Genomic DNA, 56,756 nt, shown 5'->3' on the forward strand with positions numbered 1-56,756 from the left:
CCGGGCGGGGGTCTCAACCGGCATCATCAGTCACTACTTCAAAGATAAAAATGGTCTGCTGGAAGCGACGATGCGTGATGTGACCCGCCAGCTGCGTGAGGCGGTGCTGGCGCGGTTAGCGCCGCTGGCCAGTGCCTCCGCAGAGGCGCGGCTGTGTGCCATCGTCGACGGCAATTTTGATGAAACCCAGGTACACAGCGCGGCGATGAAAGCCTGGCTCGATTTCTGGTCCAGCAGTATGCATCAGCCGCAGCTGAACCGCCTGGAGCGGGTGAGCAGCCGTCGTCTCTACTCGACGCTGGTGGTTGAGTTCCGGCGAGAACTGCCGCTGGAGACCGCCCGCCTGGCCGCCTATGGCCTGGCTGCCCTGATCGATGGTCTGTGGTTGCGAGCCGCGCTGAGCGGTAAGCCCTTTAATCCGGCGGTCGCGCGCACCCTGACCACCCAATTCATCCGTCAGCAACTGGCTGGCGAGCACGAATAACGGAAGGAGAAAACATGTCCCGATTCACCGAGCAGAAACTCTACATCAATGGCGCCTATGTTGCCGCAGCGTCTGGCGAAACGTTCCAGACGATCAACCCGGTCAACGGCGAAGTGCTGGCAGAGGTTCACGCCGCGGGCCAGGAAGATGTCGATCGCGCCGTTGCTGCCGCCAGAAAAGGCCAGAAAGTCTGGGCGGCGATGACCGCGATGGAACGTTCACGCATTCTGCGTCGCGCCGTTGAGATCCTGCGCGAGCGCAATGATGAACTGGCGGAGCTGGAGATGCTCGACACCGGTAAACCCTACAGCGAGACCGCCGCCGTCGACATCGTTACCGGCGCAGACGTACTGGAGTATTACGCCGGGCTGGTGCCGGCGCTGGAGGGACAGCAGATCCCGCTGCGTGAAACCTCGTTTGTCTATACCCGCCGCGAGCCGCTGGGCGTGGTGGCCGGTATCGGTGCCTGGAACTACCCGATTCAGATCGCGCTGTGGAAATCGGCGCCCGCCCTGGCGGCTGGCAACGCGATGATCTTCAAACCCAGCGAAGTGACGCCCCTCACCGCCCTGAAGCTGGCGGAAATTTACAGCGAAGCGGGCCTGCCGGATGGTGTATTCAACGTACTGCCAGGCATCGGTTCCGTTACCGGCCAGCTGCTGACCGAACATCCGGGCATCGACAAAGTCTCCTTTACCGGTGGTGTGGTCAGCGGCAAGAAGGTGATGGCGAACGCCGCGGGCTCAACGCTGAAAGAGGTCACAATGGAGCTGGGCGGTAAGTCACCGCTGATCATCTTTGATGATGCCGATCTCGATCTGGCCGCCGACATCGCCATGATGGCGAACTTCTACAGCTCGGGCCAGGTCTGCACCAACGGCACCCGCGTCTTTATCCCGGCCTCTCTTCAGGCTGCCTTTGAGGCGAAGATCAGCGAGCGCGTTGCCCGTATCAAGGCTGGCGACCTGCGCGATCCGGCCACCAATTTTGGCCCGCTGGTCAGCTTCAGCCATCGCGACAACGTGATGCGCTATATCGAATCTGGCATTGCCGAAGGTGCGCGCGTGCTGTGCGGCGCTAAGCGCCTGACCGGCGGCGATTTCGACCAGGGAGCCTGGGTCGCCCCTACCGTGTTCACCGACTGCCGTGATGAGATGAAGATTGTGCGCGAAGAGATCTTCGGGCCGGTGATGTCGATCCTGAGCTATGAAAGTGAAGAAGAGGTGATCCGCCGCGCCAACGACACCGAGTTTGGTCTGGCTGCCGGGCTGGTGACTCAGGATCTCAACCGGGCGCACCGCGTGATTCACCAGATTGAAGCGGGTATCTGCTGGATCAACACCTGGGGCGAATCAGCCGCAGAGATGCCGGTCGGTGGCTACAAGCACTCCGGTATTGGCCGGGAAAATGGCCTGATGACGCTGCAAAGCTACACCCAGGTGAAGTCAGTTCAGGTTGAGCTGACCCGTTTTCAGTCCGTATTTTAATTATTTAACCTGAGGAACGATGAATGGAATTTGATTACATTATCATTGGAGCCGGCTCCGCAGGGAACGTGTTAGCGACCCGTCTGACCGAAGATAGCGACGTCAGCGTCCTGCTGCTGGAAGCGGGCGGTCCCGATTACCGTTTTGATTTTCGCACCCAGATGCCAGCGGCGCTGGCTTACCCACTCCAGGGAAAACGCTATAACTGGGCCTATGAAACGGAACCCGAGCCTTACATGAACAATCGCCGCATGGAGTGTGGACGCGGCAAAGGTCTGGGCGGTTCATCATTAATCAACGGCATGTGCTACATCCGCGGTAACGCGATGGATCTCGACAACTGGGCCACTGCGCCAGGGCTGGAGAACTGGAGCTATCTCGACTGCCTGCCCTACTATCGCAAAGCGGAAACCCGCGACATTGGCCCGAACGATTTCCACGGCGGCGACGGTCCGGTCTGCGTGGCCACCCCGAAAGCGGGCAATAACGTGCTGTTTGAAGCGATGATTGAGGCGGGCGTGCAGGCGGGCTATCCGCGCACCGATGACCTCAACGGCTATCAGCAGGAAGGTTTCGGTCCGATGGATCGCACCGTGACGCCACAGGGTCGCCGCTCCAGTACCGCGCGCGGCTATCTGGATCAGGCCAAAGGCCGTTCAAACCTGAAGATCATTACCCATGCCACCACTGACCGTATCGTTTTTGAGGGCAAGCGCGCGGTAGGCGTGGAGTATTTGCAGGGTGACAGCAATACCCTTCATAAAGCCACCGCACGCCGTGAAGTGCTGCTCTCGGCCGGTGCTATCGCCTCGCCGCAGATCCTGCAACGCTCCGGGGTCGGTTCGGCTGAACTGTTAAAGCAGTTTGATATTCCGCTGGTGCATGAGCTGCCGGGCGTGGGTGAGAATCTTCAGGATCACCTTGAGATGTATCTGCAATATGAGTGTAAAGAGCCGGTCTCGCTCTATCCGGCGCTGAAGTGGTGGAATCAGCCGAAAATCGGTGCGGAATGGATGTTTAACGGCACCGGTATCGGCGCCAGCAACCAGTTTGAGGCAGGTGGCTTTATCCGCAGCCGTGAAGAGTTCAGCTGGCCGAACATTCAGTATCACTTCCTGCCGGTGGCGATTAACTACAACGGCTCTAACGCCGTGGACGCGCACGGCTTCCAGTGTCACGTCGGCTCAATGCGCTCGCCCAGCCGTGGCCATGTCCGGCTGAAATCCCGCGATCCGCGTCGTCATCCGGCCATCCTGTTTAACTACATGTCAGATGAGCAGGACTGGCACGAGTTCCGCGATGCGATCCGCATTACCCGCGAGATCATCAATCAGCCCGCGCTGGACAAATATCGTGGCCGTGAAATCAGTCCGGGCCTCGATTGCCAGACCGATGAACAGCTGGATGAGTTTGTGCGTAACCACGGTGAGACCGCCTATCACCCGTGCGGCACCTGTAAGATGGGCAACGACCCGATGGCCGTGGTAGATGGCGAAGGCCGGGTGCATGGCCTTGAAGGATTACGTGTGGTGGATGCGTCGATCATGCCGCTGATTATCACCGGCAATCTCAACGCCACCACCATTATGATTGGCGAAAAAATTGCCGATAAGATCCGTGGCCGCGCCCCGCTGCCGCGCAGCACTGCCAGTTACTACGTGGCGGGCGATGCGCCGGTTCGTACCGCGCCGCAGCGCGCCGGATAACGGACATCCGTAGTTGATCAGAGCCGGGCAGCGCACTGCCCGGCTTTTTTTCGTCTTAATTAACATATCCTCTGGTATATTGTTAACAAGGCGTACAGAACTACCTCAACCAACCCTGAACGAAGAGGATTGTGCTGTTGATTCGGCAGCAGGCGGAATGGTATAAATCATCTGTCTATATTACCGGAGGCACTATCGGTCCACTGATGAGAAGCAACAATGTGGATGCGTCGTCAATTTTATGAGCAGAATGTTCATGGTTTTCTCAACCCCCTCTTTCCTCTCTGTCTGGAATCTCACCGATCAGCACTGGCGTAACGCCCTGTAGAGCCCTTTCCGCTTCGACCCTGTTCTGAGTCTGCCCGCCTGTGGCAGTCGGCTTTTAATCGTTGCTGGAGAGTCCTTATGCACGCCTGGATATTACTGTCGCTCGCTATTGTTACTGAAATTATCGGTACCCTTTTTATGAAATGGTCAAGCCTGAACGGCAGCCATTCCGGGTATCTGATGATGCTGGGCATGATTGCCTGTTCTTATATTCTGCTGAGTTTCGCCATTAAACGCATCGCCTTAGGGGTGGCTTACGCCCTGTGGGAAGGCATCGGCATTATGCTGATCACGCTGTTCAGCGTGCAGCTGTTTGGTGAAGCGCTGTCACCGCTGAAAATCGCCGGTCTGATCACCCTGATTGTCGGCATTGTGCTGATCAAAACCGGCACTCAATCATCAGCGGAGGTGAATCATGCACCTCACTGATTTTGTTCATGCGGCCTGGCTGGCGCTGGCGATCGTGCTGGAGATCGCCGCCAACATATTCCTTAAATATTCTGATGGGTTTAAGAAGCCACTTCATGGCGTGCTCTCACTGAGCTGTGTGCTGCTGGCGTTCAGCGCACTGGCTCAGGCGGTTAAGGGAATCGATCTGTCGATTGCCTATGCGGTATGGGGTGGCTTTGGCATTATCGCCACCGTCGCCGCTGGCTGGGTGCTGTTCGGGCAGCGTCTCAACCGCAAAGGCTGGGCCGGCTTGTCCCTGCTGCTGGCGGGTATGATCCTGTTAAAACTCGCCTGATCCCCTCCTGAATCAGTCAGAACAATGAAGGGTGTGCCGCTGCACGCCCTTCACTTTCTGTGCGTTTCCGCTCTTCCCCGCTTGATTTTCCCGGTTTATTCCTGCTCGGAATCCTCTTACTTTTGTAAAGGCCCGTTTACATATCTCGTGCCTTAGGGCTTAGTGAGCGCCAAAAGTTGGATAACACGAGGAGTTGTTATGTCTGCAACACGAGGATGGTCTACCGAGCTGGAGGGGTTACGCGGCATCGCCTCTCTCTGGGTACTGGTCGGCCACATCAGTCTGCTGATTCACTGCCACATCACCCTGATTTCATCGCCCGGTATCGGCGTCGACCTGTTTATTCTGCTCTCGGGCTATCTGATGGCGAAAAACTATGTCGAGCGGCAGCAGAAAGAGCCGTGGCAAAGCGCTGAGACTATCAAAAAGTTCTGGATCCGCCGCTTCTTCCGTATCGCACCGCTCTACTACCTGCTGCTCATCATCGCCCTCTGTTATGGCCCGTGGTTTGGCGAGATGCGTGACACCATCGCCCATTTCTATTCCGGCACCGCCACGGAGTCGTCGCGCTACACTGACCAGTCGCTGACAAACATTCTGACCCATTTCAGCTTCCTGTTCGGCCTGCTGCCCGAATATGGTTTTAATACCGTGCTGCCGGACTGGAGCATCGGCCTGGAGATGCAGTTCTATCTGCTGTTCCCGTTCATCATGCTGGTGACGTTGCGCTTTGGCTACGCCGCCTCCCTGATTGGCATCATGGCGCTCTGCTGCGCCGGACGTTATCTGCTGGCCGATTATTATGAGGCGTTTGAAATGCCTTCAATGATCCTGATAAAGCTGAATATGTTTCTGTCGGGTATGCTGCTGGCCGAAGCGATTCGGCGTAAGTCGCTGCTCTACGTCGCTTATGCGCTGCTGGGTCCGGTCGCCAGCGTAATGATGGGCCTGGGGGTGATTAAGCTCCAGGTGATCATGGAAGCCCTGATGATCATCGGGATGACGGCGATTCTGTGGCAATACGCCGAGGGCAGCCGGATGGCTCAGCTGATCGCCCTGCCGCGTAAGCTGCTGAATAACCGCCTCAGCACCTGGCTCGGTGATGTCTCGTTCTCGGTCTACCTGCTGCATCTGCTGATTGTGCTGCCGCTGATCGCCCTGCTGCTCAATCACACCGACATCGAATTTAAAAGCGATATGACGCGCTTCCTGATCGTCTCGGTTTCCGCTCTGCCAATCACCTATGCGCTCGCCTCGCTGCTCTATAAATATGTGGAGAAGCCCGGCATTCAGATCGGTAAGCGGGTGCTGAAACCGAAGCTCGTCAATCAGACCCGCTGAGTTTTCCGCTGTGTTTAACGGCTACTGAGAAAGCCCCTGCGGGGGCTTTTTTGTCTCTCCGCACCGGTATTCCTTGCCCTGACCAGACAGCGTAACGCGCTTTACGGCTTTGCCAGCGCCTCCGCTGAGGTGCGCTACACTTTCCCGGTGAGTCATCTGACCCGGAGGAGAAAATATGAGCATTCAGCACCTGCTGCTTTCCAGCGATGGCGGCGCTGTGATTATTGAAGCAGAACAACTTGAGAGTGAACTGGTGATCCCGCCGCATCTGCAAACGGTAACCGGCGGGGAGGCGGACAGCGCGACCGGTCATCGGGTGGCGGTGACGAAGCACTATTGCCAGGGACGCTACTACGCGGTAGCGCTGGATCGTCATGCGGCCAGCAACGAAATTGATGATGTCATCGATCTGCTGCATCCTGCCCCGCTTGATTAGCGCCTGCTGGCCCGCATGACGGCGACCCGCCAATTTCAGCGGCGGTTAAACCCACACCTTGACTATTCACTGAACCTGACACACCCGAACCGAGGATAAGCATCATGCAAAAAAAGAAATGGTTTGTTTCCTACGTGCTGAAGCCAAAAGGCGAAGACCATGTCACCACCCACGCTTTCATTGAGGGTGATGATGTCGAGGAGGCGCTGGAGGCGTTTATGTTCGAAACCAAAAAAAGCCTGGCGCTGGAGAGTGAAGAGCTGACGCTGCTCTCGGTGAGTCTGGTTTAAATCCGAATCAGCCTCGCGGTGGCGAGGTTGTTCATCTCCGTGCATGCGATCTGCCGGGCACGCTGCGGCTGTAATGTGGCATCAGCGATGTCGCCGCGGGGATCTCTGATCTGATAAATGAGTGGTCATGCTGGTTGTGTACTGCCATTTCCGCCGGTCGCGGAAAAAATCGAAGCGGTTATCTATTTATAATTTTGATAAAAAATTGGCTTTCCCTGGTGCGGCTTTCAGTTACTTGGCTGGATAAGGCCAGGCATGATCCATGCCCATCGATGAGAGAAGCCCGGTGATGCCGAGATAGGCCAGCACCAGTACGAACAGCACAATAGCTGTAATTTCAATGGATTTGAGCAGATGATGTTTTGCCATAAATAGCCCTCCTTCAGGTGTGTGTAATCAAACATCACCTCATAAACTAGAATGTTACCGGTAAAGTGCAAGCCTGAAACACATCATGAAACATAAAGCCGTGCTTATTAATCTTTTGGCTGGCTGGCAGGGAAAGGCGTGGACGTTACGGCAATAAAAAAGCCCGCACGTGGCGGGCCTGGCACCTGTGCGGGCATTTATTTGCCGGGCTGAGCGGTAAAGTCGATAACCATCCTGCCGCGGATTTTTCCCTGAATCATCTCATCGAAGATGGCATTCACTTCACCAATCTTTCTTTTGGTGACTTTCGGCACCACTTTTCCTTCCGCCGCAAACTGGAAAGCTTCCGCCAGATCGCTGCGCGTCCCGACCAGTGAGCCCACGACCTGAATACCGTCCAGCACCAGACGCGGAATATTCAGATTCATATCTTCCGACGGCAATCCGACCGCCACCACCCGGCCACCGGCTCTGACCGCATAGACGGCAGAGTTAAAAGCGGCTCTGGCCACCGCGGTCACTACCGCCGCGTGCGCGCCACCGGTTTTCTGCTGAATAATAGCTGCGGCATCTTCACTGGCAGAGTTCACCACCAGATCCGCCCCCATCTCTTTCGCCAGTTGCAGCTGACCATCACTGACATCCACGGCGATGACTTTGGCGTTGAAGACATTTTTTGCATATTGCAGTGCGAGATTACCCAGGCCGCCAAGGCCATAAATCGCAATCCACTGGCCCGGCCGGATCCCGGAGACTTTAACCGCTTTATAGGTAGTGACACCGGCGCAGGTGACGCTGCTGGCGGCGAAGGGATCGAGCCCATCCGGCACTTTCACCGAATAGTCCGCAACCACAATACACTCTTCCGCCATACCGCCATCGACGGTATAACCGGCATTGACCACCTCTCTGCACAACGTTTCGTTGCCGGAGTTACAATATTCACAGTGTCCGCAGCCTTTGAAGAACCAGGCGACACTGGCCCGATCGCCCGGCTTAAGCGAGGTGACATCCGGGGCGACCTCCTCAACGATGCCGATCCCTTCGTGCCCCAGCGTCACGCCGGTCTTATCGCCAAAGTCACCGTTCTTCACATGCAGATCCGTATGGCAGACGCCACAGCATTCCATCCTGAGCCGTGCTTCGCCGGTTCTGAGCGGGCGTAACTTTTTCTCAACAACCTCAACCTGGTGTTCACTATTAGCAATGGCAGCTTTCATAAACGTTCCTCCTTTTGATTGAGCATCCAGAATAAGCCAAACGCGAATGAGAACAAGCGGATAAATGGCGTTATGCGCTGTGGTTGTCTGGCAGACGCTGTTTTTGTGATTAAGGCGGGATATATGTCTGTTGAGCAGGTTAACAGCCTGCGGCGGATTGCGGACGGAAAAGCTAAAGAGAGGTTACGCCGATGGATAACGAAAAGGCCCGCCGAAGCGAGCCCTGATATTACCAGCGATGGATTCCGCTATCGGCAGCCGGTCCCATGTGCTGTGCGGCACTGCCCGGCGCGGGCGGTGGACCCAGATGCTGCGCGGCATTGTTCGTTGACGCAGCCGGTCCGGCATGATGGTTCCAGTCCGCTGAGGGACCCGTATGGTGCCGACTCGCGGATGCGTCATGATGGCGATGCCAGTCTGATGAAGGCCCAAAATTGTGATGACCGCCATCGGCCATTACACAGCCGGACATGGCCGCACTGCCTAACGCAATCATCAGGCAGGGAATCACTTTCTTTAAAAACATAATTGATCCTGGTTGAATATCACCGGGTCAGGTTACGTCTGGTTGTTTATACCGTGGCTAAACGCTCCCGAGGGCTAAACCAGCCAATCAGGTTCTGTTGATTAAGATCAATTTCGCGCAGCTACAACCCCTGCTGGCGAGCTTCGGGCTGCGCATCAGCTACATACCGGGCCGCTTTTACCAAATATTTTTTGTGATCTAAGTCACATAACAGCAACGCAATCCCTTAAGAACTTTAGTATTTAGTTTAATTTACTTTAACTTTCACATCTGCGATGTAACGACTTCCCGAGGCACCCCCTGATGGCCAGTTAGTCAGCAATCTGCCGTTTTATGTCTGTTTACGGCGAAATTTGCAACGCCCTGCTTGTTTCTGTCAGATTTAGAACACCGCCGTTATTAATAACGGTTGTTAATAAATTGATAGCTGAATTTTTACGGGTCACTTTTATTCAGGTTACGGAATACCTTGATGTCACGATTTCACTTCAAAAAACCGGTTATGCAGCGCATAACCTTTATCCTGTTATTTTCGCTCTATATCTCAGTTTTCCTGAATATCGCTTATTACCAACAGGTTCTGGCGCTGATCCCGTTAAGTGGTCTGCGTAATATTCTCTTTTTCCTCTCAATGCCTGTAGTGGCCTTCTGCATCATTAATATTGTCGTCACGCTGGCTTCGCTTCTCTGGCTTGAGAGAATAGTAATTGCGCTATTTATTCTTCTCTCCGCCACCGCGCAATATTTTATTCAGCACTATGGCATTGTGCTTGATCGCTCGATGATCACCAATATTATCGATACCACCCCGGCAGAAAGCATGGCGCTGCTGACCCCCGGCATGCTGTTTACCCTGTTTCTCTCCGGCGTGGTGATGGCTGCGCTGGCTTTCTGGCCGCGCTTTAAACATGTGCTCCCGGTGTGGAAGAGTCTGGTTTACCGTGGCGTCAATATGGTGATTTCGCTGGTGCTGATCGCGCTGGTCGCCCTGCTGTTCTACAAAGATTACGCTTCGCTGTATCGCAACAATCATGAACTGATTAAAGCCCTGAGCCCGGCTAATTTTATCGCCGCCTCGCTCTCTTACTACGGTCATCGCGAACAGGCGGCCCTGCCGCTGGTAAGAATCGGTGAAGATGCCCATCAGCGTCCACAAATGCTGAACGGTCCGAAGAAAAACCTGACGATTCTGGTGGTGGGTGAAACCTCACGCGCCGCTAATTTTTCACTGGGCGGTTATGCGCGACCCACCAATCCCTTGCTGGCTGAGGATGACGTGGTCTATTTTCCTGATACCTCCTCCTGTGGCACCTCAACCGCAGTCTCGGTTCCCTGCATGTTTTCCAACATGCCGCGCGCCCACTACGATGACGCGCTGGCCAGCCATCAGGAAGGTCTGCTGGACATTATTCAGCGGGCGGGCCTGAATGTGCTGTGGCATGAGAACGACTCAGGCTGTAAGGGAGCCTGCGAGCGCGTTCCGAATCAGGATATGACCGCGCTGAATCTTCCCGGCATGTGCATTAAAGGGGAATGTTACGACGAGGTGCTTTTTCATGGGCTGGAAGAGTATATCGACCGGCTGCAAGGCAATGGCGTGATTGTCCTGCACACCATCGGAAGCCACGGACCGACCTACAACCATCGCTATCCGCCTGCGTTCCGCAAATTTACCCCCACCTGCGAAACCAAACAGATTCAGGAGTGTTCGCGGGAGCAACTGGTTAATACCTACGATAATACGATCTTATATGCTGACTATATTGTGGACAAAGCGATTGAGTTGCTGAAACAACATCAGGACAGATTTACCACCAGCCTGGTCTATTTATCTGACCACGGTGAGTCGCTGGGTGAAAAAGGAGTCTATCTGCATGGTCTGCCCTATGCCATCGCCCCTGAAGCACAGACCCATATTCCGATGCTAATCTGGCTCTCTTCTGACTATCAGCAGCGTTACGCCGTGGATCAGCACTGCCTGCGCCAGCGTGCAGCGAACAATCAATATTCACAGGATAATCTTTTTTCCACTCTGCTCGGTATGACCGGGGTGCAGACCCGGGAATATGTCGCCGCAGACGATATTCTGGCTGAGTGCAGAAAGGATGAGGGTCAGGGTGAGTGAGTGGCTCTCGGATGATCATTGCGATTCGCCATAAACGGCGGGATACGGCACATTAACGCAATGGTCAGCCCTTATCTCCGACGCCGCTTCCGGACTGGTTTACAAATCCCGGGATAACGCCCGGTTCCGTCAACCCGGCGATCCGATTCCACGGACATTTGAGCAGGAGGAACACCCATAATGTGTCTGGCAGGAAATAAAAACCGTTCGGCGCTTTTTATTTCCTGATTGGACAGGGAGTCCGGGGATTGGCTGGTGAGCTATGCAGAATTGAGGATTAAACGGCTGGATCATCAATCTCACTCACCAGGTCCTCCCCCTGATTATGGATATTACCCACCTTACTGCTTACAGGATGCCAGGTGAAATCCTTCTCGGGCACCGCGGCATCGTTGGCGATTTCCACTGCACGCTCCGGTGTAGTCTCTTCGCTCAGCCATTCACGCACCGCGTCTGCGGTAAGCACTAATGGGCGACGATCATGAATATCGACCATTCCTTTATTACTTGATGATGTGACAATAACAAAGCCCTCTTTATCGTGAGCTTTGTCATAGGGTGCCTTACCGATGGCGGCAAAAAACAGCGGATGCTTTTTCTGGTGGCAGATGAAGTAAGGCTGTTTCTTATCGTGGCCCTTCTTCCATTCATACCAGCCGTCTGCCGGCACGATCGCGCGACCGTGATTCCACAGTGGCTTAAACATGCGTCCTGTGGCAGCGGTTTCTCCGCGAGCATTGATTAAGGGCGGCTTATCCCACCACTCAGGGCCATAGCCCCAGTAGACCGGGTCGAGATGCATCTCTTCTTCACGCTCGTTGAGCAGAAGCACTCTGGTCCCTGGCGCAACGTTAAAGCGCCCTATCGGTTCCGGGTCATACTGAATTTCATCAGCCTTCAGGCCGAGTGATTTAAAATATTTGTCTCTGCTGCTGTACTGCGCAAATCGTCCACACATAGGCACCTCCTGGGTTAAGGATAGCGCGATACTATTTGTTCGGGAGGAAATTGCTCTGTTACAGGGCTGAGCGGAATGTCACAGAGAAGAATGTGAAAGGATTAAAGTGGATTTCGTAGTGTCGGGATGGGCATCAAAAAGACGTTTTAACCAGCAGGGATTGCCGGGAGGCGTTCGGGTAGATCGGATGCGACGAGAGTATTGCCAGGCGGAATGAATCCGATCGCCGGAGCGTGTTAAGAAGTGTAGTGAACAAGTTCAGGCTCGGCCTTATCCAGGTCAGATAGCTTCGTTTACTCGCACATGGTTGCGACGGCGCTTTCCGCCCTTAAGGAGAATGTTGATGATCTGCTGGTCTGAAGAACGTTTCTTTATAGGATGGCCTCGCGTTACTGATGAAGTCATTGCTCAAAATCAGGGTGAATCAATTAAAGGGAAGCGGGTTACACATTCTCTATGAGATTAGATAAGCTAAAAACGGGTGCTAATCGCATATCGATAATTAGCACCACTTTAATCATTTAAAGGTGCAATTTCGACCTGATGGTGCCCCAATGATACGGGACATCCTTTCGCAAACAATGACTACCTTCATACCTTTTTTCAAGGAAATTGCAGTAGCTTTCTGAGAGTCTTTCATATCTAATCGCGCGGGCATAAATTCATTATCAGTCTTCAGGCTAATGATAATTGAATCTGTAAAATCCTTGTCAATAGACTGAACAATACCGCTTACCGCTACAATTTTACCCTTAAGCTGCTCATCAACCGCAACTTCATTTTCGTCGTAATCATTGAATAATTTACGAGCTGTTGTCTGATAGACGGGCTTTGGCGGTGGATTTGATTTAACAGGCGCGGCTTCTGCTACTGACGTTGACTGGCGGGTTTGCACAGAATCTGATTGACTGGCTTGCTCAGAACTTGATGGCTTACTGCCATCTTCATTATTTCCCACCAGGTACCCAATTACAAACAAACCTATAACAACATAAAAAAACCGCTTCAAAACTTGTTTCATCACTACATCCTTATATATCAATATTATTTTTCAAACAGTTGTACTACTCTTCTGAGAGGAGTCACTTCATCAACATTGCATTCAATACCTGATAATCTCACCGCAATGTCAATCACACCCCTGAAAAGCTGGCAACATCACAGGCACCAAAGATCCTTCAATATCAATAAGTTAACTTAAATTTCTATTTTATTAATTAAATCAACTCATCAGGTGTTCGATACCGACTCAATAAACGCCGGGTTGAAATCACTAACAAAAAAATAATCATCGAAATAATAACGTGGATTTACTGTTAGTTTGCCGGAAATCTATCTGTATTTAACATTTTTTCTAAACCGGGGAACTCTGGCGGGTAGTCAGTATCCAGTCAGGCGGTCTTATTTACCCGCGCCCCGCCACACAAGATAAAACCGGCATCAGGCGAGCAGCTCACTATAACTTTATTTAACGTACTAAGGTGCTGACAGTACCAGCCCAAATTCTCAACAGTTTGCCGGGTGACTTTTACATAGTAACGCCGTCTGTATCAAGAATAGGCAGCAGCACTGGCTTACCGCTATTTTCCATAACCTCTGCATAAAGCGCAACTACATACACTATCTTTCTTCATCCAGCCGCCGATGTCGCTGGGCTGGATATACCGCACAGCAGTAAGTCTTTTCAGGTATTGACGCTATATGAAGAGATCAGACTCGCGAGAATCTCAGACCAGCTGACATCTCATTAATCATCAACAGGGGAGGAATAACTATTTTCCCAATCGCTTTTACGATGTTAAAGCATACTCACACTACCTGTAACACCACAGAACAAAACGATTACGAGGAGATACTGCTTTATGCATGCTGGAAATGCAAACAGTCAGAACATATTTGACTTAGTGCAATCAGAGGATTTTGCTGCGAGCCATTCCTTAAGCGGTTTTCGGCGATTTTAATAAAGACCGCTTTCCTGCACATTCATCTTGAAAAGGTCATTCGCTATCGCTGAGGGCGAGTGAAAATAACGTTGCAGGCTAATCAGAGGAAAGGAGAGCTGAAAGAAACGGCGTTGCTTTTAACACACTGATTTTAAAATAATTAATCACCAAAAGCACCAACCAAAAAAAGACCGAATACGATTCCTATATTCGGTCCAGGGAAATGGCTCTCAAGGAGCCGTGCGCTAAAAGTTGGCATTTATGAAGGCGGTTTCGCCTTGCCATTTAAGATTAGAACAGTGCCGGGGATTTGCCAGTTAGCGCGAGGCGCAGGGCCGGAAACGGGATCAGTTTGTGATCGCCACTACAAAAAAAGATCCAGCGGGTGCATACCGGTGCTGCACCCGCCGGGTTTATTTACCGCACAGCACCTGGGTGCGCTCAACAATTGGTTGCAGACTCATCATCTGGCCCGGATGGGCTTTATCTTCGCTCTGAATCACGCTGATCGGCTGCGCTTTCACCTGCTTCGCTTTGAACAGCGCATCCGCTTTGTCGTTGAGCGGGTACTGCATCAGCGTGCTTGGGTTAATGGCAAACATCGCACCGTCTTTCTCGCAGGTCAGCATCACCTCTTCACGGTTAAACGGCCACTTATCTTTACCGATCTCAAAGCGGCTGACGGTAATGATTTGTGCTGCCAGCGCCTGGCCGCATACGGATAACAACAGAATGGCGGGAATGACTCTCTTCAGCAACATAACGACCCTTTTTCTCTTTTAAAACTCTTCAGGCTGGTGACAGCGTGGCAAAAACGCTGACCAGCCCAACCACGCCACATGCCAGCAGCAGTTCAAGCTGTGTCATGCGGATAAATATTCGCTGCGCCCCGCTGCCCGCCAGGCGGAATCGTGGCACCAGCCAGTAGCGATTGATCAGCGCCACCAGCACCATTAACGCTACCAGCAGCACTTTCCACAGCAACAGCACAATATAGTCTGATTCATGCCAGTCCAGCGGCCAGCCCGCGATCAGCAGGCTGTTTACTATCCCACTCAGCAGCGTTAAGGCCACCGCCAGATGACCATAGCGGGAAAAGCGCATCATGGTGCGGATAGCATCCGTCCGGCGGTCGATCTGGCGTGCCTCGCGCATCAACAGCAGCAGCGGCAGTAATCCCCCGGCCCAGAAAGTGGCAGCGATAAGATGCAGCGTCTGGTTAACCTGCTGCAACAGGCCCAGTAAGCCATCACGCATCGCGGCATGTCCGATTAACGCCATACAGGCCAGCTGCACCACGCCTGCCAGCAGCAAGGTCTGCTGACGCCGTCGCCCCTTCAGCCACAGTGCGGCAACGCCGACCGCTGCGGACAGCAGTTCCCACTGCCACACCGCGCCAAAATGCGTTCCCAGTACGGCCTGCCAGATGGCGGCATCGGTCAGGTTGGCGCTGTCGCCACTCATCAGCACATTCTGGCAGGCCAGCATCGCCAGCGCGCTCAGCAGCGCCAGCCAGGCACTCCATGCAGCCAGCGGCGATAAGCGTTGTGACAGCAGCGGACGATAACGCTTCGGTGCCAGCAGCGCGCCATAATATGCACTGCCGGTCAGCAGCATCACCGCCGCAAAATGCAGCGCCCGCAGGCTTATCCAGACGGTGGTTGCCACGGTTACTTCACGCTAAAGCGATAGCTTCCTGAGGTTTTGTGGCCATCCACCGACAATACATGCCAGTTGACCTGATAGCTGCCCGCTTTCAGTGGCTGCGACAGGCCAACGATCAGCCGGTTTTTCTGGCTGGCTTCCACCCTGGCTTTGGCGGTGGCGATGGGCTTTTTCGCCGCATCCAGCAGAGTGACGCCGCTGAAGGCCGCCTCAATATCTTCACTGAAGTTGAGCGTCAGCGCATCGGTGGCGGCGGCCACCTGCGCCTGGGCTGCCGGGCTGGATGACTGAAGATGAGCATGCGCCGCCGCAAACTGACTGACGACCATTAACCCCGCCGCAGCCAGCGTAATAACCCTGCGGAAAGCCTGTTTTTTCTGCATTAAATCATCCTATTAACCGCCGTTCAGGCGTCAGACCAGCCCAAAGGATACGCTGCTCTTTTTACCCTGTCGAGGTGAGCGGTGCGATCCTTTATCCTTGATTCAGGCCGATGAAAACATTATTTTTGCCGGCTATCCTCAGGAGAATATTATGAGTCATAACCTTGCCCTGCTGTCCCAGGAAGAAAAAGACAAAGTGAATGTCGATATGGCGGCAGCAGGTGTGGCGTTTAAAGAGCGTTATAACATGCCGGTTGTCGCTGAAATGGTGGCACAGGAGCAGCCCGAAGCGTTGCGCGACTGGTTCCGTCAGCGTCTGATGCACTATCGCCAGGCGTCTCTGAGCCTGTCGCGCCTTCCTTATGAACCGAAGATGAAATCATGATGCTGCGTGTCATTGATACCGAAACCTGCGGCTTGCAGGGCGGCGTGGTCGAAGTGGCGTCTGTGGATGTGGTCAACGGTCAGATTGTCAATCCGATGAGCGATCTCATTCTGCCCGACCGCCCCATCAGTCGTCAGGCGATGGCGGTGCATCGCATCACCGAAGCGATGGTGGCGGGCAAACCCACCATTGAAGAGGCGATCCCGCGCTATCATGGCAGTGCGTTTTACGTGGCGCACAACGCCAGCTTTGACCGCCGGATGCTGCCGGAGATGTATGGCGAATGGATCTGTACCATGCAGCTGGCACGTCAGCTCTGGCCAGGCATTAAATATGGCAACCAGGCGTTGCGTCATTCGCTGAAGCTGGATGTGACGCCCCCCGCTGACCTGCATGCGCACCGCGCGCTCTACGACTGCTACGTCACCGCGGCACTGCTGATCCGCATTATGGAGACCTCCGGCTGGAGCACTTCCGAGATGATTGTGCGTTCTCAGCCCGCCGCCCAGCGCGACGATGTTCTGCCGTTCGGCAAATATCGTGGTCAGGCGATTGCGGTGGTTGCGCGGAAAGATCCGGGCTACCTGAAGTGGATGCTGGATAATGTCGCCGATCTGCGCCCGCCGTTGCGGCAGGCGCTGCGAAAATACCTGACTGAGCCTCAGTAATCCTGGTCTGGCGGCAACGTCCCCTGCGCCAGCCCAATCAGAAAGGTATACTCCATCGCAATCCCCTCATAGGCTTTATAGCGCCCTGACTTCCCGCCGTGACCGGCATCCATATCGGTGCAGAGCAGCAGCAGATTGTGATCGGTTTTCATCGATCTCAGTTTCGCCACCCATTTGGCCGGCTCCCAGTATTGCACCTGAGAGTCATGCAGGCCGGTGGTGACCAGCAGATGGGGATACGCCTTAGCCTCAATGTTGTCATAAGGGCTGTACTGGCGGATGTAACGGTAATACTCAGCATCGCCGGGATTCCCCCACTCGTCATATTCCCCGGTGGTCAGCGGGATCGACTCATCCAGCATGGTGGTGACCACATCGACAAAGGGCACCTGAGCCACCACGCCGTGAAACCGCTGCGGTGCCATGTTAATTACCGCGCCCATCAGTAATCCGCCCGCGCTGCCGCCCATCGCATAGAGCCGTTCCGGGTGGCCGATGCCGCGCGCCACCAGCCCCTCAGTGACATCGATAAAGTCGGTAAAGCTGTTCATTTTATTCAGCAGGCGTCCGCCGTCATACCACTGCTGCCCCAGCTCACCGCCGCCGCGCACCTGGATCAGTGCATAGACAAAGCCACGATCCAGCAGGCTCAGGCGGCTGACGCTGAAATCAGCATCCATGCTGCTGCCGTAAGCGCCGTAGCCATAGACCAGCATCGGGTTCTGACCGGGCTGATAATGCTGGCGATGATAGACCAGCGACACCGGCACTTCCGTGCCATCGCTGACCTTAATCCAGTGATGCTCGCTTTTGTAATCTTCGGCGTTGAAGCCTTTCACCGCGCTCTGTTTCAGGATACGGCGCTCGCCGGTATCCATATCCAGCTCAAACAGCGTGGTCGGCGTGGTCATGGAGGAGTAGCCGTAGCGCAGCTTGCTGGTGCGCGGCGTCGGATTGTAGGCCAGCCAGGTGACGTAGGTCGGATCGTCAAAGGCGATACCGCTGGTTTCGCCCGTGGCCCAGTTGACCTGCCGCAGACTGGTTAAGCCGCGCTGACGCTCCTCGACCACCAGCCAGTCGCGGAACAGCTGGAAGTCCTCCATCACTACCTGCTCCCGCGCCGGGATCAGCGTTTCCCAGCGCGACTCATCCAGATAGCGACTGCGGTACAGCCCGAAGTTCTCGCCTTCGCGGTTAGAACGGATAAAAAACTGATGGTCGTAGTGATCGATGCTGTACTCATGATCGCGGCGGCGCGGCAGAAAGATATGCGGCTGGGCATCGGGGAAGTTGGCATCGATCAGCTGAATTTCGCTGGTATTGGTGCTGTAGAGCGCAATCAGGATGAACTGTTTTGAGGTGGTTTTATGCACGCTGAGATGGTAAGTATCATCCCGCTCTTCATAGACCAGCTGGTCATCTGACTGCGGCGTGCCCAGCTCGTGTCGCCAGACCTGAAAAGAGAGCAGCGTCTGCGGATGCTTCTGCACATAGTAGAGGGTGCGCGAGTCGTTGCCCCAGGCGAAACTGGATGAGGCGTTGCTCAGTACTTCGGGATACCAGCTGCCGCTTTGCAGGTTACGGAAGCGGATGCCATATTGCCGCCGCGACAGAAAATCTTCCGCCAGCGCCATCACCCGATTATCCGGGCTGATGTGCAGCGCGCCCATGGTGTAGAACTCACTGTGCGACGCGCGCTGGTTGGCGTCGAGCAGCAGGCTCCACTCCTCTGTCTCCTCACTCTCCGCAGGCTGACGGTAATAGACCGGGTATTCGTTGCCGCTCTGATAGCGGCTCTGATAGCGGTAGCCATTTTTCACATAGGGCACGGAGTGATCTTCAGGCGGCAACCGACCGATAATCTCTTTTAATATTCGATCCTGAAGCGGCTGCTGCGAAGACATGATCTTTTTGCCGTAATTATTTTCAGCGCGCAGGTAATCAAGCACGTCGCTGTTTTCACGTTTGTCGTCACGCAGCCAGTAGTAGTTGTCAACGCGCGTCTCGCCGTGCAGCGTCATCTCGTGGGGTATTTTTTTTGCGATGGGCGCTTTCATCAATCCGTCTCCATGAACGTAATCATCTGTAAGCGTGGCACTAAAAAGGGTGTAAGCCAAGTGTCTGGAACGAAGCCGCCCCCGGCCGCGCGCAGCCGGGGACGAGGGAGACGATTAACCGGCGGGGAGACGCGCCTTCTCTGCCAACAGATCCTGCTGAATGCCATCGCGGACATCCTGCGGGATTTTCAGCGCGTCACCCAGGGCTGCAAGGTAGCTGCGCTCCATAAAGTGGTCCACGTCAATGGCGGCACAGCTGAGGAAGTAAAGCTCCAGCGCTTCCTCCTCATTTTTCACATCCGCAGCCAGCCACTGCGGGTCCAGTGGGCGGTTCATCGCCTGCTGAATCAGCTGTTCCGCATCCTGACCATAGCCGGACTGATGAATATTATGCTCAATTGCCGCACGCTCCTGATCGTCAATATGGCCGTCGCTTTTGGCGGCGAACACCAGCGCCGTCACCAGCCGCTCAGCCCGCTTGTCGACTGGCGTCTGCGCCACGCCAAAGTCCGGTTCATTCTGGTGCGCTTCACTGACCCGCTGCTTATATTTGTTCCACAGCACCGCGCCTGCGGCCGCACCACCGCCGATAATTAATGCCTTGCCGCCATATTTAGTCAGCAGTTTGCGCGACGATTTGCTGGCGATCAGCATCCCGGCCAGACCACCCAGCGCGCCCGGTGCCAGCATATCGCTTAAGCTCCCGCCCGATTTGCTCTCTCCGCCCTTTTTCGCCAGTACCGACTGAATCTGTTGCAACCAGTTATTCATCCTGCCACTCCTGTTGATGGTGTTAGCTGGCTATCCTGGCGAAAACGGTGTCAGGAAACGTCAGAGCGGGAAAAGTAAGGCAAACGGCAGCGTAACAGGGACGAAAGATGAGAACGCAAACGTTTTCGTTTATACTGCGCGCGCATTCTGACTGCTTAGAGGAATTTATGACGACTCTCGGAACGGCGCTGCGCCCGGCGGCTACGCGCGTGATGTTATTAGGTTCAGGTGAACTGGGTAAAGAGGTGGCGCTGGAGTGTCAGCGTCTCGGTGTGGAAGTGATCGCGGTTGATCGTTATGCCGATGCGCCAGCGATGCAGGTGGCGCATCGCAGCCATGTAATCAATATGCTGGATGGTGCCGCGCTGGCTGCGCTGATCGCTGCGGAACAGCCCGATTTCGTGGTGCCGGAAATCGAAGCCATCGCCACTGACACGCTGGTTGAGCTGGAAGCACAGGGCCAGCGCGTGGTGCCAACGGCCCGTGCCGCGCGGCTGACCATGAACCGCGAAGGTATTCGTCGTCTGGCTGCCGAAGAACTCTCCCTGCCGACCTCGCGCTACCGTTTTGCTGACAGCAAAGCGCGCTTTGATGAGGCCGCCGCAGAGATCGGTTTCCCCTGCATTGTTAAACCGGTGATGAGTTCTTCCGGTAAAGGCCAGAGCTTTATCCGCGACGCCAGCCAGCTGGAGCACGCCTGGGACTATGCGCAACAGGGTGGCCGCGCCGGTGCCGGTCGGGTCATCGTGGAAGGCGTGGTCGACTTCGATTTTGAAATCACCCTGCTGACCATCAGCGCGGTCGATGGCATCCATTTCTGCGCGCCGATTGGCCACCGTCAGGAAGATGGCGATTACCGTGAATCCTGGCAGCCGCAGCAGATGAGTGAACTGGCGCTGCAACGGGCGCAGGATCTGGCCGCGCGCGTGGTTAAAGCGCTGGGTGGTTATGGGCTGTTTGGCGTTGAGCTGTTTGTCTGTGGTGATGAGGTGGTGTTCAGCGAGGTGTCACCGCGTCCACACGACACCGGCATGGTCACGCTGATTTCGCAGGATTTGTCAGAGTTTGCGCTGCACGTGCGGGCCTTTCTCGGCCTGCCGATTGGCGGCATTCGTCAGTATGGCCCGTCCGCTTCCGCGGTGATCCTGCCACAGCTGACCAGCCAGAACGTGCAGTTTGTAAATGTCGAAGCGGCGCTGGGTGCCGGTCTGCAACTGCGGCTGTTCGGCAAGCCGGAGATCAGCGGTCAGCGGCGTTTAGGCGTGGCGCTGGCCAGCGGTGAGACGACCGATCAGGCGATTGCGCGTGCGGTGGCCAGTGCAGCCGCCGTCACGGTCCAGGGCTGACACAGGGTGCGGTGAGCGGAGGCTCACCGCCATCCTTTACTTCGCGCCTTCGACCGCTTCGCGCGCCAGACGGGTGATGCGATCCCAGTCGCCCGCTTCCAGCGCGTCGTTAGGCACCAGCCAGGAGCCACCGATGCAGAGCACGCTTTTCAGCGCCAGATAGTCACGGTAGTTAGCCGGAGAGATGCCGCCGGTCGGGCAGAAGCGCACCTGTGGGAAAGGACCGCCAATCGCCTGCAACGCTTTAACGCCGCCATTGGCTTCCGCCGGGAAAAATTTAAACTCACGCAGACCGTAATCCATACCGGTCATCAGTTCAGAAACGGTGCTGATACCCGGAATCAGCGGAACCGGACCTTCAACCGCCGCCTTCAGCAGGGACTCGGTGACGCCGGGGCTGATGATAAACTGCGCACCGGCATCGGTGACTTGCTGTAACTGCTGTGGATTGATCACCGTTCCCGCGCCCACAATCGCCTCAGGCACCTCTTTAATCATCGCACGTAACGCATCCATCGCCACTGGCGTGCGCAGCGTCACTTCCAGCACTCTGACGCCCCCCGCCACCAGCGCTTTCGCCATCGGCACCGCATGTTCCAGCTTGTTTACTACGATGACCGGTACCACAGGTCCGGTGGTCAGAATCTGTTCGGCACTCGTTTTCCAGTTTTTCATCACGTCCCCTTGCTTGATAACACCGGGTTAGCGGCCCGGTCATGGAGCATCGGCTCCTGCCTTTAAATGCGCCACTACCATACATGATCCTCTTCCTGAGCGTCTATCCTCTCTGCCAGGTTTTTGAAACAGCAGTTCATTTTTTTAGTTATCGGCTGGCCCGATCGCAGGGCGAAAAAAAAGCCCGCGAGGCGGGCTTTATCACTTCAGTTATTCAAACTCATTCCATGAGCGCCCATCGCGGGTGATCATCGCCACCGACGCTACCGGCCCCCAGGTACCCGCCTGATACGGTTTGGAGGAGTCCCCATCCGCTGCCCAGGCCTCGATAATGGAGTCAACATAGGTCCATGCCGCTTCCACTTCATCGCGGCGCACAAACAGCGCCTGAATACCGCGCATGCTCTCCAGCAGCAGACGCTCATAGGCGTCGGCCAGGTGCGACTGGTTGAAGGTCTCGGAGTAGCTCAGATCGAGTTTAGTGGTCTGTAACTTATGCTTGTGATCGAGGCCTGGCACTTTGTTCAGGATCTCAATATCGACCCCTTCATCCGGTTGCAGACGAATGGTCAGCTTGTTCTGCGGCAGTTCTGAATAAGAATCCTTGAACAGGTTCATCTCAGGATTTTTAAAGTAGACCACCACTTCAGAGCACTTGGTCGGCAGACGCTTGCCGGTGCGCAGGTAGAAAGGAACACCCGCCCAGCGCCAGTTATCAATATCAACGCGGATCGCCACAAAGGTTTCGGTGGCGCTTGATTTGTTAGCGCCCTCTTCTTCCAGATAGCCCGGCACTTTTTTGCCCTGCACAAAGCCCGCGGTGTACTGACCACGAACGGTTTTTTCCCGCACGTTGGTCTGATCGATGCGGCGCAGCGAGCGCAGGACTTTCACTTTCTCATCGCGGATGCTGTCGGCGCTGAGATCGGAAGGCGGCGACATGGCGATCATGGTCAGGATCTGCAACAGGTGGTTCTGGATCATGTCACGCATCTGGCCCGCTTTATCGAAGTAACCCCAGCGGCCTTCGATGCCCACCTCTTCCGCCACGGTGATCTGCACATGGTCGATGGTGCGGTTATCCCAGTTATTGACGAAAATGGAGTTGGCAAAGCGCAGCGCCAGCAGGTTGAGCACCGTCTCTTTACCCAGATAGTGGTCAATACGGAAAACCTGACTTTCGTCGAAATATTCGCCGACGCTATCGTTAATTTCGCGCGAGGTCTCCAGCGAGGTGCCCAGCGGCTTCTCCATCACCACGCGCGCCGGTTTGGCATTCAGCTTCGCGGTGCCCAGTCCCTTACAGATCGCGCCAAAGGTGCTTGGCGGCATGGCGAAGTAGTTGATGGTGGTCCGGTTTTTCTGATCCAGCATCTTGCCCAGTTTCGGGAAGTGGGTGGTGTCATTCACATCGAGGTTGCAGAAGTCGAGACGTCCGCTGAGTTTGTCCCACAGCGCTTCGTCAATCTTCTCCTTCATAAAGGTTTCCAGCGCTTCACGCACCACTTTGGTGTATTCCGCTTTGTCCCACTCAGCGCGGCCGACACCAATAATGCGGGTCTCAGCATGGATCTGACCCGCTTTTTCCAGCTGGTACAGTGAAGGCAGCAGTTTACGGCGTGCAAGATCGCCTTTGGCACCGAAAATCACCAGATCGCATGCCTGGGCTGTTTGTGTTACCGCCATTTTCCTCTCCTCGTTGCAGGATAATCCGGTGGCGACAGATCCTCTGCCACCGGCTCCAGGTTATTATTTTCATTCAGCACAATGTACTTTTTTCCCCGCGCCAGGTAAACCGACTCGCCGGGTCAACCGCATTAACTCTGTACCCGATAAGGTCAGCGCGTGTGATGACACGTGCGCATGGCCCCTTTTTTTCTGTGTCTGATGGTGTCAGGAAAATCTGTTCCCGGTCAAAGTATTCCAAAAAAAAGCGTAGCGGGCTTGTCCGCTCTTGCGCCGGCCGGGTGCTGACGCGATATAGTCTCTGTTAACCGGCTCAGACGACAGTGATAATTGAAATTGATAAAAGTGATGATGGTCATCGGCTTATGAATATGCTGGAAAAAATTGAGGCGCAGCTGGCTGCGTTGAGTAAAGCGGAACAGAAAGTCGCCCGACAGATTCTGGCTGCGCCGCAGGAGGCGATGCACTCCAGCATCGCGACCCTGGCGCGCGAAGCCAGCGTCAGCGAGCCGACGGTTAACCGCTTCTGTCACCGGCTGGGCGCCCGCGGTTTTCCTGACTTTAAACTGCGGCTGGCGCAAAGCCTGGTCACCGGCAGCAACTGGGTAAGCCGTGGCGTGGAGGAAGATGACAGCGTGGAGAACTACAGCCACAAGATCTTCGATTCGGCGCTGGCGGGGCTGCAACAGGTCCGGGATCAGCTGAACACCGCGCATCTGTCGCAGGCCGTCACCCTGCTTACCCATGCGGATAAACTCGCCTTTTTCGGTCTGGGTGCTTCGGCGGTGGTGGCGCATGACGCTTTTACGAAATTCCTGCGCTTTAATCTGCCCGTCATCTGGTCGGACGATATTGTGATCCAGCGCATGAGTTGCATAAATAGTCGAGCCGGTGACGTTTTTGTTCTCATTTCACATACTGGCCGCACAAAAAATATGGTAGAACTGGCTCGCCTGGCCCGTGTAAACGGTTCCACCGTGATTGCCATCACCTCTCCCGATTCACCCCTGGCGCGTGAAGCTGCGCTGGCTTTAGTGCTTGATGTAACGGAAGATACTGATGTCTATCTGCCGATGGTGTCGCGCCTGGCGCAGTTGACCGTGATCGATGTGTTAGCGACCGGTTTTACCCTGACGCGCGGAGCCCCCTTCAGGGAAAATCTCAGACGTGTGAAAGAGGCGCTGAAAGCGTCGCGTTACGAAAAGCAGGCCAGTCGGGAAGATGAAGATTAGCAAGAAAATTAACATCACATTTACAATGTGAGTCGTATCACCCCGCATCGATCATATAGAATAAATACCCATGCTGTGTCCAGAGACCAGGACACGCTTAAATGTTTACGGAGTCCTTCATGTCAAGACGTCTCAGAAGAACCAAGATCGTAACAACCCTCGGCCCGGCCACCGATCGTGATAATAACCTCGAAAAAATCATCGCAGCCGGCGCAAACGTCGTACGACTCAACTTCTCTCACGGCACGCCAGAAGATCACCAGCTTCGTGCCGACAAAGTGCGTGAGATTGCAGCAAAACTGGGACGCCACGTGGCGATCCTTGGCGACCTCCAGGGGCCAAAAATTCGCGTTTCCACCTTCAAAGAAGGCAAAGTTTTTCTCAATATCGGTGACCGTTTCCTGCTGGATGCCAGCCTGGGTAAAGGCGAAGGCGATAAAGAGCGCGTCGGTATCGACTACAAAGGTCTGCCGGAAGATGTGGTGCCAGGCGACATCCTGCTGCTGGATGATGGCCGCGTGCAGCTGAAGGTGCTGGAAGTGCAGGAGATGAAAGTCTTCACCGAAGTCACGGTGGGTGGCCCGCTGTCGAACAACAAAGGGATCAACAAGCTGGGCGGCGGTCTCTCGGCGGAAGCGCTGACCGAAAAAGATAAAGCTGACATCATCACCGCCGCGAAAATCAAGGTCGACTACCTGGCGGTCTCTTTCCCGCGCTGTGGCGAAGATATGAACCTGGCGCGCCGTCTGGCACGCGAGGCGGGTTGCGAGGCGAAACTGGTAGCCAAAGTGGAGCGCGCTGAAGCGGTTGCCAGCCAGGAAGCGATGGATGACATCATTCTCGCCTCCGACGTGGTCATGGTGGCGCGCGGTGACCTGGGCGTAGAGATTGGCGACCCGGAACTGGTCGGCATTCAGAAAGCGTTAATCCGCCGTGCCCGTCAGCTCAACCGCACCATCATTACCGCCACCCAGATGATGGAGTCGATGATCACCAATCCGATGCCGACCCGCGCGGAAGTGATGGACGTCGCCAACGCCGTGCTGGATGGTACCGATGCGGTGATGCTGTCAGCGGAAACCGCGGCCGGTCAGTATCCGGCTGAAACCGTTTCCGCGATGGCGAAAGTCTGCCTGGGTGCGGAGAAGATCCCCAGCGTCAACGTCTCAAAACATCGTCTCGACGTGCAGTTTGACAACGTCGAAGAGGCGATCGCCATGTCATCCATGTACGCGGCTAACCACTTACAGGGCGTCACCGCGATTATCACCATGACCGAGTCGGGCCGCACGCCGCTGATGACCTCACGCATCACCTCGGGTCTGCCGATTTTCGCGATGTCACGTCACGAACGCACCCTGAACCTCACCGCGCTCTATCGCGGCGTGACGCCGGTCTACTTCGACAGCAACAATGATGGGGTGGCTGCGGCACATGACGCGGTTAACCTGCTGCGCGATAAAGGCTTCCTGGTCTCCGGCGATCTGGTGATCGTCACCCAGGGGGATGTGATGGGCGCCACTGGCACCACCAACACCACCCGGGTGCTGCGGGTAGATTAATTCACATCAGGTTAACCTTGCCGATGTAGAATAAAGACGCGACTGCCTGGCAGTCGCGTTTTCTTTTCTGACAAGGAGGCCAGATGGCCCGTTTCCAACCCATCAGCCAGCTTACTGGCCGGATGTTGCTCTTTCCTCTGGCGTTAGTGCTGTTTGAATTTGCCACCTATATTGCGCACGACATGATCCAGCCTGGCATGCTGATCGTGACCCGCGAATTCGCCGTTGGTCCCGAATGGGTCTCCACCTCCCTCACCGCCTACCTGATTGGCGGGATGGTGCTGCAATGGCTGCTGGGGCCGCTCTCCGATAAACTTGGCCGCCGACCGGTGATGCTCTCCGGCATCCTGTTTTTTGCCATCGCCTGTCTGCTGATGTACCGGGTCAGCTCGATTGAGGCGTTTGTCGGCCTGCGGTTTATCCAGGGCATCAGCCTCTGCTTTATCGGCGCGGTCGGCTATGCCGCCATCCAGGAAGCCTTTGATGAGGCGCTGGCGGTGCGGATGATGGCGCTGATGGCCAATGTCGCGCTGCTGGCACCGCTGGCCGGTCCGCTGGCGGGTGCCGCCTGGCTGACGCTTGGCAGCTGGCGCAGCATGTTCTGGCTGTTCGCCGGCTGTAGCCTGGTCGCCTTTGTGGTGCTGTGGCGCGTCATGCCGGAAACCGCGGGCGATCGCAGTCACTCTGTCGCCCTGCCCAGTCTGGCGCGCAACTATGGCCGGCTGATGAAAGATCGGCTGGTGATGTCAGGCTCCTTCGCTATCGGACTGGTGTTTATTCCGATCCTGACCTGGGTTGCCCTGTCACCGGTGATCCTGATGCAGGATGAAGGGCTGTCCCGTATGCAGTATGCCCTGCTGCAACTGCCGGTGTTTCTGGCGATGATCGCCGGTAATCTGACCCTGAGTAAGCTGGCGGGACGGGTACCGATTGAACAGCCGGTGAAATTCGCCGCCTGGCCGATTCTGATCGGGCTGAGCCTGGCGCTGCTGGCGAGTCTGCTCAACAGCCACAGCTATCTGCTGATTACCGCGGGTCTGAGCCTGTATGCCTTTGGTGCGGGTATGGTCAACGCCGGGCTTTATCGCCTGACGCTCTACGCCAGCCAGGAGGGTAAAGGCAGCGTGGCGGCGATGCTGGGGATGATCAGTATTCTGACGCTGGCGGTGGGGATTGAACTGGCCAAAAGCGGCTACTTCAGCGGCGGCACGCTCTGGTTCTGCCTGATTAACTTTATCAGCGGCGTGCTGTGGTTTGGTCTGGTGATTATCTTTATGCGTGAGCGTAAACGACGCAGTAAGCTGGAAGCGTTATAAATAATGCGGCGGGTTGTGGTTTAAATCTGACACCGCTGAATAAACTTTAGGAACAGGATCAGAAGAGGAAAGCGCCCCGCGTCAGGGATTGGCTTAACTGCCTTTCCGATCTGACCCTGACTCCTCAGCATGCTCTGTTTCGCCGTTAACTGGCGCGAACTTCAGGATCAAAAAAGGCCGCTTGCGCGGCCTTTCTGCTATTTGCGCGGATAGAGCTCTTTGCGCGAATAGGGTTCAATGTCCCCTTCTTTGCGCGTTTTCAGCAGCTTGAGGATCCAGGTGTATTGCTCAGGATGGGGACGCACGAACACCTCCACCTCCTCATTCATCCGGCGCGCCAGCTGATGATCGTCCGCCTCCAGCAGATCGTCCATCGGTGGCCGCACATAAATATCCAGCTTGTGGCTGTCGCCGTTATAGACCGGGAACAGCGGCACCACCCTGGCGCGGCACACCTTCATCAGCCGGCCCACCGCCGGCAATGTCGCTTTGTAGGTGGCAAAGAAATCGACGAACTCACTGTGCTCTGCCCCGTGATCCTGATCGGGCAGATAGTAGCCCCAGTAGCCCTGTCTGACCGAACTGATAAAGGGCTTAATACCGTCATTGCGGGCATGCATCCGGCCACCAAAGCGGCGACGCGCGGTGTTCCAGGCGTAATCCAGCAGCGGATCGCTTTGATTGTGAAACATCGCCGCCATCTTTTGTCCTTCCGAGGCGAGCAGCATCGCCGGAATATCCACCGCCCAGCCGTGGGGCACCAGGAAAATAACATTCTGCTGTTCCGCTTTCATCTGGTCGATAATTTCACGACCATGCCACTCTACCCGCTGGCGGATAAGCGCGGGATCGCGCAGCACTAACTCGGTCATCATCGCCATCGCCTGCGGTGCCGTGGCAAACATCTCATCAACCAGCGTGGCACGCTGCTCTTCGCTGAGTTCAGGCAAACAGTAATAGAGATTAATCAGCGCACGGCGGCGTGCGCCTTTGGCCAGTTTACCGGCAAAGCGGCCCAGGCGGCCCAGCAGCGGATCGCGGACTTTCGGTGGCAGGTAAGCCATTCCCGCCAGCGCACCAATAGCCAGCCAGCTGCCCCAGTATTTAGGTTTGAGAAATGAACGTTCAAAAACGGGAATAAATTCAATGTTATTTTTTTTACGGGTTTCCATGCACTCGCCTCAAGCAATGACCGGCTAATGATAGTGACGACCTGAAAATTTGCAATCATCCTGATCCAGATAGCAAAAAACCGACGGGATCACCGTCGGTTTTGCTGCAAAGTGACGAGATTCGCCTATTTGAGACCGAGCTGCGGCAGCCAGGATTTAACCTGTGCCAGATACTGACTCCGCTCTTTGCCCGCGAGACCTTCCATCCGCGGCAGTTTCGCCGTTAAGGGGTTAACCGCCTGGTTGTTGATCCAGATCTCAAAATGCAGATGCGGACCGGTTGAGCGTCCGGTGTTGCCTGACAGACCGATGCGGTCGCCACGTTTCACCTTCTGTCCCGGTTTCACCAGCACCTTCTTCATGTGCATGTAGCGCGTCATATACTGACGGCCATGACGGATCGCGACGTAGTTACCGGCCGCGCCGCCGTTCTTCGCCACCACAATCTCGCCGTCACCGACCGCCAGCACCGGCGTACCAATCGGCAGCGCAAAGTCGACGCCTTTGTGCGGCGCAATGCGGCCGGTGACCGGATTCAGTCGACGCGGGTTGAAGTTGGAGGAGACGCGATACTGCTTCACGGTCGGGAAGCGCATAAAGCCGCGCGCCAGGCCGGAACCGCTGCGATCGTAGAATTTGCCATCATCGGCGCGGAAGGCGTAATAATCTTTGCCCCCGCTGCGCAGGCGCACGCCGAGCAGCTGACTCTGGGCGCTTTTGCCGTCGAGCATCTCGCGCGACATTAACACGCTGAACTGATCGCCCGCGCGCAGCTTACGGAAATCCATCTGCCATTGCAGCGCCTTGATCACGCTACTGGCTTCCGCCCCGCTTAATCCGGCCCGCTGAGCGCTGGCGGCAAAGCTGCCGCGCACTTCACCCTGCAACACGCTGTTGCGCCACTCCCCCTTCTGCATCTCCGCACTCATCTTAAAGCCCCCATTCGGGGTACGTTCATAGGTGCGGGTTTCACGCCGGGAGATTTCCCAGCTCAGGGTTTTCAGGCCGCCATCCTCATCCAGCGTCCAGCTCAGCTGTTGGCCGACCTGGAGATTACGCAGATCGCGATCGCTCATCACCAGCGCGTTGATGTCGCCGATGTCGATACCATATTGGTTGAGGGCACTGCTCAGGGTGTCACCGGATGAAACGGTATAGTCGTGGACGCCAGACGTGTCCGGCACGTCGCTGTCGACGTCGTCCGCAGGCAGCTCTTCGTCCGGTTCCGGTGTGCTCTGATCGATCGGCTCACTGGCTTCCGGCAGCAGGGTGCGGAACTCATTTTTATCCAGCTCGATGGTTTTGACGATAGGCGCCACATCATCGGTAGGGTGATAAACATAAGGCCGCCAGACAGCGACGGCCAGAGTGACAACGGTTAAAGACCCCAGCATTACGCGGTGGGGGCGCGGCAAATTATTAAATGCGAGGGCGACAGAGCGGGCTATCTGCTGCACTTTTACCTATTCCTCATGCTCCTTTCAGGCAGCTTTCATACTGGCTCGACAGCTGTGAGAGGAATTTCACGTAGCTGTCTTTGGCTAAGCTGATGTCAGTTCCCAGCGGATCGAGTGTGCCTTTACGCACCTGGGTTCCGCGAGCCACTGCATCGATGACTGCTGGTCTGAATTGTGGCTCAGCAAAGACGCAGACCGCCTTTTGCTCAACCAACTGTGTTCGTATCTGATGTAAACGCTGAGCGCCCGGCTGAATCTCAGGGTTGACGGTAAAATGCCCGGTGGGCGAGAGACCGTAGTGTTTTTCAAAGTACGTGTAAGCGTCGTGAAAAACGAAATATCCTTTGTTTCTGACCGGAGCGAGTTGTGCGCTAACGTGTTTGTCTGTATCCGCCAAAGCTACCTCAAACTGCTGGAGGTTGGCGTCAAGTTTGGCTTTATCTTGCGGCATAAGTTCCAATAATTTTCCATGGATTGCAACCGCGGTCTTGCGTGCGATCTCTGGCGACAACCAGAGGTGCATATTAAACTCGCCGTGATGATGGTGATGCGCATCGGCATCCGCTTCTTCAGACTTTTCCCCTGCGTGTTCATCTTCATCTTCAGCGCCGCTAATCAATAACGGTTTTACCCCGTCGATGTCAGCCATCGCGAGATTTTTTTTGGCCGGAAGTTCCGCCACAGACTTCGCCATAAAGGCTTCCATTTCAGGCCCGACCCAGACGACTAAGTCCGCGTTTTTAATACGTTTTGCATCAGATGGTCGCAGGGCGTAATCGTGTTCAGAGGCCCCGTCCGGCAGCAGGACATCCACCGGGGTAACGCCATCGGCGATGGCGGCGGCGATAAAACCGACCGGCTTCATGGAAGCGACCACATCCGCCTGGGCCGGAAGGGTTAACGAAGCTGTAACGGAGAAAGCGGTTAAGGCGAATAATGCGCCCTTTTTATTATGTAACATATTGCGTCATTCCATCGTGACCATGAGGTGGAATGTGATATTATAACATTCGAAATTCTGTGCAACCTGTAAATACTATGACCTCACTTGTCACACTCGAAAACGTTTCGATAAAATTTAACCAGCGCAATGTGTTATCGGGCGTCAGCCTGGCACTTCAGCCTGGACGCATCCTGACCCTGCTGGGGCCGAACGGTGCCGGAAAATCAACCCTGGTGCGTGTGGTGCTGGGTCTGCTGGCCCCCACCAGCGGCAGCGTGCAGCGTGATCCCCAATTGCGTATTGGCTATGTGCCGCAGAAGCTGCATATCGACCCGACCCTGCCGGTGACGGTAGAACGCTTTATGCGGCTGACGCGCGGCAGCAAAACGGCGGAGATCCTGCCAGCGCTGAAGCGTGTCCAGGCGGGCCACCTGCTCAACGCGCCGCTGCAAAAACTCTCCGGCGGTGAAACCCAGCGTGTGCTGCTGGCGCGCGCGTTGCTGAATCAGCCGCAGCTGCTGGTGCTGGATGAGCCGACACAGGGTGTCGATGTGAATGGTCAGGTCGCGCTGTATGACCTTATCAATCAGCTGCGGCTGGAGCTGAACTGCGCGGTGCTGATGGTTTCCCACGATCTGCATCTGGTGATGGCGAAAACTGATGAAGTGCTCTGCCTTAACCACCACATCTGCTGTTCCGGCTCGCCGGAAGCGGTCTCGCAGCACCCGGAGTTTATCGCGATGTTCGGCCCGCGCGGAGCCGAGGAGCTGGCGATTTACCGTCACCACCATAATCATCGTCACGACCTTCAGGGACGTATCGTTTTACGCAAAGGACAGGGTCCATCATGATTGAACTGTTATTACCGGGCTGGATAGGCGGGGTGATGTTAGCGCTGGCTGCCGGTCCGCTGGGCTCGTTTGTGGTCTGGCGCAAGATGTCCTATTTCGGCGATACCCTGGCGCATGCCTCCCTGCTCGGCGTCGCCTTTGGCCTGCTGTTTAACGTCAACCCTTACTACGCGGTGATCCTGGTGACGGTCTGCCTGGCGCTGGGGCTGGTCTGGCTGGAGCGTCGTCCGCATCTGGCGATCGATACTCTGCTGGGGATTATGGCGCACAGTGCGCTGTCGCTGGGGCTGGTGGTGGTGAGCCTGATGAAGAATGTGCGCGTCGACCTGATGGCCTATCTGTTTGGCGACCTGCTGGCGATCACCCCAGACGATCTCTGGATGATGGGCGGCGGCGTGGTGATTGTATTGCTGGTGATGGCCTGGCAGTGGCGGCCGCTGCTGTCGATGACCATCAGCCCGGAGCTGGCACAGGTCGATGGCGTTAATATTCAGCGTACCCGGCTGATCCTGATGCTGGTCACGGCGCTGACTATCGGCGTAGCGATGAAGTTTGTCGGCGCGCTGATCATCACCTCACTGCTGATTATTCCTGCCGCCACCGCCCGCCGTTTTGTGCGTTCACCGGAAGCGATGGCGGGCGTGGCGATGGTAATCGGCATTATCGCCGTGACCGGCGGACTGACCTTCTCCGCCTTCTACGACACTCCGGCCGGCCCGTCCGTGGTGCTGTGCGCCGCCATCCTGTTTATCTTCAGCATGGTGCGCAAACCGGCGGTCTGATTACTCTTCCCGCGTCATACCGAAATGACGATAAGCATGCTGCGTGGCCATCCGGCCACGCGGTGTGCGCTGGATAAAACCCTGCTGGATCAGGAAGGGTTCAATCACATCCTCGATGGTTTCGCGCTCTTCACCAATCGCCGCCGCCAGGTTATCCAGACCCACCGGTCCGCCCATAAACTTGTCGATGATCGCCAGCAGCAGTTTGCGGTCCATGTAGTCGAACCCTTCACTGTCGACATTCAGCATATCCAGCGCGCTACAGGAGACGTCGCCGCTCAGCTCGCCGTTAGCGCGAACTTCCGCGAAGTCGCGCACCCGGCGCAACAGGCGGTTGGCGATACGCGGCGTACCGCGTGAACGGCGGGCAATCTCCAGCGCGCCTTCATCACTCAGCGCCAGCCCCAGACAGGCCGCGCTGCGTCCGACAATGTGTTGCAGATCTTTCACCTGATAGAACTCAAGCCGCTGCACAATCCCGAAACGGTCACGTAACGGGGAGGTCAGCGAGCCGGCGCGGGTGGTGGCCCCGATCAGGGTAAAAGGCGGCAGATCGAGCTTAATTGAACGGGCCGCCGGGCCTTCGCCGATCATAATATCCAGCTGATAATCTTCCATCGCCGGATAGAGCACCTCTTCCACCACCGGCGAGAGGCGATGGATTTCATCAATAAACAGGACGTCATGCGGTTCGAGGTTGGTCAGCATCGCCGCCAGATCGCCCGCTTTTTCCAGCACCGGACCGGAGGTGGTGCGCAGATTGACCCCCATTTCATTCGCCACGATGTTTGCCAGCGTGGTTTTCCCCAGCCCCGGCGGACCGAAGATCAGCAGGTGGTCAAGCGCATCGCCGCGCAGCTGCGCTGCCTTGATGAAAATCTCCATCTGCTCACGCACCTGCGGCTGACCGACATACTCGGTCAGCATTTTCGGGCGAATGGCGCGGTCGAGACTCTCTTCTTCGTTAACGCTGGCAGCAGAGACCAGGCGATCGGCTTCTATCATGAATTACCTCAAATGGCAGCGCGGAGCGCTTCGCGGATCAGGGTTTCGCAATCCGCATCCGGCCGACCGACTTTACTGATCATACGGCTGGCTTCCTGCGGTTTATAACCCAGTGATACCAGGGCTGCAACCGCTTCGGCTTCCGCGTCGTTGGTTTCCGGCTCCGCGCTCGGCGTGGTCAGCGTAAAGGCCGAATCGCCGCCAAACAGGTCGCCATGCATCCCTTTGAAGCGATCCTTCATCTCGACTACCAGACGTTCGGCGGTCTTCTTGCCCACGCCCGGCAGTTTCACCAGCGAGGCGATCTCCTCTTTCTCCACCGCCGTAACAAACTGCTGTGCCGACATGCCGGAGAGGATCGCCAGCGCCAGTTTTGGTCCCACGCCATTCACCTTAATCAGTTCACGAAACAGCGCCCGCTCCTGCTTGCTGTTAAAACCAAACAGCAGCTGCGCATCTTCGCGCACCACAAAGTGGGTGAAAATCACCGCTTCGTGCTGCAATTCAGGCAACTCATAAAAACAGGTCATGGGCATGTGAATTTCATAGCCTACGCCGTGCGCCTCAAGCAGCACCAGCGGCGGCTGCTTTTCCAGAATATTGCCCCGTAAACGACCTATCACCTGAATGCTTCCTTAACCAACGAATGTGGCGGATTTTATAACATAAAAAAGGCTGGATGAATATCCAGCCTGAGAGTGAGGCAGTGAGCACCGCATTAACCCGACCGCAATCGTCCGCGCGTCAGCACCAGCTTACTGTCGCTCATGCGCGCCGCGTTCTGCGCCACGTGGCAGTGGGTAATCGCGATCGCCAGCGCATCGGCCGCATCGGCCTGCGGGTTAGCCGGTAGCTTCAGCAGGGTGCGCACCATGTGCTGCACCTGGCTTTTCTCGGCGCTGCCGATCCCGACCACCGTCTGCTTAACCTGGCGAGCGGCGTATTCAAACACCGGCAGATCGTGATTCACCGCGGCGACAATCGCCGCCCCGCGCGCCTGACCCAGCTTCAGCGCCGAGTCGGCGTTCTTCGCCATAAACACCTGTTCAATGGCGAAGTAGTCGGGTGCAAACTGGGTGATGATTTCACAGACACCCGCGTAAATCAGCTTAAGGCGGGCCGGTAACTCAGTGGTATTGGTGCGGATACAGCCGCTGCCCAGATAGGTGAGCTGGCGGCCAGTCTGACGAATCACGCCATAACCGGTGATGCGCGAGCCGGGATCGATACCCAGGATAATCGACATCACGCCTCCCCGGTTGATGCGCTGGCGGTCAGCGCCATTACAGCGTTTCCGCCACCTCGTCGGAGATCTCACCGTTATGATAGACCTCCTGCACATCGTCACAATCTTCCAGCATGTCGATCAGACGCAGCAGTTTTGGCGCGGTTTCCGCATCCATTTCCGCTTTGGTTGATGGGATCATCGACACTTCAGCGGTATCCGCTTTCAGGCCGCGCGCTTCCAGCGCATCACGCACCGTGCCCATCTCTTCCCAGGCGGTGAAAACATCAATCGCGCCGTCGTCATAGCTGACCACATCTTCTGCGCCCGCTTCCAGCGCCGCTTCCATCACCGCGTCTTCATCCTGGCCTGGTGCATAGGAGATGACGCCCTTCTTGCTGAACAGGTAGGCGACGGAGCCGTCAGTGCCCAGATTGCCACCGGTTTTGGTAAAGGCGTGACGCACTTCACCCACGGTACGGTTACGGTTGTCGCTCAGACATTCGATCATAATGGCAGAGCCGCCCGGACCGTAACCTTCATAGATGATGGTTTCCATATTGGCATTGTCTTCACCGCCGACACCGCGCGCGATCGCACGATCCATGGTGTCGCGGGTCATGTTGTTCGCCAGCGCTTTGTCCATTGCCGCACGCAGACGTGGGTTTGAACCAGGATCGCCGCCGCCCAGCTTGGCCGCCGTCACCAGTTCACGAATGATCTTGGTGAAGATTTTGCCGCGTTTAGCGTCCTGCGCCGCCTTACGGTGTTTGGTATTTGCCCACTTACTGTGTCCTGCCATTTTACATTTTCTCCGATCTTTTACAGGGTGCAGGCTATCTGGCCTGCGATCTTCTCCCCCGGCAGCGCCCGCACAGGTTGCTGACAACCTGAACGCCCGAAAAGGGCGGCCCGCAAGGGGCGAGCCTGGCGAGTCATCCGCCCGTACCGGAGTACGGTGGGATTGCTGCGCGCTGGCGGTGAACAACTCGCGGCGTCGATAACGCCTGACTGGTCAATACGCTGGTGTAGTCCTGTTAAAACTCACCCGATAAATAAAATTTAATCCATGCGCCGCTGAAATAACGCGCGGCGGCGAACATTCAGGCAAATTCTTCAATCGCCTGGCGATTACTCCATGATCGGGTTAACGCTGCGGCTTCGGCCGGTGCCAGCCAGCGAAACGCCAGATGTTCACTCAGGGTGACATCCCGCTCCGCGGGCAGTTGCAGGCGAAACCAGTGCTCGTGATTATGGGTGACCTCGGGTGCATAGCGATGGCGAAAATGCGGAAAGATTTCAAAATCAATCTGACGCTGACAATCCTCCATCTCCAGCTCTTCAGCCAGCACATCGATGCCCACCTCCTCGCCTACCTCACGACACGCCGTTGCCAGCGGTGACTCACCCGGCTCCAGGCTGCCGGTGACCGACTGCCAGAAAGTGGGATCGTCACGGCGTTGCAGCATCAACACCCGGCCCGTGTCGCGCGCCATAATAAGCACCAGCACCGAAACCGGATGTTTATAGCCCATTATTTATTCTCAGGCTTTTCTTTTTTCACTACCTGAATACCCAGCTCCAGCAGCGAGGCGGGATTCGCTTCGCTTGGCGCTTCGGTCATCAGGCAGGCGGCCGCCGTGGTTTTCGGGAACGCAATCACGTCACGAATGTTATCGGTGCCGGTCAGCAGCATGGTCAGACGATCCAGACCAAAGGCCAGGCCCGCGTGGGGTGGTGTACCAAATTTCAGCGCATCCAGCAGGAAGCCAAACTTCTCACGCTGTTCCTGCTCTGTAATTCCCAGGATGCTGAACACCGTCTGCTGCATTTTGCCGTTGTGGATACGCACGGAACCGCCACCCACTTCATAACCGTTGATCACCATGTCGTAGGCATTCGCCACGGCACGGGTTGGATCGGCTGCCAGCTCTTCCGCGCTCATCTCTTTCGGCGCGGTGAACGGATGGTGCATTGCGGCCAGACCGCCCTCTTCGTCCTCTTCGAACATCGGGAAGTCGATTACCCAGAGCGGTGCCCAGGCTTTCTCATCGGTGATGTTCAGCTCGCGGCCCGCTTTCAGACGCAGCGCGCCCAGGGCATCAGCCACCACTTTGGCGCGATCGGCACCAAAGAAGATAATGTCGCCATCCTGTGCGCCGGTGCGGCTCAGAATGCCTTCCACAATTTCCGCATTCAGGAACTTGGCAACCGGACTCTGCACCCCTTCCAGGCCATTCGCGCGCACGTTGACCTTCATCCACGCCAGGCCTTTCGCGCCATAGATCTCAACGAACTTGCCATACTCATCAATCTGCTTGCGGCTCAGCTGTGCGCCACCCGGCACGCGCAGCGCGGCGACGCGGCCTTTGGCATCGTTAGCCGGGCCAGAGAAGACCTGGAACTCAACGTTTTTCAGCAGGTCGCCGACATCCACCAGCTCCATCGGGTTACGCAGGTCCGGCTTATCCGAACCGTAACGATGCATCGCTTCGGCAAAGGTCATCTGCGGGAACTCGCCGAGATCGACGCCCTGCACGGCCTGCCACAGATTGCGGATTAAACGCTCCATGATTTCACGCACCTGCGGCGCGGTCATAAAGGAAGTTTCCACATCGATCTGGGTAAATTCAGGCTGACGGTCAGCACGCAAATCTTCATCACGGAAGCATTTGACGATCTGATAGTAGCGGTCAAAGCCCGACATCATCAGCAACTGCTTGAACAGCTGAGGTGACTGCGGCAGCGCATAGAACTTGCCTTTGTGCACCCGGCTTGGCACCAGGTAGTCACGCGCGCCTTCTGGCGTCGCTTTGGTCAGCATCGGGGTTTCAATATCCAGGAAACCTTCGTCATCCATAAAACGACGCACAAAGCTGGTGATTTTCGCACGGGTTTTCAGACGGGTGACCATCTCAGGACGGCGCAGATCGAGATAGCGATATTTCAGGCGCGCTTCTTCGCTGTTGTTCTGATTCGCGTCGAGCGGCAGAGGCTCGGAGCGGTTGATGATGGTCAGCGCCTCGGCAAACACTTCCACTTCACCGGTCGCCATCTCGCTGTTTTTGTTTTTTTCGTCACGCGCGCGCACGGTACCGCTGATCTGGATACAGAATTCGTTACGCAGCTCAGAAGCCAGCTTAAAAGCCTCCTGGCGATCGGGATCAAAAAACACCTGCACGATGCCTTCACGGTCGCGCATGTCGATAAAAATCAGGCTGCCCAGATCGCGACGGCGATTGACCCAGCCGCTAAGCGTGACTTGCTGACCCACATGAGACAGATTGAGCTGTCCGCAATATTCTGTACGCATAACACTATCCTTTTAACTTCACCGCTGCGGCTGACAGCATCCGGCCGCGTTACCTTATGCGATGCTGTCGCAAAATTGGCGGCCATTATAATGGAAAAAGCCAGACAGGATAAGCAGATCCACGCCAAAGCGCCGATTTCCTGCGCGGGTTTGCACGGTTGCCGGACCTTAGCGGATAATTGTCTCTCTTAACCTGGAGTCAGGAGAACGTGTGACACTTCGTATTGGCCTGCCGCAGTGGCAGCATTCGCACTGGAAACGCTGGGGCATCGAAAGCCTGGCGGACTACGCCCGTTACTTCCACTGTGTGGAGGGCAACACCACGCTCTATGCGCTGCCCTCCACCGAGACCGTGCTGCGCTGGCGCGATATGACGCATGCTGATTTTCGCTTCTGCTTTAAGTTTCCCAGCACCATCAGCCATCAGGCGGCGCTACAGCACAGTGATGACCTGCTCACTGATTTTCTGCGCCTGATGGAGCCGCTGGCCGATCGTATCGGTCAGTACTGGCTGCAACTGCCCGCCACCTTTTCGCCAGCCCAGCTCGACGCCCTGTGGCATTTTCTGGATAGCCTGCCGCGCCGCTTTGACTATGGGGTGGAGGTGCGTCATCCGGCGTTCTTTGCCAAAGGCGACGCCGAGCGGGCGCTGAATCGCGGTCTGCTGGCGCGCGGAATTAACCGCGTCATCCTCGACAGCCGCCCGGTTCACGCCTCCACCTCGCAAAGCCCGGCCGCGCTGGCGGCGCGGGCGCAAAAACCCCGGGTGCCGCCCCATGCGCTGCGAACCGGCTCACAGCCGATGGTGCGTTTTATCGGCAGCGACAGCGTGGAGGAGAGCGTGCCGCTGTTTCAGGTCTGGCCCGCCCGACTGGCGGAGTGGCTGCAACAGGGCGACGCCATGCTGTTCCTGCACACGCCCGACATGGGCCAGGTTTTTCCGCTGGTGCAGGCGCTCTGGCCGCAGCTGCAACAGATCGATCCTGCTGTCGGCAGCGGACCGGACTGGCCGCAGCAGGCGTCACTGTTTTGATCGCAGTAGAGGACAAGGTAACAGCCGCCCGTTAGAATAGGCGCCTGACTGATGGGGGCTGGAGTTGTAATGGTTAGCGCGTTATACGTGGTGCTGGGTGCATTACTGATCATAAAGTTCACGCTGAACGTGGTGCGTTACCGCCGTTTCTATCGGGTCGCCTATGGCGATGGCGGCTATCACGACCTGAAAATGGCGATACGCATTCACGGCAACGCCATCGAAACCATTCCGCTGGCGTTGCTGCTGCTGGTGATGATGGAGATGAACGGTGCCGACATCTGGATGGTGCATCTCACCGCCCTGCTGTTCTTCACTGGCCGGCTGCTGCACGCCTGGGGCTTACGCAGCAGCACAATGGCCGGGCGTAAATATGGCATGATGCTGACGCTGTTTTCCCTGTGCGGCATGGTGATCTTCAACCTCATCTATCTGCCGTGGGAACTGGTGCTGACGTTACACTAAGGTTGCCGGGTTAAGGGGTGCAGCCCGCCTCACTTTCTGCCAGAATAGCGCCCTTTCCGTCGTCTCTTCGGATTTTCGATATGTCTGACCGCGATCAACTCTTCTCAGCGCCCATTGCAAAACTGGGCGACTGGACCTTTGACGAGCGCGTAGCTGAAGTCTTTCCCGACATGATTCAGCGCTCGGTGCCGGGCTACTCCAACATCATTTCGATGATTGGCATGCTGGCAGAACGTTTTGTCACCCCTGACAGTCAGGTTTATGACCTCGGCTGCTCACTGGGCGCGGCCACCCTGTCGGTGCGCCGTAATATTCATGTGCCGGGCTGCCGGATCGTTGCGGTGGATAATTCCCCGGCGATGGTGGAGCGCTGCCGTCGTCACCTGGATGCGTTTCGCGCCGAGACGCCGGTCACGGTACTGGAAGCGGATATTCGTGACGTTGATATTGAGAACGCCTCGCTGGTGGTGCTCAACTTTACCCTGCAATTCCTGGAACCGCCCGCGCGCCTGGCGCTGCTGGAGAAGATCTGGCAGGGACTCAATCCCGGCGGTGCGCTGGTGCTGTCGGAAAAATTCAGCTTTGAAGATGCCGACGTCGGTGAACTGCTGTTTAACATGCACCACGACTTTAAGCGCGCCAACGGCTACAGCGAACTGGAGATCAGCCAGAAGCGCAGCATGCTGGAAAATGTGATGCTGACCGACAGCGTGGAAGCGCACAAGGCCCGTCTGAAACGGGCTGGTTTCTCGCACGCCGAACTCTGGTTCCAGTGCTTTAACTTTGGATCTCTGGTGGCGTTGAAATGATCGATTTTGGCCGTTTTTATCAGCAAATCGCGGTGGGTCCGCTGGCGAAGTGGCTGGAAGTGCTGCCTGCGCAAATCAGCGAGTGGCAGCGGGAGAACCTGCACGGGCACTTTCGTGACTGGTATAAGTCACTGGAGTACCTGCCGCTGCTGGAACCTCAAAAACTTGACCTGCTCCATAGCGTCACCGCTGACCGGGATGACATCAGCGATCGTCACCGGCAGGGTATTGAGAAATTGCTGCGCAACCTGATGCCGTGGCGCAAAGGCCCCTACTCGCTCTACGGCACGGCGATCAACACCGAATGGCGTTCCGACTGGAAGTGGGAGCGGGTATTGCCGCACATCTCCCCGCTGGCGGGTCGTACGGTGCTGGATGTCGGCTGTGGCAGCGGTTATCACATGTGGCGCATGATTGGAGCCGGTGCCCATCTGGTGGTCGGCATCGATCCGATGCAGCTCTTCCTGGTGCAGTTTGAAGCGGTGCGTAAACTGCTGAATGACGATCGGCGGGCGCACCTGTTACCGCTCGGCATTGAGCAGCTGCCGGCGTTGCAGGCGTTCGATACGGTGTTTTCAATGGGCGTGCTTTATCATCGCCGTTCGCCGCTGGATCACCTGTTGCAGCTGAAAAATCAGCTGGTCAGCGGCGGTGAACTGGTGCTGGAGACGCTGGTGATTGAGGGCGATGTCAACCAGGTGCTGGTGCCGGGTGAGCGCTACGCGCAGATGCGCAACGTCTTCTTTATTCCTTCCGCCGAGGCGCTGAAAAGCTGGCTGGAAAAAAGCGGTTTTGTCGATGTCCGTATTGTCGACTTCGCCCGCACCACCACCGAAGAGCAACGCCGGACTGACTGGATGACCAGCGAGTCACTGGCTGAATTCCTCGACCCCAATGACCCCAGCAAAACGGTGGAGGGCTACCCGGCTCCGCTGCGCGCGGTGCTGGTCGCCACCAAACCTTAGCCTCCTTCAGCGGCGAGACCTGCGCGGTTTCGCCGCTCTCCTGCCTGACTATCCAGCCACTTTTGCCCCGCTGTTCCAGGTTAACTTCCGCACGCCTGCGGCGATAAAACGCACAGGATAGCCCTCCGCCCGGCCCGCATTGTGCCAGGCTGGATCAGACTGGTTAATGCCTGACAAGGAGCTTGGAGTATGCGTAAATTTATTTTCTCTTCACCCCGTAAATATGTGCAGGGCGCTGGCGTGCTGGATGAGCTGGGGTCCTATGTGGCAGAGCTGGGCGACAACGCTTTTCTGGTGGCGGATGAGGTGGTGTGGCAACTCACTGGTGAACGCGCGCAGCAGGCGCTGCAACGCGCTGGCGTGCGGTTCAGCCGTCAGTCGTTTAACGGTGAAGCCTCCGGCAATGAGATTACCCGTCTGAGTAAGCTGGCGAAAGATCAGGGTTGTAATGTGGTGGTCGGGCTGGGCGGCGGCAAAACGCTGGATACCGTCAAGGCGGTCGCCGACGAGCTGAAGCAGCCGGTCGCCATTGTCCCGACCATCGCCTCGACCGATGCGCCCTGTAGCGCCCTGTCGGTGATCTACTCGGACAGCGGCGTCTTTGAGAGCTACCGCTTCTACAGCAAAAACCCTGACCTGGTGCTGGTAGATACCGCAGTCTGCGCGGCCGCCCCGGCCCGGCTGTTCGCCTCAGGCATTGCCGATGGTCTGGCGACCTGGGTTGAGGCGCAGGCGGTGGCGCGTAGCCATGCGAAATCGATGGTTGATGGCGCGCCAACGCTGGCAGGTCTGGCGATTGCCCGCGCCTGCGAAGAGACGCTGCTGACCTGGGGCTACAGCGCCTATGTGGCCGTCACCGCCAACCGGGTGACACCGGCGGTTGAAGCGGTGGTCGAGGCGAATACGCTGCTCTCCGGGCTGGGCTTTGAGAATGGCGGTCTGGCGGCGGCGCACGCTATCCATAACGGTTTTACCGCCATTGATGGCGATATTCATCACCTGACGCATGGTGAAAAAGTGGCCTACGGCACCCTGACCCAGCTGGTGCTGGAGCGGCGTCCCGATGAGGAGATTGCGCGCTACATCCGTTTCTACCGCTCGATCAACATGCCGACCACGCTCCGGGAACTGCATCTGGAGAATGAGAGCTGGGAAAATCTGGTGAAGGTGGGGGCGCTGGCCAACAGTGAAGGCGATACGCTGAAGAACCTTAACCCGACGCTCTCCGCGGAAGATGTCGCTAACGCCCTGCTGGCGCTGGATGCGTTCAGCCAGACCCTGGAGTAAGCCGCGGAGGAGTAGCAGGCGATCGCTGATCGCCTGCTACTCCTCCGCGGCTGGCTGATCCCAGTATTCATATTTATAGGCGGCGCTGAGATGACGTTCGAGGGTGCCGCGCGTGAAGATCTCAGTTTCATGCAGGTAACTCAGGGTACAGTTACCGACCTTATCCCAGGACTGACACTCATCCACTGAGCGGATAGTGCTCAGCGGCGTAGTGGCGGTGCCGTTGAGCCGCAGTTCACGCCACTGAGGATCGTAGGTATAGCTGTCAGTGCTATTTGATGAAGTGGTGCGGGTCACCAGCCCTCTGGCGTTCCAGTGGTAATGATTTTCACCGTTGGTCAGGGGATCGCTGCCGCGCGCCACGCTTTTCGCCAGCCGAAACTGCCGATCATAGCGATAGGTGGTGTCGGTAAACCCAGGATTACCCATGCTGGTAAACTTTTCGGAAGCGCTAGTGATGTTGCCATGCTGTCCTCTCTGCCAGTTAATCGTCCCCTGTCGGTTATCGACCACCACCTCTTTACCCTCTTTCAGCACTTTGACCAGATAAGCATATTCCGCCACCCAGCCGCCCTGTACCCGGACAATGTGTTGCTCCATACGCAGCATGACGTTGCGCTCATTTTTATCGTAGGTGATGTCGGCAATGGTCAGATCGCCACAGGCGTCAAACTGCCCCAGCACCCGTTTCTGGGAATCAACATCTTTGCCGAATTCACCCGCAACCACCTGTTTAACCCCGCCTCTGGCACTGCCACCCAGCAAAATCCAGTTGTTGCTGCTGGTGACAGCCGCACTAAGCGGGCCGCAGCTACGGGCCGCCGCACTGCCCTGCGCAGTCAGCAACAGACTCAGGATAAGGATCAGTTCACGTTTCATAAGCTCAGTTCCGGGCGACGTTGCGTTAAGTGTAAGCGCTGTAAGGGTGCACAGCGGCGACTGAGAAAAATTTCATCGTCTGCAAAGGGCTGGCTGTCAGGCGCGGGCGATGACCGCCCTCACCTCCCCCAGCCGGGAGTGGCTCAACACCCTCTGGTCTCAGAGCACTTTGGCAAAACAGAGCGCCTCGTCCCGACCGGCATAGGGTCCGTAATTGCTGATGGTCCGGTAGCCATTGTTGAGATAGAACGCGACCGCCCGCGGGTTAACACGCCGGGTTTCAAGCCGCAATTCGCGATACCCCATCCGTTTTGCAGCCTGTTCCAGAAAGGTGAGCAGGGCGCGCCCTGTGCCCGGCACACTTCGATCAGAAAACATGCGTTTGATTTCAGCGGTCTGGTCCGTTAACGGACGCAGCGCGCCACATCCCACCGCCTCACCTTTCGCGTTTCTTGCTAACACCCACAGCGAGCCCCTCTCCGCGAAAGAGTCCGTGGCGGCACGGCTTGCGCCACTGCTGCCGGTGATCGCAGCCAGCTCAGCGGAGAGTTGTTCCCTGAGCAACCGGGATTCCGCACTATAGGGGTCAGATTTTTCTAGGCGGATCATGGCGATAACCTCGGCTGACAACTGAAAATAAAATAGAGGATAACCATGATAAAGGCATCATCTTTCAGTGCCAGATGGACTGAAGCCTGACTGAGGCCGGTGCGTGATGTGCTATACAAAAAGTATCGGGCGGAGAGGATGTGAATAGTGGCACCGCAGAGGCACAGATGCGACATTGTGAAACAGTTAACAAACCGGGACTGTGGTTTGAGGCATGTATACATCTTTTTGGAAGATTCGCCTCATTAATGAATCAAATTTTTAGCTGTTTATAAAAACAGTAACTAATCTTTGCTCAAGGCGATATGATAAAAATCCAAATGGAACTTGGACAAAGATGATGACAGATGAAAAAAATCCAGATATGGATAATGTTAATATAGGTTTACCTGCTGAAGCGTTAAATCAGTTTGCTTCAACTAATCTTTCAGAGCGTGAGGTTGATTTTCGCTGGAAAATGTCAAAAATCACTACTTCAGTAGTGAGTGATTTTATGCATAGCAAGAATTTTGATCTGTGCTGCCGGGGATGCGGTGCAAGGAGTATTATCATTCCGCAGGTTCAGATTTATTTAAAACATGAAGGTACCCCTGTTCTAAGTCAACATGCATATTATTCATCTTTTATGGAGGGCGATGACTGCAAAACTACGCCTAATTGTTATGAATACAGCATTATCTGTAAAAACTGTGGTCTTACCTCAAAAATAAATGCAGCTGTTATTCTTGAGTGGTTTAATGACAAGGAAGGTCATTGTGGAAGAAGCGACTAAAACTAAAAGTTCGGTTATCTCATTTCCTGAGTTACCTCGTCCAACTCACAGCAACGGAGGTGGTGGAGATATGGAATCACGCATTGCTAAACTCGAATCAGATGTTAATCATATTCAGAACGACATCAAAGACATAAAAAGTGATGTTCGTGAGATAAAAAAAGATGCTAAAACTGATTTCCGTATCCTTTTCGGCGCGCTGATAACTGTAGCGCTGGGCCTTGCCGGGTTAATGGCTAAAGGTTTTCACTGGTTTTAAATGATCGTCTAAAAAACCTATGTATTTTATGAGATGAGTATGCCGCATAAGCGACATACTCAAAATATGTCTGGAGAACCATTGTGGTGATGAAAATCAGGCACAACTAGCTTTTTATAAACGTCTTTCACTAAAAAAGACATAAAGGGGATGATGCTGAATTCTCAACATCTAATACATTAACAATAATGGCTTTCTTGCCCGACACTTCAGTTAAAGTGTGCACCACAATGAAAATAACGACAGGCAGACAATTTCGGTTTTTCGAAGGCACTCACCTGCTGTGTCAGTTTAACTGTCAGGTGCGGACTACAGAGCATGCAGTAGTACTATATGGGCTATGAAGTTTGCTTTAATCAGATAGAGTTTTATTAGACCTGCGTTACTCTTTCCAGCTACGTTAATGTTGTAATATGATGTTTATCAAAAACTTATAATGGTTTTTAATAGTTAACCAACACAGCATAATCTCAATCGGCATAACTATGGATGAACTTGACGACTTTGAGGAAGATCTTGATTCAGACAATCCCGGTAAACTCATTTGGCATGTATCCTGCGATGAGTCAGGTACTGGCGGTGCCAGGTTCTATGGGTACGGCAGCGTCTGGATGCGGTATCAACGGCGTGGTGAATTTGCCAAACTAATGCAAGATCTGCGAGAAAAGCACAACTGCTTTGACGAACTAAAATGGCAGAAAGCACACTCCCCGCGAAATCAGGCCTTTTATGACGATGTAATTGCGCTGTTCTTTAAGCATCCCTGGCTGGCATTTCACTGCATCATCGTACAGAAGTCGCATGTTGATAAGAAGTATCATGATGGTAATTATGACCTTGCGATGCGTAAACATTTTACAAAACTGCTCACTTCTAAAATTTCACAGGTCATACGAACTCACCCTCACAGGGAGTGCGAATTTCGTATTGATGTCGATCCTATTCCGTCAAGTTATAAAAAGGCTGATGAAGCTCTTCTTAAAATAGCCAATAATGTCGTATTTAGCTCCACAGGGAAAAAAGAAGCTATTAAATATGTGAAAACAAAAGACTCGAAGCAATCACAACAGATTCAAATTGCGACTTTTTGCTCGGTGCTGTTATGAGTGCTTTTCAAAGCAAAGCCTCAAACCCACGAAAATTAGAAGTAGCGAGAAAATTGCTTCTTACATAGGATGGGACGGATTTTTTTATGACACAATGAATTATGAAAGGAAGTTTAATATCTGGTACTTTTATGACCCGACCAAAGGCCCTCGTGAGCTTGAAACAAAACCGGTAAAACTCCGCTATCCACTGCCAAAACGCAAGCATAAACGATCCTCAAGCGGTTAAGGTTTAGATTAACACTCAAGCAAACATGATACTAACTGGGCGGAATTATTAAGATTGTAATGTCATTTTGCCGGTAATCGCTTTAGCAATCTGGCGGCTGTGATTATAATCAATCACTTTCGGTCACTCGTAGCTAAATATGGTCACTGCTTATTTCCGTTGCTTGATGAGTATTTCAAAATTATTTAACCGACTTCAGGTTCCAGACAGCCCTACTTTTTAGTTAAGCTACTTTTTACACAAAAAGAACCCCAACAAGCGTGCTGGGGTTTGGTACTTGCAAACATCACGTCAATAATCGGCGTGCTGCGCGGCAAAATCTGGGGTGATTCAGGCGACCCGAACGGCACTCATCTGCATCACGCTTTTCATCGCTTCAACCACATCGCCATCCACACAGTGACGGCTGAACTCGTCGGTTTCGGCTTCAGAACACATGGAAACACCCGCTTTGCGGTAGCGCATCGGCGACACCATCAGGCGGCTGGCCGAGCTGTGGACTTCGCGAATGCCCATGTCGAGAAACTTTTGCAGGTTGCTGAGGCGTACGCCGGCACCTGCCATAATAATAGGACCGGTACTCAGTTCATTAAGTTCCCTGAGTAATGCAATTCCGTTTTCAGCACTCTGCTGCTGTCCGGAAGTCAGAATGCGTGCCACCCCCAGATCGGTCAGCTCTTCCAGCGCCCGCGTCGGGCTGTGGCAGAGATCGAAGGCGCGATGGAAGGTCACGTCCATGCCGTCACACAGCGCCATGATTTGCCGCATCTGCCCCCGATGAATGTGAGCGTCCTCATCCAGCATACCGATGACCAGACCGGGAAAACCGAGTTCACGGATCAGCGCAACATCCGATTTCATCGCGTCAAACTCACGACCGGTATAACAAAAATCGCCGCCGCGCGGCCGGACGATAGGATGAACCGGAATCGCGACATCGCGGCGCGCCGCATGCAGCATCCCCGGTGATGGGGTCAGGCCGCCCTCACGCGGTGCGGCACAAAGTTCAACCCGATCGGCACCAGCCTGTTGCGCAGTCACGGCGCAATCCACGCCGTAGCAGCAAATTTCCAGTGTGGTCATTCTCTTCTCCTTTACATGACTCTGGTTCAAGGCAGATTCATCAGTTAGTCTGGCTGCTGGAATGAGTTTACCGGGAAAGTTAACTATGGCATTCAATTTCGACCAACGGATAGACCGTCGTCACAGCGATAGCCTTAAATGGAACAAATATGCGGACCAGGACATTCTGCCGTTGTGGGTGGCAGACAGTGATTTTCGATCGCCGGATTGCGTCATCGAGGCGATTAAAAGGCGCGCCGACCATGGGATTTTTGGCTATGGCGATAAGCCGGTAGAATTTCTTGATAGCGCGGTGGCGTGGCTCGCCTCGCGCTATCAGTGGCACGTTAACCCGGAGTGGATCGTGGTATTGCCCGGCGTGGTGAGCGGGCTGAATCTGGCGGTGCGCGCCTTTACCGCATCCGATGAGTTGACGGTGGCCCCGACGCCGATCTATCCACCGTTTCGTGGTGCGGCAAAGCTGGCCGATCGCGCCCAGCTCAACCTGCCGCTGAAGCTGCAACAGGGACGCTGGCTGCTGGACCTGGCGGCGGCGCAGGGGCAGATGAGCGGTAAAGAGCGGCTGCTGATGCTCTGCAACCCGCAAAACCCGGGCGGGACCGTCTACCGCCGCGAGGAGTTGCAGGCGCAGCTGGAATTTGCCCAACAGCATGATCTGATCGTCTGTTCAGACGAGATCCACAGCGACCTGGTGCTGGAACCCGGCGTTCAGCATCTGCCCTTCGCCACCCTGAGCGAAGATGCCGCCCGGCGCAGCATCACCCTGATGTCGCCCTCCAAAACCTTCAACATCGCCGGTCTGGGTGCCTCCATCGCGATCATTCCTGATGAAAAACTGCGCGCCCGCTTTAACCAGTTCCGCCGCGGCATCGTGCCGGATGTGGATATTCTGGCGCTGACCGCGGCCGCGGCCGCCTGGCGTGAAGGGGAAGCCTGGCTGAAGGCGCAGAATGATTATCTGCGCAGCAATCGTGACTGGCTGGTCTCTCAGGTCAACACCATGGCGGGACTCTCAGTGGTTGCCCCGGAAGCGACCTATCTGGCCTGGATCGATGCCAGCGCGCTGGGTGTGGCCAGCCCGGCGCTCTATTTTGAAAAGCATGGGCTGGGGTTAACCGCTGGTCGTGACTTTGGCAATGACCAGTTTGTGCGGCTCAATTTTGGCTGTACCCGGGCGCTGCTGGACGAAGCGGTGGCGCGCCTGAGGCGCGCGGTGGCCGCCCGCCCTTAGCCCTGCTCGCTGGCGACAATCTCCTCCAGTCGCCACGGGTGAAACTTAATGGTGGTCTGCCCATCCGTCACCGCCAGGGTCGGATTGGGCAGCCGCTCATTCTCGCCCTGCGGGGAGCTGGTTTTAAATGAGATGCCTGGCTGAGTCAGCGCCTCATCGGACAGCAACGCCATAGCCCGCCTCCCCAGCGTCTCAGGATCGCCGCGTAACACCACTTCCACATGCTCCCAGCCCTCGTGACGGTAACGCTTTTCACCCGGCCACGGCAGTTCAATCACATCGAGATCCCAGCCCGCCAGCGATAAGGGCTGATGCAGTTTAAACAGGCAAATCGGTCGTCCATTGATCATCGCCTCGGAAAAACAGGTGCCGATCTGCCCCAGCCCCTGCTGCCAGCGCGCAGCGGTGGTCTCCTGGTGGCAGCGCACGGCAATATGGTCCACCTCCAGGTCGTTAAGACGCAAACCGAGTCGCTGTGCAAAATCCTGTAACGATTGTTCAAACCGCGTTAAATCTCTCTTCAAATCATCCAGTTCTGCTGGAAAAGCTCTGCTCACAACCGTCAATCTCCCGATTTAGTTTAAATTTCTGAAAACGCAACGCCGCAGCCGGTGCTGAGCGGCGCCATGAAATGATCAGATTCATCTTATTTAGCCAATAATTTAACGTAAAACCTTATAAGAACCGCTTTCAATTCGGATTAATCCCCTGTTTAGGGCCATGAGTTCCTTGACAAAAACACATTAACATCATGATTTAAATGACGTTCTTTAATACAATGAGATAACTCTCATTTGCCCGCCAAACAATTGCAGCCCTTCCCGGCTTCCTATAAATTTGACCTAACACAACCAAAAGGAATGGCTCTATGTCTATGCTCATCGTTGTCGCTGTCCTGATCGCACTGATGGGATTTGCAATTTCCCGCCATTGGAAGGTGCGTGAAGATAAAAGCGTCAAGAATCCTCGCCGTCACCTGCGACGTCGTTAACGCGGCAGGGAAACATCTTCGGCTCTGTTTCCCCGCTTCATCCAACTGCTGACGCCCACTGACATTTCACGTATACTTTTCCCCTCATTTTTTTCCGTTTTGTCTGCCTCATCCGTTTCTGCCCATCCGTTGCGCGATGCTGCCAGGCAAGATGATGACAGCCCAGACCAGCAGGTTCGGGCGTTGCTCAGCACATGAAGGTAACTCGGTGAATATTCAGGCTCTTCTTTCCGCAAAAGTCAGTCAGGCAATGGTTTTAGCCGGCGCGCCCGCCGATTGCGAACCCCAGGTTCGTCAGTCCGCCAGGGTTCAGTTTGGTGACTATCAGGCCAACGGTATTATGGCCGTGGCGAAAAAGCTGGGGCAAGCCCCGCGACAATTAGCGGAAGCGGTGATCCAGCATCTCGACCTGAACGGCATCGCCAGCAAAGTAGAAATCGCCGGACCGGGCTTTATCAACATCTTTCTTGATCATCAGTGGCTGGCCACCCATGCCCGCGAAGCGCTGAGTCTGCCGCGTCTCGGCGTGCAGCTGGCCGAGCCACAGACTATCGTGGTCGACTACTCTGCGCCAAACGTGGCCAAAGAGATGCACGTGGGCCACGTCCGCTCCACCATCATTGGTGATGCCGCCGTACGTACGCTGGAGTTTCTCGGCCATAAGGTGATCCGTGCGAACCACGTCGGTGACTGGGGTACGCAGTTCGGGATGCTGATCGCCTTTCTGGAAAAGCAGCAGAATGAAGATCACGCCGAGATGGCGCTGGCCGATCTCGAAGGTTTCTACCGTGAAGCCAAGCGCACCTATGATGAAGATCCTGAGTTTGCCGAGCGCGCGCGCGGCTACGTGGTGAAGCTCCAGGGTGGCGACGACTATTGCCGCCAGATGTGGAAAAAGCTGGTCGACATCACCATGAGTCAGAACCAGAAAATCTATGACCGCATGAACGTGACCCTGACGCGCGATGATGTGATGGGCGAAAGCCTCTACAACGACATGCTGCCCGGCATCGTGGCCGATCTGAAACAGAAAGGGCTGGCAGTTGAAAGCGAAGGCGCGACCGTGGTGTTCCTGGATGAGTTCCAGAACAAAGAAGGTGAGCCGATGGGCGTGATCATCCAGAAAAAGGATGGCGGCTACCTCTACACCACTACCGATATTGCCTGCGCCAAATATCGTTATGAAACCCTGAAAGCCGATCGTGTGCTCTATTACATCGACTCCCGTCAGCATCAGCATCTGGTGCAGGCCTGGACCATTGTCCGCAAAGCGGGTTATGTGCCGGAATCGGTGCCGCTGGAACACCACGCTTTCGGCATGATGCTTGGCAAAGATGGTCGTCCGTTTAAAACCCGCAGCGGTGGCACCATTAAACTCGCCGATCTGCTGGATGAAGCCTATCAGCGCGCCTATACCCTGGTGCGTGAGAAGAACCCGGAGATGAGCGAAGCGGAAGTGAAAACGCTGGCGGAAGTGGTTGGCATCAGCGCGGTGAAATATGCCGATCTGTCGAAAAGCCGCACCACCGACTACATCTTCGACTGGGACAACATGCTGGCGTTTGAAGGTAACACCGCGCCCTACATGCAGTACGCCTATACCCGCGTGCTGTCGGTGTTCCGCAAGGCGCGCATCGAGGCCGACGCGCTGGATGCGGAGATCGTTATCACTGAAGAGCGTGAAGCGCAGCTGGCGACCCGTCTGTTGCAGTTTGAAGAGGTGATTACCCAGGTCGCACGCGACGGAACACCGCATGTGATGTGCGCCTACCTCTACGATCTGGCTGGCCTGTTCTCCGGTTTCTACGAGCACTGCCCGATCCTCAGCGCGGAATCGGAAGTGACGCGCCTGAGCCGTCTGCAACTGGCGGCGCTGACCGCGAAAACGCTGAAACAGGGTCTGGATACGCTGGGCATCGCCACCGTCGAGCGCATGTAAGCTGACCGCACGCCCTGCCGGGGTAACGGAGAGGAGTCTTTCCTCTCCGTTACCCACCCTCCCGATCTGGTCCTCCTCTGATCCACGCAACGCTGAAGCGGCCCTATGAGCACAACAGCAGATTTAATCAGTCACCACCTTCCCTCTGTCAGGCAGCTGCAATGCTTTCTGGCGGTGGCGCACGAGCTTAATTTCCGTCGCGCGGCGGATCGCCTCAGCATGACCCAGCCGCCGCTGACCCGCCAGATCCAGAGCCTGGAAGAGCTGCTCGGACAGCCTCTGTTTGTCCGCAGCACCCATGCGGTGACGCTCACCGATTCAGGTCAGGCGCTGGTGGCCAAAGCGGAAAGCATTCTCAGTGCACTCAGCGCGCTAAAGCAGGAGGCTCAGCCGAGTGAGACCCGGCTGCGCATCGGGCTGACCCGCACCCTCAATTTCGAATTGATCGCACCGCTCTGCCAGCAGCTGACCCGGCTAAAGGCCCGGGATGAGATTGAGATGCCGAGCCTGACCTCGGCTCAGCTGCTCCAGAGCCTGGCTAAACAGAGCCTCGATCTGATCCTGACCGGTGAAAAAGGCGCCGAACCGCAGAATGGCTTCCGTTACCAGCGGGTCTGCCGTGAACCCTTGCTGGTAGCGCTGCCCTCGCACCATCCCGCCGCCCGGCAGCGGCAGGTATCGCTGGAAGCGCTGGCTGACCTGCCGCTGTTCTGGTTTGCCCGCAGTGCCAATCCACTGTTTTATGACAAGTGTGAGCGCTACTTCACCAGGCTCAGCGTCGCGCTGAAGCGGGTGAAAGAGCCGGAGGATTCCCTGCTGATGCTGTCGCACATCGCCAGAGGCAAAGGATTCGCCCTGATGCCGCGCTCTAAATGTACCTTTACTCAGCCGGACCTCTGCTACCGGCCACTGACCCCGCAGGCCGCACAGCAGCTGCATATTGATGTCTACGCGGTGATCCGCGGCGATGAGCAGCGCCAGAGGGTGCTGGCGGCGCAGCGGCTGCTGTGTCAGCAGACCAGCGACGAACCCGCTTCGGAGTAGTCGGGTCTGCTGCTGATACCTTTTTGGCATAACGAAAACGGCAATTCATTGCGGCCTGCCGGAGTGAAACAATCGCTTCTCACCCATCAGGAGCGGAATCAATGCAAAAGCGAACGTTAAGTCAGGATCTTGAGGTCAGCGCACTGGGCTACGGCGCCATGGGACTCAGCGAGTTTTATGGTCAGACCGATGACAAGCAATCACTGCAACTGCTGCATAAGCTGATCGATGCCGGGATCACCTTTATCGACACCGCCGACCTCTATGGGCGCGGGCACAATGAGCAGCTGATCGGGCGGTTTCTGGCCAGCCTGGCCCCGTCAACCCGGGCAACATTTACCGTCGCCACCAAGTGCGGCATTGAGCGTCCGGCGGAAGAAGCCTACGCCCGCACCATCAACAACCAGCCTGATTACATCACCCGCTGCTGCGAAGCCTCACTGAAACGGCTGGGCGTTGAGCGCATCGATCTCTTTTATCTGCATCGCATCAGCCCGGCCACGCCGGTTGAGGAGAGCATGAGCACTCTCAGTCGTCTGGTGCAGCAGGGCAAGATTGCGCACATCGGGCTGTGCGAAGCTTCGGCCACCACGCTTCAGCGGGCGCAGGCGATACATCCACTGGCCGCTCTGCAAACAGAGTATTCGCTCTGGACCCGCGATATTGAGGATGAGATTCTGCCCGCGGTGAAAGCGCTCGGCATCGGTCTGGTGCCCTATTCGCCGCTGGGCAGAGGCTTTCTGACCGGCAAGTACCGCCACAACAGTGAGTTTGCCGGGGATGATTTTCGTAAACATAACGAACGTTTTCAGCAGGCCAATCTCGATCACAATCTGCAACTGCTCAATGCGATCGCTCCGCTGGCCGAAAAGTATCACGCCACCACCGGCCAGATTGCGCTGGCCTGGCTGCTGACGCAGTATGAAAAAATCGTGCCGATTCCCGGGACAAAACAGATCGCCTATCTCACTGAGAATGCGCAGGCCGCTGAGATTGTGCTGGACGCTGCGGATATTACCCTGCTGAACGGCGTGCATCAGCAGATCGGCGTGCAGGGCGGGCGCTACTCTGAAGAGGGTATGAAAGGGGTGAACGCCTGATCCCTGCCCTTTCTGCGGCTTCTCCTCTGCCCTGAGCTGTTGCGACAGCCGCTGAACCTGCGGCTGCCGGACAGCTTACCCCAGAAAAACGCCCTTGCGCACTGTGCAGCGGTGCAATAAACTACATTCAGTGTGACACAGGAATGTAGTGACCTCTATCTGGATGTCCACAGTGACAGAGCGCAGAAGTAAAGCGTGAAAAGCACACCTCCCAGAGCAGCGCCGGAACGGTGACGAATGAAATTGAGTCTGTCAGACAGTAAGAGAACAACACTATGACCCAGGCGACCCGTAAGCCGACCCCTGTCGGCGATATATTGCTTTACGAATATCTGGAGCCTACCGGGCTGAAGATCATCGACTTAGCGGAAATGCTGAAGGTACACCGCAACACCGTCAGCGCACTGGTTAACAATAACCGTAAGCTGACGCCCGATATGGCGTTCAGGCTGGCCGCTGTATTTGAAACCAGCGTAGAGTTCTGGCTGAATCTGCAAAACAGCGTCGACATCTGGGAGGTGATGCATGATACCCGGGCACAGCAGGAGATCAGCCGCGTCACGCCGCTGAACGATTTTCTGGCGCAGAGAGCGGGTCAGGTAGTGTAAGCGCTGACGCTGACCGGCTCCCCTGAGGAACGGTCAGCCGATGCGGTTAACAGGTTCAGCGAGCCAGTGGCTACTGATAATTCACCATCACTTCACTGCTCACCACCCGTAACCCAGGCGGCAGCGCCCCGCTGCCGGCAAAACCAAACACCATGTGCAGCGGTTCTGCGGCGTTCAGGTGCGCCAGCCCGCGCGTGGTGCCGCTGGCCCCTTCCAGTGAAGTGCAGCGCTGCACGCCACACAGCCGCACCTCCAGCCCCGCCGGAGCGGGTCTGCTCAGCTGATAACGCCAACTGACCACATTGACTTCACCGCTGACGTCGGCGGGTGGCGTCAGCGGCTGTGCGCGCTGCCAGCTGCCCCGGTTCGCCAGCAGCGGTCCGTTGGCACTGGCGCTCCACGCGCCCCCCGCCGCCTGTGCCAGCAACGGCAGCGTCCAGACTACAGCCCAGAGCCAGCGCATTACTTGCCTCCGATGGTGGCGGTCATCCGAATCTGGCGATTGTCGCTCAGTTCCAGATTGGAGAGCACCACCAGCTGCGGCAGGTTGCGGCGCAGGAATCGCGCCAGCAGCGCACGCAACGGATGATTGACCAGCAGCACCGGCGGCGCACCCAGCATCTCCTGACGCTGCAACGCATCCTGCGCCTGGCTCAACAACCGGTCGGCCAGACCCGGCTCCAGTCCACCACCGCCCTGCAACGCCTGAAGCAGCAACCGCTCCAGCGTGGAATCCAGGCCAATCACCTGCACTTCGTCGTTGCCGGGGAACCACTGCTGGGTAATCGCGCGACCCAGCGCCACCCGCACCACGCTGGTCAGCTCCTGCGGATCGCTCTGCACCGGCGCATGTTCCGCCAGCGTTTCAATAATGGTGCGCATATCGCGAATCGAGACCCGCTCCACCAGCAGGTTTTGCAGCACTTTGTGCAGGGTGGTCAGGGTGATGACGCCGGGCACCAGATCTTCGGTCAGCTTCGGCATCTCCTGGGTGACGCGATCCAGCAGCTGCTGCGCCTCCTGACGACCAAACAGCTCGCTGGCGTACTGGCCGATCAGGTGATTAAGGTGGGTCGCCACCACGGTACTGGCCTCCACCACGGTAAAGCCCTGAATCTGCGCCTGCTCTTTCAGCGCGCTGTCGATCCAGACCGCCGCCAGCCCAAAGGCGGGATCGACCGTCGCTTCTCCCGGCAGGCTGCCGGCGGCGGTGCCTGGGTTGATCGCCATCCAGCGCCCCGGATAGGCGTCGCCGCTGCCAATCTCGACCCCTTTCATCAGAATGCGATAGCGCGCCGGGGGCAGTTCCATGTTGTCGCGGATATGCACCACCGGCGGCAGGAAGCCGACATCCTGCGCCACTTTCTTACGGATACTGCGGATACGGCCCAGCAGCTCGCCATTTTGCTGATGATCGACCATCGGAATCAGGCGATAGCCCACTTCCATGCCCAGCGTATCTTCCAGCTGCACATCGGTCCACGACGCTTCGGTGGTGGCTGGCGTCTCGGGCGTTTTGCTGATGCTGCCCGCGGCTTCCACCTTTTTCTTTGGCTGCATCTCGCGGCCGCGCAGCCACCAGGCCAGGCCGAGTAAGGCGGCGGTGAACAGCAGGAACACGAAGTTCGGCATGCCTGGCACCATCCCCAGCAGGCCAATCACCCCGGCGCTGAGCATCAGCACGCGCGGATCTTTAAACAGCTGGGTGACCATCTGCTCACCCACATCCTGATCGGTGGCGACGCGCGTCACGATGACACCGGCCGCGGTGGAGATCACCAGCGCCGGGATCTGCGCCACCAGACCATCACCGATGGTCAGCAGGGTGTACGTTTCCGCCGCCTGACCCGCGCCCATACCGTGCTGCACCACACCCACCAGCAGGCCGCCGATGAC

At 56.1% G+C, this 56,756-nt stretch carries 56 protein-coding genes and 1 pseudogene (2 of these 57 running past the window's edge); 31 read left to right on the forward strand and 26 right to left on the reverse strand.

Annotated features, from left to right (window positions below; genetic code table 11):
• From betI to ACCW71_RS07030, 8 genes are all read left to right on the forward strand, one after another.
• Positions 1-484, forward strand: the 3' portion of a protein-coding gene (gene betI / locus ACCW71_RS06995) for a transcriptional regulator BetI (protein ID WP_436370430.1). It extends 110 nt beyond the left edge of the window; only the last 484 of its 594 coding nucleotides appear in the window; its start codon lies off the left edge, out of view; the stop codon is at positions 482-484.
• 14 nt (positions 485-498) lie between these two features.
• Positions 499-1,971, forward strand: coding sequence for a betaine-aldehyde dehydrogenase (gene betB, locus ACCW71_RS07000; protein ID WP_436370431.1), 1,473 nt, complete (start codon positions 499-501; stop codon positions 1,969-1,971).
• A 23-nt stretch (positions 1,972-1,994) separates the two neighbouring features.
• The gene (gene betA, locus ACCW71_RS07005; protein WP_436370433.1) at positions 1,995-3,677 is read left to right on the forward strand and encodes a choline dehydrogenase; all 1,683 of its coding nucleotides are present in this window, start codon (positions 1,995-1,997) and stop codon (positions 3,675-3,677) included.
• A 405-nt stretch (positions 3,678-4,082) separates the two neighbouring features.
• Positions 4,083-4,433: a multidrug/spermidine efflux SMR transporter subunit MdtJ gene (gene mdtJ, locus ACCW71_RS07010; RefSeq protein ID WP_436370434.1), complete on the forward strand. Its 351-nt coding sequence runs from the start codon at positions 4,083-4,085 to the stop codon at positions 4,431-4,433.
• Entirely contained in the window at positions 4,420-4,749 is a 330-nt protein-coding gene (gene mdtI, locus ACCW71_RS07015) for a multidrug/spermidine efflux SMR transporter subunit MdtI (protein WP_436370435.1), read from the forward strand. Before mdtJ ends, mdtI begins: the two co-directional genes overlap by 14 nt.
• Positions 4,750-4,947: 198 nt before the next feature.
• Entirely contained in the window at positions 4,948-6,090 is a 1,143-nt protein-coding gene (locus ACCW71_RS07020) for an acyltransferase family protein (protein ID WP_436370437.1), read from the forward strand.
• A 175-nt stretch (positions 6,091-6,265) separates the two neighbouring features.
• Positions 6,266-6,526, forward strand: a complete 261-nt coding sequence (locus tag ACCW71_RS07025) for a hypothetical protein (protein WP_436370439.1) — start codon at positions 6,266-6,268, stop codon at positions 6,524-6,526.
• Between the two features lie 104 nt (positions 6,527-6,630).
• A complete protein-coding gene (locus ACCW71_RS07030; protein ID WP_436370441.1) occupies positions 6,631-6,816 on the forward strand; it encodes a hypothetical protein in 186 nt (61 codons plus the stop codon).
• A gap of 231 nt (positions 6,817-7,047) precedes the next feature.
• Here the strand turns inward: ACCW71_RS07030 and ACCW71_RS07035 are convergent, their stop codons facing one another.
• Positions 7,048-7,185, reverse strand: a complete 138-nt coding sequence (locus ACCW71_RS07035) for a hypothetical protein (protein ID WP_436370443.1) — start codon at positions 7,183-7,185, stop codon at positions 7,048-7,050.
• 197 nt (positions 7,186-7,382) lie between these two features.
• Complete coding sequence (gene adhP, locus ACCW71_RS07040) at positions 7,383-8,405, reverse strand: alcohol dehydrogenase AdhP (RefSeq protein WP_436370445.1); 1,023 nt, start codon at positions 8,403-8,405, stop codon at positions 7,383-7,385.
• Positions 8,406-9,403: 998 nt separating this feature from the next.
• Between adhP and eptA the strand changes: the two genes are divergently transcribed.
• The gene (gene eptA, locus ACCW71_RS07045; protein WP_436370446.1) at positions 9,404-11,056 is read left to right on the forward strand and encodes a phosphoethanolamine transferase EptA; all 1,653 of its coding nucleotides are present in this window, start codon (positions 9,404-9,406) and stop codon (positions 11,054-11,056) included.
• 277 nt (positions 11,057-11,333) lie between these two features.
• Here eptA and ACCW71_RS07050 read toward each other — a convergent pair whose 3' ends face one another.
• From ACCW71_RS07050 to copC, 5 genes are all read right to left on the reverse strand, one after another.
• Positions 11,334-12,014, reverse strand: coding sequence for an SOS response-associated peptidase family protein (locus ACCW71_RS07050; RefSeq protein WP_436370448.1), 681 nt, complete (start codon positions 12,012-12,014; stop codon positions 11,334-11,336).
• Between the two features lie 517 nt (positions 12,015-12,531).
• Positions 12,532-13,035 carry an OB-fold protein gene (locus tag ACCW71_RS07055; RefSeq protein ID WP_436370450.1) on the reverse strand — a complete coding sequence of 168 codons (504 nt, stop codon included), beginning with the start codon at positions 13,033-13,035 and terminating at the stop codon, positions 12,532-12,534.
• Between the two features lie 1,335 nt (positions 13,036-14,370).
• On the reverse strand, positions 14,371-14,718 hold the full coding sequence (locus ACCW71_RS07060; protein ID WP_436370452.1) for a YebY family protein: 348 nt from the start codon (positions 14,716-14,718) through the stop codon (positions 14,371-14,373).
• 28 nt (positions 14,719-14,746) lie between these two features.
• Positions 14,747-15,625, reverse strand: coding sequence for a copper homeostasis membrane protein CopD (copD, locus tag ACCW71_RS07065; RefSeq protein ID WP_436370454.1), 879 nt, complete (start codon positions 15,623-15,625; stop codon positions 14,747-14,749).
• 2 nt (positions 15,626-15,627) lie between these two features.
• Positions 15,628-16,005 (reverse strand): copper homeostasis periplasmic binding protein CopC, encoded by a 378-nt coding sequence (gene copC, locus ACCW71_RS07070; protein WP_436370456.1) that lies wholly within the window; start codon positions 16,003-16,005, stop codon positions 15,628-15,630.
• Between the two features lie 151 nt (positions 16,006-16,156).
• Here copC and ACCW71_RS07075 point away from each other — a divergent pair, with 151 nt between their 5' ends.
• Positions 16,157-16,390, forward strand: coding sequence for a DNA polymerase III subunit theta (locus ACCW71_RS07075; RefSeq protein ID WP_436370459.1), 234 nt, complete (start codon positions 16,157-16,159; stop codon positions 16,388-16,390).
• The gene (gene exoX / locus ACCW71_RS07080) at positions 16,387-17,058 is read left to right on the forward strand and encodes an exodeoxyribonuclease X (RefSeq protein ID WP_436370461.1); all 672 of its coding nucleotides are present in this window, start codon (positions 16,387-16,389) and stop codon (positions 17,056-17,058) included. Before ACCW71_RS07075 ends, exoX begins: the two co-directional genes overlap by 4 nt.
• Here the strand turns inward: exoX and ACCW71_RS07085 are convergent.
• Both ACCW71_RS07085 and ACCW71_RS07090 read right to left on the reverse strand, forming a co-directional pair.
• A complete protein-coding gene (locus ACCW71_RS07085; RefSeq protein ID WP_436370463.1) occupies positions 17,052-19,115 on the reverse strand; it encodes a prolyl oligopeptidase family serine peptidase in 2,064 nt (687 codons plus the stop codon). The two genes, exoX and ACCW71_RS07085, sit on opposite strands and share 7 nt — an antisense overlap.
• Before the next feature lie 114 nt (positions 19,116-19,229).
• Positions 19,230-19,886 carry a tellurite resistance TerB family protein gene (locus ACCW71_RS07090; RefSeq protein ID WP_436370465.1) on the reverse strand — a complete coding sequence of 219 codons (657 nt, stop codon included), beginning with the start codon at positions 19,884-19,886 and terminating at the stop codon, positions 19,230-19,232.
• A gap of 167 nt (positions 19,887-20,053) precedes the next feature.
• Here ACCW71_RS07090 and purT point away from each other — a divergent pair, with 167 nt between their 5' ends.
• The gene (gene purT / locus ACCW71_RS07095; RefSeq protein ID WP_436370466.1) at positions 20,054-21,232 is read left to right on the forward strand and encodes a formate-dependent phosphoribosylglycinamide formyltransferase; all 1,179 of its coding nucleotides are present in this window, start codon (positions 20,054-20,056) and stop codon (positions 21,230-21,232) included.
• 36 nt (positions 21,233-21,268) lie between these two features.
• Here the strand turns inward: purT and ACCW71_RS07100 are convergent, their stop codons facing one another.
• Both ACCW71_RS07100 and zwf read right to left on the reverse strand, forming a co-directional pair.
• On the reverse strand, positions 21,269-21,907 hold the full coding sequence (locus ACCW71_RS07100; protein ID WP_436370467.1) for a bifunctional 4-hydroxy-2-oxoglutarate aldolase/2-dehydro-3-deoxy-phosphogluconate aldolase: 639 nt from the start codon (positions 21,905-21,907) through the stop codon (positions 21,269-21,271).
• 210 nt (positions 21,908-22,117) lie between these two features.
• Complete coding sequence (gene zwf, locus ACCW71_RS07105; RefSeq protein WP_436370468.1) at positions 22,118-23,593, reverse strand: glucose-6-phosphate dehydrogenase; 1,476 nt, start codon at positions 23,591-23,593, stop codon at positions 22,118-22,120.
• A 365-nt stretch (positions 23,594-23,958) separates the two neighbouring features.
• Between zwf and ACCW71_RS07110 the strand changes: the two genes are divergently transcribed.
• From ACCW71_RS07110 to ACCW71_RS07120, 3 genes are all read left to right on the forward strand, one after another.
• Entirely contained in the window at positions 23,959-24,825 is an 867-nt protein-coding gene (locus ACCW71_RS07110) for a MurR/RpiR family transcriptional regulator (protein WP_436370469.1), read from the forward strand.
• Between the two features lie 119 nt (positions 24,826-24,944).
• Positions 24,945-26,387 (forward strand): pyruvate kinase, encoded by a 1,443-nt coding sequence (pyk, locus tag ACCW71_RS07115; protein ID WP_436370471.1) that lies wholly within the window; start codon positions 24,945-24,947, stop codon positions 26,385-26,387.
• Between the two features lie 83 nt (positions 26,388-26,470).
• Entirely contained in the window at positions 26,471-27,703 is a 1,233-nt protein-coding gene (locus ACCW71_RS07120) for an MFS transporter (protein WP_436370472.1), read from the forward strand.
• A 197-nt stretch (positions 27,704-27,900) separates the two neighbouring features.
• Here the strand turns inward: ACCW71_RS07120 and lpxM are convergent, their stop codons facing one another.
• The 3 genes from lpxM to znuA form a co-directional block, all read right to left on the reverse strand.
• Positions 27,901-28,875 carry a lauroyl-Kdo(2)-lipid IV(A) myristoyltransferase gene (lpxM, locus tag ACCW71_RS07125; protein ID WP_436370473.1) on the reverse strand — a complete coding sequence of 325 codons (975 nt, stop codon included), beginning with the start codon at positions 28,873-28,875 and terminating at the stop codon, positions 27,901-27,903.
• 125 nt (positions 28,876-29,000) lie between these two features.
• Positions 29,001-30,332 carry a murein DD-endopeptidase MepM gene (mepM, locus tag ACCW71_RS07130; protein ID WP_436370474.1) on the reverse strand — a complete coding sequence of 444 codons (1,332 nt, stop codon included), beginning with the start codon at positions 30,330-30,332 and terminating at the stop codon, positions 29,001-29,003.
• A 13-nt stretch (positions 30,333-30,345) separates the two neighbouring features.
• Positions 30,346-31,293 carry a zinc ABC transporter substrate-binding protein ZnuA gene (gene znuA, locus ACCW71_RS07135; protein WP_436370475.1) on the reverse strand — a complete coding sequence of 316 codons (948 nt, stop codon included), beginning with the start codon at positions 31,291-31,293 and terminating at the stop codon, positions 30,346-30,348.
• Positions 31,294-31,370: 77 nt separating this feature from the next.
• On the opposite strand from znuA, the gene znuC reads away from it, so the two are divergent.
• Both znuC and znuB read left to right on the forward strand, forming a co-directional pair.
• Complete coding sequence (gene znuC / locus ACCW71_RS07140) at positions 31,371-32,126, forward strand: zinc ABC transporter ATP-binding protein ZnuC (RefSeq protein WP_436370477.1); 756 nt, start codon at positions 31,371-31,373, stop codon at positions 32,124-32,126.
• Complete coding sequence (gene znuB / locus ACCW71_RS07145; protein ID WP_436370478.1) at positions 32,123-32,908, forward strand: zinc ABC transporter permease subunit ZnuB; 786 nt, start codon at positions 32,123-32,125, stop codon at positions 32,906-32,908. Before znuC ends, znuB begins: the two co-directional genes overlap by 4 nt.
• Here znuB and ruvB read toward each other — a convergent pair whose 3' ends face one another.
• The 6 genes from ruvB to aspS form a co-directional block, all read right to left on the reverse strand.
• Positions 32,909-33,913, reverse strand: a complete 1,005-nt coding sequence (gene ruvB, locus ACCW71_RS07150) for a Holliday junction branch migration DNA helicase RuvB (RefSeq protein ID WP_436370480.1) — start codon at positions 33,911-33,913, stop codon at positions 32,909-32,911.
• Between the two features lie 8 nt (positions 33,914-33,921).
• Positions 33,922-34,536 carry a Holliday junction branch migration protein RuvA gene (gene ruvA / locus ACCW71_RS07155; protein ID WP_436370481.1) on the reverse strand — a complete coding sequence of 205 codons (615 nt, stop codon included), beginning with the start codon at positions 34,534-34,536 and terminating at the stop codon, positions 33,922-33,924.
• Positions 34,537-34,631: 95 nt separating this feature from the next.
• Positions 34,632-35,159 carry a crossover junction endodeoxyribonuclease RuvC gene (gene ruvC, locus ACCW71_RS07160; protein ID WP_436370482.1) on the reverse strand — a complete coding sequence of 176 codons (528 nt, stop codon included), beginning with the start codon at positions 35,157-35,159 and terminating at the stop codon, positions 34,632-34,634.
• 37 nt (positions 35,160-35,196) lie between these two features.
• Positions 35,197-35,940 carry a YebC/PmpR family DNA-binding transcriptional regulator gene (locus ACCW71_RS07165; RefSeq protein ID WP_436370483.1) on the reverse strand — a complete coding sequence of 248 codons (744 nt, stop codon included), beginning with the start codon at positions 35,938-35,940 and terminating at the stop codon, positions 35,197-35,199.
• 301 nt (positions 35,941-36,241) lie between these two features.
• On the reverse strand, positions 36,242-36,673 hold the full coding sequence (gene nudB, locus ACCW71_RS07170) for a dihydroneopterin triphosphate diphosphatase (RefSeq protein WP_436370484.1): 432 nt from the start codon (positions 36,671-36,673) through the stop codon (positions 36,242-36,244).
• Positions 36,673-38,451 (reverse strand): aspartate--tRNA ligase, encoded by a 1,779-nt coding sequence (gene aspS / locus ACCW71_RS07175; protein WP_436370485.1) that lies wholly within the window; start codon positions 38,449-38,451, stop codon positions 36,673-36,675. The genes nudB and aspS overlap by 1 nt, the downstream gene beginning before the upstream one ends.
• 211 nt (positions 38,452-38,662) lie before the next feature.
• Here aspS and ACCW71_RS07180 point away from each other — a divergent pair, with 211 nt between their 5' ends.
• The 5 genes from ACCW71_RS07180 to ACCW71_RS07200 all read left to right on the forward strand — a co-directional run bounded on the left by ACCW71_RS07180 (position 38,663) and on the right by ACCW71_RS07200 (position 43,010).
• Positions 38,663-39,484, forward strand: coding sequence for a DUF72 domain-containing protein (locus ACCW71_RS07180; protein WP_436370486.1), 822 nt, complete (start codon positions 38,663-38,665; stop codon positions 39,482-39,484).
• Positions 39,485-39,553: 69 nt separating this feature from the next.
• Positions 39,554-39,949 (forward strand): MAPEG family protein, encoded by a 396-nt coding sequence (locus ACCW71_RS07185; protein WP_436370487.1) that lies wholly within the window; start codon positions 39,554-39,556, stop codon positions 39,947-39,949.
• An 80-nt stretch (positions 39,950-40,029) separates the two neighbouring features.
• Complete coding sequence (cmoA, locus tag ACCW71_RS07190; protein WP_436370488.1) at positions 40,030-40,758, forward strand: carboxy-S-adenosyl-L-methionine synthase CmoA; 729 nt, start codon at positions 40,030-40,032, stop codon at positions 40,756-40,758.
• On the forward strand, positions 40,755-41,723 hold the full coding sequence (gene cmoB, locus ACCW71_RS07195) for a tRNA 5-methoxyuridine(34)/uridine 5-oxyacetic acid(34) synthase CmoB (protein ID WP_436370489.1): 969 nt from the start codon (positions 40,755-40,757) through the stop codon (positions 41,721-41,723). The genes cmoA and cmoB overlap by 4 nt, the downstream gene beginning before the upstream one ends.
• A gap of 189 nt (positions 41,724-41,912) precedes the next feature.
• On the forward strand, positions 41,913-43,010 hold the full coding sequence (locus ACCW71_RS07200) for a glycerol dehydrogenase (protein WP_436370490.1): 1,098 nt from the start codon (positions 41,913-41,915) through the stop codon (positions 43,008-43,010).
• Between the two features lie 36 nt (positions 43,011-43,046).
• Here ACCW71_RS07200 and ACCW71_RS07205 read toward each other — a convergent pair whose 3' ends face one another.
• On the reverse strand, positions 43,047-43,889 hold the full coding sequence (locus tag ACCW71_RS07205) for a hypothetical protein (protein ID WP_436370491.1): 843 nt from the start codon (positions 43,887-43,889) through the stop codon (positions 43,047-43,049).
• 159 nt (positions 43,890-44,048) lie between these two features.
• Positions 44,049-44,498, reverse strand: a complete 450-nt coding sequence (locus ACCW71_RS07210) for a GNAT family N-acetyltransferase (protein ID WP_436370492.1) — start codon at positions 44,496-44,498, stop codon at positions 44,049-44,051.
• A gap of 337 nt (positions 44,499-44,835) precedes the next feature.
• Here ACCW71_RS07210 and ACCW71_RS07215 point away from each other — a divergent pair, with 337 nt between their 5' ends.
• The 3 genes and pseudogenes from ACCW71_RS07215 (at position 44,836) to ACCW71_RS07225 (ending at position 46,864) form a co-directional block, all read left to right on the forward strand.
• Positions 44,836-45,270: a hypothetical protein gene (locus ACCW71_RS07215; RefSeq protein WP_436370493.1), complete on the forward strand. Its 435-nt coding sequence runs from the start codon at positions 44,836-44,838 to the stop codon at positions 45,268-45,270.
• The gene (locus ACCW71_RS07220; RefSeq protein WP_436370494.1) at positions 45,254-45,529 is read left to right on the forward strand and encodes a hypothetical protein; all 276 of its coding nucleotides are present in this window, start codon (positions 45,254-45,256) and stop codon (positions 45,527-45,529) included. The genes ACCW71_RS07215 and ACCW71_RS07220 overlap by 17 nt, the downstream gene beginning before the upstream one ends.
• A gap of 485 nt (positions 45,530-46,014) precedes the next feature.
• Positions 46,015-46,864: pseudogene (locus ACCW71_RS07225) on the forward strand (DUF3800 domain-containing protein).
• Positions 46,865-47,194: 330 nt separating this feature from the next.
• On the opposite strand, the gene cutC reads toward ACCW71_RS07225, so the two are convergent.
• Complete coding sequence (gene cutC, locus ACCW71_RS07230; RefSeq protein WP_436370495.1) at positions 47,195-47,947, reverse strand: copper homeostasis protein CutC; 753 nt, start codon at positions 47,945-47,947, stop codon at positions 47,195-47,197.
• Between the two features lie 85 nt (positions 47,948-48,032).
• Here cutC and ACCW71_RS07235 point away from each other — a divergent pair, with 85 nt between their 5' ends.
• A complete protein-coding gene (locus tag ACCW71_RS07235; RefSeq protein ID WP_436370496.1) occupies positions 48,033-49,178 on the forward strand; it encodes a MalY/PatB family protein in 1,146 nt (381 codons plus the stop codon).
• Here ACCW71_RS07235 and ACCW71_RS07240 read toward each other — a convergent pair.
• Positions 49,175-49,735: a VOC family protein gene (locus ACCW71_RS07240; protein WP_436370497.1), complete on the reverse strand. Its 561-nt coding sequence runs from the start codon at positions 49,733-49,735 to the stop codon at positions 49,175-49,177. The genes ACCW71_RS07235 and ACCW71_RS07240 overlap by 4 nt on opposite strands.
• A gap of 311 nt (positions 49,736-50,046) precedes the next feature.
• Between ACCW71_RS07240 and ACCW71_RS07245 the strand changes: the two genes are divergently transcribed.
• From ACCW71_RS07245 to ACCW71_RS07265, 5 genes are all read left to right on the forward strand, one after another.
• Positions 50,047-50,169, forward strand: a complete 123-nt coding sequence (locus ACCW71_RS07245; RefSeq protein ID WP_009089698.1) for a hypothetical protein — start codon at positions 50,047-50,049, stop codon at positions 50,167-50,169.
• A 208-nt stretch (positions 50,170-50,377) separates the two neighbouring features.
• Positions 50,378-52,108 (forward strand): arginine--tRNA ligase, encoded by a 1,731-nt coding sequence (gene argS, locus ACCW71_RS07250; RefSeq protein ID WP_436370498.1) that lies wholly within the window; start codon positions 50,378-50,380, stop codon positions 52,106-52,108.
• A 105-nt stretch (positions 52,109-52,213) separates the two neighbouring features.
• Positions 52,214-53,152, forward strand: coding sequence for a LysR family transcriptional regulator (locus tag ACCW71_RS07255; RefSeq protein WP_436370499.1), 939 nt, complete (start codon positions 52,214-52,216; stop codon positions 53,150-53,152).
• Between the two features lie 101 nt (positions 53,153-53,253).
• Positions 53,254-54,252, forward strand: a complete 999-nt coding sequence (locus ACCW71_RS07260; protein WP_436370501.1) for an aldo/keto reductase — start codon at positions 53,254-53,256, stop codon at positions 54,250-54,252.
• A gap of 275 nt (positions 54,253-54,527) precedes the next feature.
• Positions 54,528-54,860, forward strand: coding sequence for a HigA family addiction module antitoxin (locus ACCW71_RS07265; RefSeq protein ID WP_436370502.1), 333 nt, complete (start codon positions 54,528-54,530; stop codon positions 54,858-54,860).
• Positions 54,861-54,930: 70 nt separating this feature from the next.
• On the opposite strand, the gene flhE is transcribed toward ACCW71_RS07265, so the two are convergent.
• Entirely contained in the window at positions 54,931-55,323 is a 393-nt protein-coding gene (flhE, locus tag ACCW71_RS07270; protein WP_436370503.1) for a flagellar protein FlhE, read from the reverse strand.
• Positions 55,323-56,756: the 3' portion of a flagellar biosynthesis protein FlhA gene (gene flhA, locus ACCW71_RS07275; protein ID WP_436370504.1), read on the reverse strand. Its footprint extends 660 nt past the window's final position; 1,434 of the gene's 2,094 nt are visible here — the last part of the coding sequence; the start codon falls outside the window, past its right edge; its stop codon occupies positions 55,323-55,325. The genes flhE and flhA overlap by 1 nt, the downstream gene beginning before the upstream one ends.

It is taken from the genome of Pantoea sp. C2G6 (assembly GCF_051336815.1).
GTDB lineage: Bacteria > Pseudomonadota > Gammaproteobacteria > Enterobacterales > Enterobacteriaceae > Pantoea.

Bases quoted from the DNA above. Each gene is read 5' to 3' on its own strand.
- betB (WP_436370431.1), top strand. From the start codon at position 499: ATGTCCCGATTCACCGAGCAGAAACTCTACATCAATGGCGCCTATGTT.
- betA (WP_436370433.1), top strand. From the start codon at position 1,995: ATGGAATTTGATTACATTATCATTGGAGCCGGCTCCGCAGGGAACGTG.
- mdtJ (WP_436370434.1), top strand. From the start codon at position 4,083: ATGCACGCCTGGATATTACTGTCGCTCGCTATTGTTACTGAAATTATC.
- mdtI (WP_436370435.1), top strand. From the start codon at position 4,420: ATGCACCTCACTGATTTTGTTCATGCGGCCTGGCTGGCGCTGGCGATC.
- ACCW71_RS07020 (WP_436370437.1), top strand. From the start codon at position 4,948: ATGTCTGCAACACGAGGATGGTCTACCGAGCTGGAGGGGTTACGCGGC.
- ACCW71_RS07025 (WP_436370439.1), top strand. From the start codon at position 6,266: ATGAGCATTCAGCACCTGCTGCTTTCCAGCGATGGCGGCGCTGTGATT.
- ACCW71_RS07030 (WP_436370441.1), top strand. From the start codon at position 6,631: ATGCAAAAAAAGAAATGGTTTGTTTCCTACGTGCTGAAGCCAAAAGGC.
- ACCW71_RS07035 (WP_436370443.1), bottom strand. From the start codon at position 7,185: ATGGCAAAACATCATCTGCTCAAATCCATTGAAATTACAGCTATTGTG.
- adhP (WP_436370445.1), bottom strand. From the start codon at position 8,405: ATGAAAGCTGCCATTGCTAATAGTGAACACCAGGTTGAGGTTGTTGAG.
- eptA (WP_436370446.1), top strand. From the start codon at position 9,404: ATGTCACGATTTCACTTCAAAAAACCGGTTATGCAGCGCATAACCTTT.
- ACCW71_RS07050 (WP_436370448.1), bottom strand. From the start codon at position 12,014: ATGTGTGGACGATTTGCGCAGTACAGCAGCAGAGACAAATATTTTAAA.
- ACCW71_RS07055 (WP_436370450.1), bottom strand. From the start codon at position 13,035: ATGAAACAAGTTTTGAAGCGGTTTTTTTATGTTGTTATAGGTTTGTTT.
- ACCW71_RS07060 (WP_436370452.1), bottom strand. From the start codon at position 14,718: ATGTTGCTGAAGAGAGTCATTCCCGCCATTCTGTTGTTATCCGTATGC.
- copC (WP_436370456.1), bottom strand. From the start codon at position 16,005: ATGCAGAAAAAACAGGCTTTCCGCAGGGTTATTACGCTGGCTGCGGCG.
- ACCW71_RS07075 (WP_436370459.1), top strand. From the start codon at position 16,157: ATGAGTCATAACCTTGCCCTGCTGTCCCAGGAAGAAAAAGACAAAGTG.
- exoX (WP_436370461.1), top strand. From the start codon at position 16,387: ATGATGCTGCGTGTCATTGATACCGAAACCTGCGGCTTGCAGGGCGGC.
- ACCW71_RS07085 (WP_436370463.1), bottom strand. From the start codon at position 19,115: ATGAAAGCGCCCATCGCAAAAAAAATACCCCACGAGATGACGCTGCAC.
- ACCW71_RS07090 (WP_436370465.1), bottom strand. From the start codon at position 19,886: ATGAATAACTGGTTGCAACAGATTCAGTCGGTACTGGCGAAAAAGGGC.
- purT (WP_436370466.1), top strand. From the start codon at position 20,054: ATGACGACTCTCGGAACGGCGCTGCGCCCGGCGGCTACGCGCGTGATG.
- ACCW71_RS07100 (WP_436370467.1), bottom strand. From the start codon at position 21,907: ATGAAAAACTGGAAAACGAGTGCCGAACAGATTCTGACCACCGGACCT.
- zwf (WP_436370468.1), bottom strand. From the start codon at position 23,593: ATGGCGGTAACACAAACAGCCCAGGCATGCGATCTGGTGATTTTCGGT.
- ACCW71_RS07110 (WP_436370469.1), top strand. From the start codon at position 23,959: ATGAATATGCTGGAAAAAATTGAGGCGCAGCTGGCTGCGTTGAGTAAA.
- pyk (WP_436370471.1), top strand. From the start codon at position 24,945: ATGTCAAGACGTCTCAGAAGAACCAAGATCGTAACAACCCTCGGCCCG.
- ACCW71_RS07120 (WP_436370472.1), top strand. From the start codon at position 26,471: ATGGCCCGTTTCCAACCCATCAGCCAGCTTACTGGCCGGATGTTGCTC.
- lpxM (WP_436370473.1), bottom strand. From the start codon at position 28,875: ATGGAAACCCGTAAAAAAAATAACATTGAATTTATTCCCGTTTTTGAA.
- znuA (WP_436370475.1), bottom strand. From the start codon at position 31,293: ATGTTACATAATAAAAAGGGCGCATTATTCGCCTTAACCGCTTTCTCC.
- znuC (WP_436370477.1), top strand. From the start codon at position 31,371: ATGACCTCACTTGTCACACTCGAAAACGTTTCGATAAAATTTAACCAG.
- znuB (WP_436370478.1), top strand. From the start codon at position 32,123: ATGATTGAACTGTTATTACCGGGCTGGATAGGCGGGGTGATGTTAGCG.
- ruvB (WP_436370480.1), bottom strand. From the start codon at position 33,913: ATGATAGAAGCCGATCGCCTGGTCTCTGCTGCCAGCGTTAACGAAGAA.
- ruvC (WP_436370482.1), bottom strand. From the start codon at position 35,159: ATGTCGATTATCCTGGGTATCGATCCCGGCTCGCGCATCACCGGTTAT.
- ACCW71_RS07165 (WP_436370483.1), bottom strand. From the start codon at position 35,940: ATGGCAGGACACAGTAAGTGGGCAAATACCAAACACCGTAAGGCGGCG.
- nudB (WP_436370484.1), bottom strand. From the start codon at position 36,673: ATGGGCTATAAACATCCGGTTTCGGTGCTGGTGCTTATTATGGCGCGC.
- aspS (WP_436370485.1), bottom strand. From the start codon at position 38,451: ATGCGTACAGAATATTGCGGACAGCTCAATCTGTCTCATGTGGGTCAG.
- ACCW71_RS07185 (WP_436370487.1), top strand. From the start codon at position 39,554: ATGGTTAGCGCGTTATACGTGGTGCTGGGTGCATTACTGATCATAAAG.
- cmoA (WP_436370488.1), top strand. From the start codon at position 40,030: ATGTCTGACCGCGATCAACTCTTCTCAGCGCCCATTGCAAAACTGGGC.
- cmoB (WP_436370489.1), top strand. From the start codon at position 40,755: ATGATCGATTTTGGCCGTTTTTATCAGCAAATCGCGGTGGGTCCGCTG.
- ACCW71_RS07200 (WP_436370490.1), top strand. From the start codon at position 41,913: ATGCGTAAATTTATTTTCTCTTCACCCCGTAAATATGTGCAGGGCGCT.
- ACCW71_RS07205 (WP_436370491.1), bottom strand. From the start codon at position 43,889: ATGAAACGTGAACTGATCCTTATCCTGAGTCTGTTGCTGACTGCGCAG.
- ACCW71_RS07210 (WP_436370492.1), bottom strand. From the start codon at position 44,498: ATGATCCGCCTAGAAAAATCTGACCCCTATAGTGCGGAATCCCGGTTG.
- ACCW71_RS07215 (WP_436370493.1), top strand. From the start codon at position 44,836: ATGATGACAGATGAAAAAAATCCAGATATGGATAATGTTAATATAGGT.
- cutC (WP_436370495.1), bottom strand. From the start codon at position 47,947: ATGACCACACTGGAAATTTGCTGCTACGGCGTGGATTGCGCCGTGACT.
- ACCW71_RS07235 (WP_436370496.1), top strand. From the start codon at position 48,033: ATGGCATTCAATTTCGACCAACGGATAGACCGTCGTCACAGCGATAGC.
- ACCW71_RS07245 (WP_009089698.1), top strand. From the start codon at position 50,047: ATGTCTATGCTCATCGTTGTCGCTGTCCTGATCGCACTGATGGGATTT.
- ACCW71_RS07255 (WP_436370499.1), top strand. From the start codon at position 52,214: ATGAGCACAACAGCAGATTTAATCAGTCACCACCTTCCCTCTGTCAGG.
- ACCW71_RS07260 (WP_436370501.1), top strand. From the start codon at position 53,254: ATGCAAAAGCGAACGTTAAGTCAGGATCTTGAGGTCAGCGCACTGGGC.
- ACCW71_RS07265 (WP_436370502.1), top strand. From the start codon at position 54,528: ATGACCCAGGCGACCCGTAAGCCGACCCCTGTCGGCGATATATTGCTT.
- flhE (WP_436370503.1), bottom strand. From the start codon at position 55,323: ATGCGCTGGCTCTGGGCTGTAGTCTGGACGCTGCCGTTGCTGGCACAG.